This window comes from Micrococcus sp. KT16, assembly GCF_003315015.1.
Taxonomy (GTDB): domain Bacteria; phylum Actinomycetota; class Actinomycetes; order Actinomycetales; family Micrococcaceae; genus Micrococcus; species Micrococcus luteus.
The window spans coordinates 225,325-281,093 of sequence record NZ_QNRG01000001.1 but is presented as its reverse complement, the minus strand read 5'-3'; the positions used below and the strand labels follow the sequence as shown (position 1 = coordinate 281,093).

The following is a 55,769-nucleotide window of genomic DNA, read 5'->3' as shown; positions in this document are numbered from 1 at the left end:
GACGTTCCTGGGCCCGTTCCTGGGCGCCGCCGCGCAGGCCCCGCTCGGGCTGGACGGCGCGTTCGCCGCGGCCGCCGCGGCCATGGCCGTCGGCGCCCTGCTGTGCCTGCGGATCCGGGATCTGCCGGTGCCGGCGTCCGATCCGGCGGCGGGGGAGGACTCCGCCCCGGCCGGTCGACCCCGGCTGCTGGACGTGGCGCGCGCCCGGCGCGGGGCGTTGCTCACGGCCGGCTTCGGTGTCGTGGCCGTCTCCGCCGCCCGCGCGGCGCGCAACGCCGTCATCCCGCTGTGGGCCACGCACCTGGGCCTGGACGCGGCGACGGCGTCGCTCGTCTTCGGCCTGGCCGGCGCGGCGGACCTGCTGCTCTTCTACCCCTCGGGCCGGCTCATGGACCGCTTCGGCCGGCGCGCTGTGGCGGTGCCGTGCCTGGCCCTGCTGGGGGCGGGGTTCCTGGCGATCAGCCTCACCCGGGAGCCGACGGCGTTCGCGGCGGCGGCGGTGCTGCTGGGCATCGGCAACGGCTTCGGCGCGGGGATCGTGATGACCCTCGGGGCGGACCACTCGCCGCCCAACGCGCGCGCCCCGTTCCTCGGTCTGTGGCGCTCGATGTCCGACGCGGGGATGCTGGCCGGGCCGCTGCTGCTCTCCGGGGTGACCGCCGCGGCCGGGCTGGCCGTCGGCGTCGGCTCCCTCGCGGTCGTCTGCGGTGTCGGAGCGGTCGTGTTCGCCGCGGTGCTGCCGCGCGGGCCGGGGGCCGTGGCGGACCCGCCGGCCGTCGTCGTGCGCTCCCGCTGACCGGGGCGCCGGGCCTTCGGCTCAGTCGGCGGTCTCGTCCGGGGGGATGGTCTGCCCGGAGGCCTGGTCGTCGAAGACCATGTACGTCTGCGTGTCGACGACGCTCGGCAGGGTCTGCAGCTCGTCGAAGATCACGCGGCGCAGGTCGGCGGTGTCCCGCGCGCGGACCAGCAGGATCACGTCCATGTTCCCGCCCACGAGGGAGACGTGGGAGACCTCGGGGATGGCCAGGAGCGTGGCGCGCAGCTCGCGCCAGTCGTGCTGACGCAGCTTCATGGTCACGTGGGCGGAGGCCCCGAAGCCGACCTTGACGGGGTCGACCCGCACGGTGAAGCCTGTGATCACGCCCGCGTCCTGCAGGCGGTTCAGGCGCGAGTAGCAGTGCGCGCGGGAGATGTGCACGCGCTCGGCCAGGGCCGCGACGGACATCCGCCCGTCCTGCGTCAGTTCGCGGACGATCGCGCGGTCCACGCGGTCCAGCGGCTCGGCGGCCATGGCTCCTCCTGGGGCGGGGCGGACGGGGTCGGCCACGCGGCGGCGGACCGTCTCCGTGGCGCGAGTCACCATAGCAGTTCGTCTGATGGAGTGCCTGGTTTGCACCCGATTGTCTCGTGATACCGGGCGGGCGAGCGACACATTGACCCTCTTGGGCACACTGAAGGCCACAGATCGAGAGGACCCGCCATGAGTGACCCCACCCCCGCCGTGCCCGGGGCCGCCCGGACCGACGAGGCCGAGACCCGCCCGAACGCCGGCGCCGCCTTCGGCATCTCCCTCGAGGAGTACCTGCTCCCCGCCGCCCGCCGCATCCAGCTGATCGGCGAGGACGGCACTCTGCTGGCCCCGGAGGAGCAGGGCACCGAGCCCGGCCACGAGTATCCCCTGCCCTCCGACGAGGAGCTGCTGGCCGCCTACCGCCACCTCGTCATCGGCCGCCGCGTCAACGACCAGGCCTACGCCCTGGTGCGCCAGGGTCGCATGGCCGTCTATCCGTCCTCGCATGGCCAGGAGGCCTCCGAGGTCGCCGCCGCCGTCTGCCTGGGCGAGCACGACTGGCTGTTCCCGACCTACCGCGACACCGTGGCCGTGATCGCCCGCGGCGTCCCGCCGCTCGAGGTGATGGTGGCCTACCAGGGCACCTGGCATCAGGGTTACGACCCCCAGAAGCACCACGTCTCCATCCAGTCCACGCCCCTGACCACCCAGATGCTGCACGCCGTCGGGATGGCCAAGGCCGCCCGCCTGCGCGGCGAGGAGGTCGTGTGCCTGGCCATGGTCGGCGACGGCGGCACCTCCGAGGGCGACTTCCACGAGGCGCTGAACTTCGCGGCCGTGTTCAAGCTGCCGGTGATCTTCTTCGTGCAGAACAACAAGTTCGCCATCTCCGTGCCGTTCGCCAAGCAGTCGGCCGCCCCGTCCCTGGCCCACAAGGCCGTGGGCTACGGCCTGGCCGGCGAGCGCGTGGACGGCAACGACCTCGGCGCCCTGCTGGCCGTGCTGGGCCGCGCCGTGGAGCTGTGCCGGCAGGGCCAGGGCCCCTTCCTCGTGGAGGCGGACACCTACCGCATGCAGGCGCACACCAACACGGACGACCCCTCGCGCTACCGCGACGACGCCGAGGTGAAGGAGTGGGAGGCGCGCGACCCGCTGCGCCGCATGACCGCCTACCTCGAGTCCACCGGCGCCCTCACCGAGGAGGTCTCGGCCCAGATCACCCGCGACGCGGAGGACGTCGCGCAGCAGCTGCGCGACGCCATGAACGCCGAGACGGAGCTCGATCCGCTCGAGCTGTTCGACCACGTCTACTCCGTGCAGACCCCGCAGCTCGCCGCCCAGCGCGCGCAGCTGGCCGAGGAGCTGTCCCGTTCCGAGAACCAGGAGGCCTGAGCATGGCGACCCTGACCTTCGCCGCCGCGCTCAACGCGGCGCTGGCCGACGAGATGGCCGCCGACGACATGGTGGTGGTGTTCGGCGAGGACGTCGGCACCCTCGGCGGCGTCTTCCGCATCACGGACGGGCTGACCGCGCGCTTCGGCGAGGAGCGCTGCTTCGACACCCCGCTGGCCGAGTCCGGCATCGCGGGCATGGCCGTGGGCATGGCCCTCGGCGGCGCCCGCCCCGTGATCGAGATGCAGTTCGACGCGTTCGCGTACCCGGCCTTCGAGCAGATCGCCTCGCACGTGGCCAAGATGCGCAACCGCACCAAGGGCGCCACGCCCATGCCGATCACCCTCCGCATCCCCTACGGCGGCGGCATCGGCGGCGTGGAGCACCACTGCGACTCGTCCGAGTCCTACTACGCGCACACCCCGGGCCTGAAGGTGTACACCCCGGCCTCGGTGAAGGACGCGTACATGATGCTGCGCTCGGCCATCCGCCTGGACGACCCGGTGGTCTTCATGGAGCCCAAGAAGATGTACTGGACCAAGGCCGAGCTCGACCTCGACCAGCTGCGCGCCGAGTTCGAGGAGGGCTGGGCCCGCGTCGAGGACAAGAAGGAGCACGGCGAGGCCTGGGCGCGCGCCGCCGTCGTCCGCGAGGGCACGGACGTCACCCTCGTCTCCTACGGCCCCTCCGTGCCCACCTGCCTCGCCGCCGCCCACGCGGCCGCGGAGGAGGGGCTCTCGGTGGAGGTCGTGGACCTGCGCACCGTGAACCCGCTGGACGAGGACACGATGGCCGCCTCGGTCGCCAAGACCGGCCGCGCCGTCGTCGTCGCCGAGCCGCAGGGCTTCGCGTCCGTGGCCTCCGAGCTGGTGGCCCGGATCCAGCAGCGCTGCTTCCACTCGCTGGCGGCGCCCGTGGGCCGCGTGACCGGCTTCGACATCCCGTTCCCCGCGCCGAAGCTCGAGGAGCACCACCTGCCGAACATCGACCGCATCCTGGACGCGATCGACGACCTGAACTGGGACCTGGACGCCGAGGAGGCCCGCGCATGAGCAACACCTTCCTGCTGCCCGACCTGGGCGAAGGCCTGACCGAGGCCGACATCGTCCGCTGGCTCGTCGCCGAGGGCGACACCGTGGCCGTCGACCAGCCCATGGTCGAGGTCGAGACCGCCAAGGCCCTCGTCGAGGTGCCGAGCCCGTACGCCGGCACCGTGCTGACCCTGCACGGCGCCGAGGGCGAGACCATGGACGTCGGCAGCCCGCTGATCACCATCGGCGCGGCCGGCGAGTCCGGTGAGGGCTCCGCGCCCGCCGCCGGCACCGAGGCCCTGGCCGTCCCGCCGGCCACCGGTGCGGCCGCTGCCGAGGCCGCCCGCCCCGGCGCGCTGAGCTACCGCGAGGAGGAGATGGCCGGCGTCCAGCCGAAGCCGGACAAGGCCCGCGGCGGCGACGGCGACGTCGCCGGCTCCGACGACGAGGCCTCCGGCGCCGTGCTCATCGGCTACGGCACCTCCGGCCACAGGGCCACCTCCCGCAGCCGTCCGTCCAAGCGCGGCCGCGGCGCCGCCCGCCCGACACCGGCCCCCACGGCCGGGGCCGGCGCCCCGCGCGTGACCTCCCCGATCGTCCGCAAGCTCGCCCGCGAGAAGGGCGTGGACGTGGCCGCGCTGACCGGCACGGGCCCGGACGGCCTAATCACCCGCGCCGACGTGCTCGCCGCGGCCGAGGGCTCCGCCCTGCAGGCCGCCCCGGCCCAGGCCCCGTTGGTCGCAGCCGTCCCGGCGGCCGAGGCCGCCGCGCAGCCGGGCGCCGTGGACGGGCGGACCGGCCTGGCCGTCGTCGCCCGCACCCCGATCTCGGGGGTGCGCAAGGTGATCGCGGACCAGCTCTCCCGCTCGCGCCGCGAGGTCCCGGAGGTCACGGCGTGGCTGGACGTGGACGTCACCGCCCTGCTCGAGCTGCGGGCCTCGCTCAAGGCGAAGGACTCGGAGAACGCGCCCTCGCTGCTCGGCCTGATCGCCCGCTTCACCCTGGCCGGCCTGCGCCGGTACCCGGTGATGAACGCGCGCATCGAGGCGGGGGCGGACGGCAAGGACGAGATTGTGGAGGTCGACGGCGTCCACCTCGGCCTGGCCGTGCAGACCGACCGCGGCCTCATGGTGCCGTCCGTCGAGCACGCGGAGAAGCTGTCCGCGGACGAGCTCACCGCCGCGATCAACGACACCGTCAGCCGCGCCCGCGCGGGCCGGGCCGCCCCGGCCGAGCTCACCCGCGGCACGTTCACGCTGAACAACTACGGCCCGCTGGGCACGGACGGCGCCACGCCGATCATCAACGTGCCCGAGGTCGGGATGCTCGGCATCGGCCGGATCATCGACCGCCCGTGGGTCGTGGACGGGGAGATCGTGGTCCGCAAGGTCACCGAGATGACCGTGACCTTCGACCACCGCGTCACCGACGGCGCCACCGCGAGCGCGTTCCTCACGTTCGTGGCGGACTGCCTCCACGATCCGACGGCGGCCCTCGCCCGGATCTGATCCGGACGGGCCCGGCCCGCCCCGACCCCTGACGAGCCCTGCGATGTGGCGGCCATTCCTCGCGGATGGCCGCCACATCGCAGGGCTCGTCGTCTGGCGGGGGTGCGGTGAGCGTGCGGGGAGGGGTCAGTCCGCGCGGCCGCGGCGGAAGGCCGTGCCGAGCGCGCCCCACAGCAGGACCGCGGGGGAGGCGCTGAGCAGGATCCCGGCCGGCTCGGCCGCCGGGTGGGGGCCGGCGCCGCTGGTCGCGGGGGTGTCGAGGGTGAGGGCCAGCAGCGTCAACCCGGCCGCCAGGCCCGCGACGCCCAGGGACCAGAGCGTGGCCTCCACGCCGCGGGCGCCGCGTGGTGCGGGCCGCGGTGCGCCGTCGTACCGGGCGAACGGCACGGCGAGCAGCCCCCAGGCGGTGGACACGAGCGCCGCGGCGGCCATGTCCGACGGCCGGTGCCAGGCCTCCGTGTAGGCGACGGCGCCGGTGCAGGCGCTGACCACGGCGCCGAGGACGGTGGTGAGCGGTCGCCACCGGGCGGGCACGAGCAGCAGCGCGGCCACCGCGGCGCCCGTCGCGAGCGTCATGTGGCCCGAGGGCAGTGAGTTGCCGCCGGACCACGGGACCCCGTCGGCGTGCTCGGGCCGCGGAAGCGCCGCCTTGAGCAGCTGCGTGGTGAGGTTGGACCCGACCAGCACGAGGAGGGCGAGCAGCCCCCGCCGCCGCCACCGGGCCACGGCGAGCGCGCCGAGCGAGGCCAGCGCCATGCCGACCGCCAGCCCGAGCGGCAGGATCCGCACCACCTGGGAGGCCACGTCCGGCACGGTGTCCGCGTAGCGCTCCTCGACGGCGCGGAACACCTGGTACTCGAGCACCTGGCCGGCGGAGGACCACACCAGGGCGGCGTAGACCAGCACGACGCCGGCCACGCACGCGGCCAGCGCCAGCCACCACGTCCACGAGGGGAGGCGGCGGGGGGCGCGGGCGGTGGGGGGCATGGGTTCCATTGTGTCGGACGCGCAGCCGTCATGCAGGCTTCATCGGACGGTCACGCCCCCGTCGCCGTCCCGTCCTCCGCGCCCCTGAGCCGCCTGCCTAGCCTGGGGCCATGACCCGCGTGCCCCCCGCCCACGGACATCGCCCGGCCCTCCGCGACTCCACCGGCTCGGCTCACGGCCCGGGCGTCGAGCCGGGCGCCCGGCCCCGTCTCTCGGCCGAGGACCTGCTGGCCGCCCGGGACGCCCTGGCCCCCTTCGGCCGGCTGAGCCGGCAGGAGCCCATCGAGTGGGCCGCCGAGGAGCCCCTCGCCCCGGACCTGGCCGACTTCTACCGCTACGTGGGACCGGAGTGGCTGGAGATCGACACCCTCGGCCTGCCCGTGATGTTCTTCCCGCTGGACCGCCTGTGGGACGAGCAGGCCGGCTACCGGTGGAACCCCCGAACCGGTGCGCTGCTGGTGGACTGGAACGACGACTGGACCGTGGTGGCCAAGCAGGGCGCCGACCCGTTCATCCACGCGGCCTCCACCGGCCAGGTGCTCATGGCCCCGGGAGACGAGGGCTGGGAGGACCGCCTGGACGAGCCGCGACCGGTCTTCCGGGACCTCACCGAGATGACCCGCGCGCTCGCGGCCGTGGGCACGGCGTGGGCGCGCTTCGACGACCCGTTCACCGCCGACTGGCATCTCACCGAGGAGGTGACGGCCGCCGTCGTCGCCGGCCTGGAGGGGGTGCTCGGCGCCCACGACCGCGCCGTGGACCTGGCCCGAGCCCTCGGCTACCTCCGCGCCGTCTGAGCGTCGGCGCCGACACAGACAGTCCCACCCCGCCGGCGCCCGTCGGAACGGGAGCCGAGCGCCCTTCCTACACTGGCCGCATGAGCACCGCCCCCGCCCTGCCCCCGCTGCCCGGCGCGCCGGGCGGTCCCGCCCTGCCGAGCGTCGAGGAGCTGCTGGCCGACGCAGTCGCGGTCGCCCTGCCGATGCGCGTGCGGTTCCGCGGCACGGACCTCCGTCACGCCCTGCTGCTGCGCGGCCCGGCGGGCTGGGCCGAGTTCTCCCCGTTCCCGGAGTACGGTCCGCACGAGTGCGCCGCGTGGCTGGCCGCCGCGATCGAGGCCGGCTGGCAGGGCTGGCCCGGCCCGGTCCGCCAGACCGTCCCCGTCAACGCCACCGTGCCCGCGGTGGCCGCGGACGACGTCGAGGCCGTCCTGGCCCGCTACGGCGACGGCATCACCGCGGTCAAGGTCAAGGTGGCCGAGCACGGACCCGAGGGCGGTCTCGTCCCCGGCGGCCGCGAGGCCGACCTGGCCCGCGTGCGGCGGGTGCGCGCGCTGCTGCCCCACGCGCAGGTCCGCGTCGACGCCAACGCCGGCTGGACGCCCGCCGAGGCCGTCGACGTGCTCACCGCGCTGGCCGACGTCGGCCTCGAGTACGCGGAGCAGCCCGTGCCCGGCATCACCGCCCTCGCGGAGGTCCGCGCGGAGCTGCGCGCCCGGGGCGTCCCCACCCCGATCGCCGCGGACGAGGCGGTCCGCAAGGCCGAGGACCCGCTCGCCGTCGCGGCCGCCGGGGCCGCGGACCTGATCGTGGTGAAGGTCCAGCCGCTCGGGGGCGTGCGCCGCGCCGCGGCGATCGTGGCGGCCGCGGGGCTGCCCGCGGTGGTCTCCTCCGCGCTGGACACCTCCGTGGGCATCGCCGGCGGCGCCGCGCTCGCCGCCTGCCTGCCGTCCCTGCCGCACGCGTGCGGGCTCGGCACCGCGGCCCTCTTCGAGCACGACGTCGTCGCCCCGGCCTGGCGCCCGCGCGCGGGGGCCCTCCCGGCACCGGGGGAGCGGGCACCCGCCCCCGACCCGGAGCTGCTCGACCGCATCCGGGCGGACGGGACGCGGCAGGCGTGGTGGGCCGACCGCCTGCGCGCGGCCCACGCGGTGCTGGCCGCGCAGGGCTGACGAGCCCGCCCGGTCCCCGTCGACGCGGGGCATGTGAGCCGGATTACAGCATGTCGACGGGGCGAAATCCGGCGGCCGGGAAGAGTTCAACTCGCGGCCACCTGGGCGTGGCTCGCCGCTCGGAGCGAGGGGCCAAGGTGATGGCGGCCCCGGCCGGTCTCACCCCGGGGTCGTCTCCGGCCCGGCACCGGACCCCGGACCATCCCCACGACGCGAAGGACCCCGTCATGCTGAAGCGCCTCCTCCCCATGGCCGGCCACACCCGTGGCAACCGCTCCGCCGTCACGTGCGAGCTCAAGTGCGGCAACGCGTGCGCCCACCCGGTGCCCAACACCTCGGCGAACCCGACCTTCCAGCAGATCGCGGAGACCGCCATCTCGCGCCGCTCCGCCCTGGTCGGCGGCACCGGTCTCGCCGCCGCCGTCGTCATCGGCTCCCAGGTGGCCCAGGCCCCCGAGGCGCTCGCGGACAACGGCCGGCGCCCGACCGGCGGCGGCAAGCTCCCCTTCGAGCCCATCGCGCCGGTGAGCCGCACCGTGGACACCATGACCGTGCCGGAGGGCTACGACTGGGGCACCGTGATCCGCTGGGGCGACCCGCTGTTCGCCGACTCCCCGGAGTTCGACATCGAGCACCAGACCGGTGCGTCGCAGGCCGCCCAGTTCGGCTACAACAACGACTACCTGAACATCATCACCGACGGCGGCAACGACCGCTCCGGCTACCTCGTCTCCAACCACGAGTACACCAACGAGAACATCATGTTCTCCCCGGAGTACATCGCCTCGAACTTCGAGGACGTCGTCAACGTCGGCCTCCAGGCCCACGGCCTGTCCATCGTGGACCTCAAGCGCGCCAAGCGCGGCGCCCCGTGGGAGTACGTCCGCGGCGGCCGCCGCAACCGCCGCATCACCGGCACCACCGAGTTCGAGGTCCGCGGCCCGGCCGCCGGCCACGCGCTGCTCACGACCGTCGAGGACCCGACCGGCACCCGCGTGCTGGGCACCCTGAACAACTGCGCCGGCGGCACCACCCCGTGGGGCACCGTGCTCTCCGGCGAGGAGAACTTCAACCAGTACTTCAAGGGCCGCGGCACGGCCGAGGAGAAGCGCTACGGCATCTCCGCCGCCGCCACCAGCCGCGGCTGGGAGAAGGTCCACGACCGCTTCGACCTGACCAAGCGCGGCTACGAGAACGAGGCCAACCGCTTCGGCTGGGTCGTCGAGATCGACCCCGAGGACCCGACCTCCACGCCCGTGAAGCACACCCTCCTGGGCCGCTTCAAGCACGAGGCCGGCACCGCCGTGATCTCCCCGTCCGGCCACGCCGTGGTCTACTCCGGCGACGACGAGCGCCACGACTACCTGTACAAGTTCGTCTCCGCCGAGAAGGTCCGCGAGGGCGACAAGAAGCACAACATGCGCCTGATGGACAAGGGCACCCTCTACGTGGCCAAGTTCTCCGGCGACTCCCCGGCCGCCCAGATCGACGGCAGGGGCACCCTGCCCTCGGACGGCGCCTTCGACGGCTCCGGCGAGTGGATCGCCCTGGCCGACGAGAAGACGTCCTTCGTCCCGGGCATGTCCCTGGCCGAGGTCCTCGTCTACACCCGCCTCGCGGCAGACAAGATGGGCGCCACCAAGATGGACCGCCCGGAGGACGTCGAGACCAACCCGGTCACCGGCAAGGTCTACGCGGCCCTGACCAACAACACCAAGCGCACCGCCGTGGACGAGGCCAACCCGGTCATCGGCAACCGCGACGGCCACGTCATCGAGATCACCGAGCGGGGCGGGGATCACACCTCCACCACCTTCACCTGGGTCATCCTGCTGCTCGCCGGCGACCCGGCGGTCTCCTCCTCGGCCTACTTCGCCGGCTACCCGAAGGAGAAGGTCTCCCCGATCTCCTGCCCGGACAACCTGGCGTTCGACTCCGAGGGCAACCTCTGGATCTCCACCGACGGCCAGCCCGGCACCATCGGCTACGCCGACGCGCTGCACAAGGTCACCCTCGACGGCGCCGAGCGCGGCCGCGTCCAGCAGTTCCTCGCTGTCCCCCGCGACGCCGAGACCTGCGGCCCCGTGATCCACGACCGCGACAACTCCGTGTTCGTCAACGTCCAGCACCCGGGCGAGGACGGCACCTGGGGCGCGCACACCTCCTCCTTCCCGGACTTCCTGAGCCCGACCGGCCCGGTCCAGGTGGGCGACAAGGTCGCAGCCCCGCGTCCGTGCGTCGTCCAGGTGTTCAACGCCACCGGGAACAACGGCATCGGCAAGGGCGCCGGCAAGGAGAAGGGCAACAAGGGCAAGGGCAACGGCAAGGGCAACGGCAAGGGCAACGGCAACGGCAAGGGCCCGAAGGGCTGACCCCCGCCTCCGCGAGGACCCTCGACGAGGCCGTCACGGCCGGCGCCACCGCGTCACCGTGGCGGCCTCGCCGCGTCCGGGGCCCGTCCGCGCCCGGGCCTAGACTGGTGGCCACCATGACCTCCGTCGACTCCCTCTCCGTGGCGCGCGCCGTCGCCACCGCCCTGATCGACGCCGGCATGCGGGACGCGGTGGTCTGCCCCGGCTCCCGCTCCGCCCCGCTGGCCTACGCGCTCGCGGCCCTCGAGCGCGCCGGCGAGGTCCGCCTGCACGTGCGGGTGGACGAGCGCTCGGCCGGCTTCCTCGCCCACGGGCTCTCGCTGGCCTCGGGGCGCCCGGTGGGCGTGCTGACCACCTCGGGCACCGCCGTCGGGAACCTGCTGCCCGCCCTGATGGAGTCCATCCACGCCGGCACGCGCGTGATCGCGCTGACCGCGGATCGTCCGCCCGAGCTGCACGGCACCGGCGCGAACCAGACCACGGACCAGAGGGGCGTGTTCGGCACGCACGTCCGCCATGCCGCCTCCCTCGGCTGCGACGCCGCCGACGGCGTGGATGCCGAGCAGCATCTGCGCCACGTGCGGGCCACCGTGCGCCGGGCCCTGCTGGCGGCCGAGGGGGTCGTCGCCGAGGCCGGTTCCGACGACGGCGCGCCCGGTCCGGTGACGATGGCAGAGGCCCCGGCCGGGCCCGTCCACCTGAACCTGCACTTCCGCGACCCGCTCGTGCCGAGCCCTGAGGAGGCGGCCGCCATGGGCGCCGCCGCGGCGCCGCACACCCCTGCTCCGGCCGTCGCCCCGACCGGCGCGAGCCCGGCCCCCGCCGCGTCGACCTACCGGGCGCCCGGGGCGGTGCTCTCGGGGCTGCCCGAGCTGGACGTCGCCCGCCTGGACCAGCGGCGCACCGTCGTGCTGGCCTGCCACGGCGCCGGCCCCGTGGCCGCGGCCTTCGCGCTGTCCCTGGGCCTGCCCCTGCTGGCCGAGCCGTCCTCGAACGCGCGGTTCTCCGCCAACGCCATCGCCGCCTATCCGCTCCTGCTGGGCGCGGCCGGCGGGCGCGACGCGGACGCACACCCCCTTGCCGCCCGCATCGAACGGGTCGTGCTGTTCGGCCGGCCCACGCTCACCCGGACGGTCAACGCCCTGCTGGCCCGCCCCGACGTCGCCACGGCCCTGCACGCCCCCGAGCCCGCACCATGGTTCGAGCCGGGCCGGCGCCGGGAGACGCCCGTGGAGACCCTCGAGGAGCTCGCCGCCTTCGCCGGGCAGGGCGAGCCCGGCTGGCTCGCCGCGTGGCAGCACGCCTCGATGCGCGCCCAGGCCGCCGTGGAGGACGCGCTCGTCACCACCGACGCCGGCGACCGGCTCAGCCCGCAGACGGTGGCGCACGTGAGCGCCGCCATGGTCCGGGGTCCGCTCGTGCTGGGCTCGTCCTCGGTGATCCGGGACGTGGACCTGACCTGGCGGCCCCCCTCGGCGCCGGACGCGGAGGTGTACGCCAACCGCGGGCTCGCCGGGATCGACGGGACCGTCTCCACGGCCGCGGGCGTCGCACTGGCGCGCGGACGGCGGACCGTGGCCCTGCTCGGCGACCTCACCGCCCTGCACGAGGCGGGCGGCCTGCTCGTGGGCCCCACCGAGACCGAGCCGGACCTCGACCTCGTGGTCGTCAACGACGACGGCGGGGCGATCTTCGCGAGCCTCGAACACGGGGCCGTGGCCGAGGCGCCCGGCATGGCGGACCCCGTCGAACGGCTCTTCGGCACCCCGCACGGCGTGGACCTGGCCGCCCTGGCCGCCGCGTACGGCCTCCCGCACACGCGGGTCACCGACCGCGTCGACCTCGTCCGGGCCCTGTCCGACCCGGTGCGCGGCCGGCGTCTGCTCGAGGTCCGCTGCGACCGCGCCGACCGCCCGCGCGTCGCCGCCGCCCTGGCCGCGGCGGTGCGCGCCACGTTCCCGCCCGCGTGCCCCGTCCCGGACCCCGCGCCGGACGCCGGCCCGGCCCCCGCCCCGCCCACCGCCGAGCTCGCCGCCGAGGAGGCCCCCCAGTGACCGGCACGCCGACGTCGCCCGCGCCCGCCTCGACCCCCGCCGTCGTGCGCCGTGCCGACGTGCTGATCTCCGGCTGCGGCCCCGCCGGCGCCACCGCCGCCGCCCACCTCGCCGCGGCGGGGCTGGACGTGGTGGTGCTCGAGAAGACCGCGCACCCGCGTGAGAAGGTCTGCGGCGACGGCCTGACCCCGCAGGCGGTCCGGGAGCTGCAGCTGCTCGGCGTGCCCCACCGGGGTGAGCCCGGCGACGACGGCGGCTGGCGCGTCATCCGCGGCCTGCGGCTGCGCGCGGGCGAGCGCAGCGTGGACGTGCCGTGGGCGCCCACCCAGACGTGGCCGGACTACGCGCTCACGCGCACCCGCCGCGATTTCGACGCCCTCCTGGCGGACCTGGCGCGCACCCGCGGCGCCGAGGTCCGCGAGCGGCACGCCGTCACCGGCGTCGTGCGGGACGAGGCCGGACGCGTGGTCGGGCTGGACGCGGAGCTGATCGCGCCGAACGGCCGCAAGACCGGGGAGACCGCCCGCTTCACCGCACCGATCGTGCTCGCGTGCGACGGCGTCTCCGCCCGCGCCGCCGTCTCCGCGGGCCTGCACCGCCGCGAGGACCGGCCCATGGGCGTGGCCGTGCGGGCCTACTACACCGCCGGCGCCGCCGTCGACGGGGCGATCCCCGCCCCGCCCGGCGACCGGGGGGAGTGGATGGAGTCCTGGCTGCGCCTGCCGGATGCCGAGGGCAACCCGCTGCCCGGCTACGGCTGGCTGTTCCCGCTCGCGGACGGCACCGTGAACGTGGGCCTGGGCATCCTGGACACCTCCCCGCAGTTCGGGAAGCTGGACTACCGCGGGCTGCTGAAGTCCTGGACCGGGGCGCTCACCGCGGACTGGGGGATCGCCGAGCAGACGCGCACCTCGCGGATCCTCGGCGCGGCCCTGCCGATGGCGTTCAACCGCACCCCGCAGCACGTGCCGGGCATGCTCCTGGTGGGCGACGCGGCCGGCATGGTGTCCCCGTTCAACGGCGAGGGCATCGGGTTCGCGATGGAGGCGGCCCGCCTCGCCGCGGAGCTGGCGGTGCAGGCGCACGCGGCCGGGACCGACGGCGCCGCGGACGCGATCCTGTCCCGTTACCCGGTGATCACCCAGCACCTGTGGGGCCGCCACTTCGCCCTCGGCGCCCGGTTCGCCCGCCTGATCGGCGATCCGCGCGTGATGAAGGCGGCGCTGGGCGCCGGGATGGCCGCACCCCCGCTGCTGCGGGCCGCGGTGAAGGTCATGGGCAACACGGTGGACGCGCGGGGCGGCGACGCCGTCGACCGGGCCGTCCGCGTGCTCGAGGCGCTCACCCCCGCGCTGACGACCGCGGGCGGCGCGCCGTTGGGTAGGCTTGCCCGGTGACCACCGCAGACCCCGGCTTCGCCCTGCCCTCCGGCTTCGAACCCCTCGCCGAGCATGGCCGTGTCCTGGAGGTCGTGCTGACCGCGCTCGAGCAGGTCGAGGAGCAGCTGGACAGCGCCCTCGGCTTCGACGACCTCTTCTCCGACACCGCCGCCCACCACCTGCTGGCCGCCGGCGGCAAGCGGGTCCGTCCGGTCCTGACGGTGCTCGCCTCCCTCCTGGGCGACCCCGCCCTGGCCTCCGGCGAGGTCGCCGACGTGGACGCGCCCGCCCGCCAGGCCGCCGTCGTGATGGAGCTGACGCACCTGGCCACGCTGTACCACGACGACGTGATGGACGAGGCCCCCGTGCGCCGCGGCGCCCCCGCCGCCCACCGACTGTGGGGAAACTCGGCGGCGATCCTGGCCGGCGACCTGATCTTCGCCCGCGCCTCCCAGCTCATGGCCGAGCTCGGCCCGCGGCCCGTGCAGATCCAGGCGGACACCTTCGAACGCCTCGTGCAGGGCCAGCTGTGGGAGACTCGCGGCCCGGCCGAGGGCGCGGATCCGATCGAGCACTACTACGCGGTGCTCTCCGGCAAGACCGGCTCGCTGATCGCCGCGGCCGGCATGCTCGGCGCGCTGCTGGGCGGGGCCGACGAGGCCGCCGTCCAGGTGATGCGCGCATACGGCGAGAAGGTGGGCCTGGCCTTCCAGCTCGCCGACGACCTGATCGACCTCACCGGCAACGCCGAGCGGATCGGCAAGGTCCCCGGCACGGACCTGCGCGAGCGCGTGCCCACCCTGACCACGCTGCTGCTGGCCCGCGCCGCGCAGGGCGAAGGGCCGGAGGCCGAGGACGCCCGCCGGGTGCGCGCGCTCGTGGACGGGCCGCTCGACACCGACGAGCAGCTGGCCGCCGCCGTCGCCGCGCTCACGGGCCACCCCGCCATCGACGAGGCGTGGGCGATCACCCGCGGCTGGGCGGAGCAGGCCAAGCAGGCGCTCGACCCGTTGCCGGACTCCGCCGTGAAGGCGGCGCTCGAGGCGTTCGCCGACTACGTGGTCGGGCGCTCGGCCTGACGCCGCGGTCGGCGGCGTCGCCGCCTCGATCCGGGGAGGCCGCTCAGTCCAGGCGGGTCGGGGCGGGGTCCAGCGCGGCCGCGAGCTCCCGCGCCTTGCCGGCGCGGACCTCCGGGGCCACCGGGTGGCGCAGCTGCCGGTAGAGCATGTCCCCCTCGAAGCGGGGGAACACGTGCAGGTGGTAGTGCCACACGTGCTGGTTGCCGGCGGGCTCGTTGTGCTGGCGCGTGGAGACCCCGTCCGGGGCCCACGCGCGCTTCATGGCCAGCGCCACCTGCTGGGCCATCAGGGCGATGCGCTGCAGCACGCGCGGGGGCAGGTCGTAGAGGTTCTCGTAGTGCTCGGCCGGGCAGACCATGGCGTGGCCCTCGTGGTCGCCGAACCCGTCCACGGCGATCAGCACGATCAGGTCCTCGTCCTGGTAGACGGTGTCCCCGAGCTCGCAGCGGTTGCCCGGGTCGGAGACGTCGCCGGCCACGAGCCCGCAGAACGGGCAGACGTAGCCGTCCGGGGCGTGGGAGACCGGGGCGGGCGCGGTCACCGGTCCGGCCCCTCGTCGTCGTCCTCGGGGTCCTCGAAGGTCCACGCGAGCAGGTCCGTCAGGAACTCGCTGAAGGTGCCGCCCTCGTCCTGCCACTCGCCCTCGGGCGCGTCGGCGCCGGCGGAGCGCCGCCACACCAGCGGGTCCGGCAACGCCAGGTTGTCCACCGGCAGGCCCCACACGACCGTCTCGTCCGCATCCTCCAGGAACATGAGGAAGCCGTCCCGCACCTCGAGGTCCTCGGGGTCCCACACGTAGTGGTCCGTCTCCATGAGGTCGCCGCAGTTGCCCAGGGCGAGGTAGAACTCGCGGAGAGCAGCCGGGATCATGAGCCCGGCGCCGAGCTGCTCCGCCGCGGGGGACTGGGCCAGCCGGGCGTCGACGTCGGCGGGGGCGAGGCCGTCGTCCTCGGCCCAGGCGTCGCCCAGCAGGTCCGGGACGAGCCGCTGGAAGGCCGGGAGGTACACGGGGGCGGGGGGCTTGGCGGGCATGCCGCCAGTCTAGGCGTGCGCGCCCTGCCCGGCCCGGACCGCCCGACGCTGCAGGCGGGAGGCGTTCAGCTGGTCGAGGGTGAAGACCGCCAGCGAGAGCCAGATGAGCCCGAAGCCCGCCCAGCGGGCCGCGGGCATCTGCTCGCCGAGGACCGTGACCGCCACGAGGAACTGCAGGATGGGCGCCGTGTACTGCAGCATCCCGAGCGTGGTCAGCGTCAGGGAGCGGGCCGCCGCCGAGAACAGGATGAGCGGAACGGCGGTGAGCACGCCGAGCCCGGCCATGAGCCAGAAGTGGCCGGGCCCCTCGGTGACGGTGGTGAGCAGCCCGGCCTGCGCCAGCAGCACGCTGCCCACCACGAACACGGGGATCAGCACCACGGTCTCGGCGGTCATCGCGGTCACCGCGTGCACGGGGGAGGGCAAGCGCTTCTTCACGAAGCCGTAGAGCCCGAACGAGGTGGCCAGCCCGAGCGCGATCCACGGCACCTGCCCCATCGCCGCGGACATCACGACGACGGCGGCCACCGCGATCCCGACGGCCACCCACTGGCCCCGCCGCAGCCGCTCCCCGAGGAAGAGCACGCCGAGCAGGACATTCACCAGCGGGTTCATGAAGTAGCCCAGCGACGCCTGGAGCACGTTGCCCGTGGTGACCGAGACCGCGTACAGCAGCCAGTTCACCGCGATGATCCCGGCGGCCAGACCCGTGGTGCCCCAGCGGCCGGGCGTGGCCAGCGCCGTCCCCAGCTCGCGCAGGCGGCGCATCACGGTCAGCAGCAGCAGGCAGAAGATCAGGGCGAAGCCGATGCGCACCACCACGATCTCCAGGGCCCCGGCGGGCGCGAGCACCGCCATGTAGAGCGGCAGCAGGCCCCACACGAAGTAGGCGGTGAAGCCGAGGGCCAGCCCACGCGGGTCATCGGCCGGGGCGGGGGAGACGGTGGGCAGGGCGCCGGTGTCGGGGGCGGCGCCGTCGGGGGTCACGCCGGGCCGGACAGCGGGGGAGGAGGGGCTCACGCGGACCACTGTACGGTCCGGGTGAGCACTCTCACCCAGGTTCCTCCCGGTCACGGCGGTAGACTGGGGGGTCGATCCCGCGCGCCGGTGCCGGGCCTTGCCCCGCGCTCCGCCGGCGTGCCCCGCCGTCGTCGAAAAGGACCCACCCACCGTGACCGTTCGCCCTGACCGCCCGTTGCGCATCGCCATCATCGGTGCCGGACCCGCCGGGGTGTACACGGCGGACATCCTGACCAAGGAGGAACGGGACTTCCGGGTCAGCATCGACCTGTTCGACCGGTACCCGGCCCCGTTCGGCCTCATCCGCTACGGGGTGGCCCCGGACCACCCGCGCATCAAGGGCATCGTCACCGCCCTGCACAAGGTCATGGACCGCGGGGACATCCGTTTCCTCGGGAACGTGGACTACGGCACGGACCTGAGCCTGGCGGATCTGCGTCGGCATTACGACGCGATCGTGTTCTCCACCGGTGCCGTGCGGGACGCGGCCCTGGACGTTCCCGGGGTGGAGTTGGCCGGCTCGTTCGGTGGCGCCGACTTCGCGTCCTGGTATGACGGGCACCCGGATGTGCCGCGGCACTGGCCGTTGGAGGCCACGCAGGTGGCGGTGATCGGCAACGGGAACGTGGCCCTGGATGTGGCCCGGATCCTGTCCAAGCATGCCGAGGACCTGCTGCCCACCGAGATCCCGGACAACGTGTACCGGGACCTGGCCGCCTCCCCGGTCACGGACGTGCACGTGTTCGGTCGGCGCGGGCCGGCGCAGGTGAAGTTCACCCCGCTGGAGCTGCGGGAGCTGGCGCACTCCCGGGATGTGGACATCGTGCTGTACGAGGAGGACTTCGACTTCGATGCGGCCTCGGAGAAGGCGATCGAGGAGAACAACCAGGTCCGCACCATGGTGGGGACGCTGACGAACTGGCTCATGGAGCAGGAGGACCGTCAGCAGAGCGCCTCGCGTCGGCTGCACCTGCATTTCCTGCAGGCCCCCGAGGAGTTCCTGGACGAGGACGGCGACGGCCGGGTGGACGGTCTGCGGATGCGCCGAATGGAGCTGGACGGTTCCGGTGGGGTCCGCCCGACGGGGGAGACCGTGGACTACCCGGTGCAGGCGATCTACCGGGCGGTGGGCTATTTCGGGTCCCCGGTGGAGGGGGTGGAGTTCGATGAGGTGCGCGGGGTGATCCCGAACGCGGAAGGCCGGGTGCTGGACGCGGACGGCGCCCCGGTGCCGGGTCTGTACGCCTCGGGGTGGATCAAGCGGGGCCCGGTGGGGTTGATCGGGCACACCAAGGGTGACTCCCTGGAGACGATCAAGCATCTGATCGAGGACGAGCCGGGGCTGTGGACGGCCCAGGAGCCGTCGGAGGAGTCGGTGATCGAGCTGCTGGAGTCCCGAGAGGTCCCGTACACGACGTGGGCCGGTTGGCATGCTCTGGATGAGCATGAGAAGTCCCTGGGTGCGCAGGCGACGGAGGCCGGTCCGGTGGCGCGGGAGCGGGTGAAGGTCGTGGACCGGGAGGAGATGACCCGCATCTCCCGCGACGGGGCCTCCGTCCCGACCGCCTGATCCGGGGCGGGCCCTGGCCGCCCCGGCGCTAGGCTTCCGGGGTGGCCCGCCTCCTCGTCGACATCACCCCGCTGCGGGTCTCACCCGCCTACCGGCGGCTGTGGCTCGGCAACACGCTCTCGTACGTGGGCACGCAGCTCACGCTCGTGGCGGTGTCCCTCGAGGTGTTCGCCCTGACCGGCTCCTCGTTCGCGGTGGGCCTGCTCGGCCTCGCCGCGCTCGTGCCCCTCGTGGTCGCGGGCCTGTACGGCGGCGCGATCGCAGACCGGCACGACCGCCGCCGCGTCGCGCTGACCTCGTCGGCCGTCATGTGGCTGACCACGGTCGGCATCGCCGCGCAGGCCTGGGCCGGGCTCGAGTCGGTGCCGGTGCTGTACGCCCTCGTGGCCCTGCACTCCGGCGCGTCCGGCATCAACCAGCCCACCCGCGGCGCGATCATCCCCGCGCTCGTGGGCCTGCCGCTCGTGCCGGCGGCGAACGCGCTGAACATGATGACGTTCTCCGTGGCCCTCATGGTCGGCCCCATGCTGGGCGGCGTGCTCGTGGCGGCGGTCGGCTACGCGTGGACCTACTCGATCGACGTCGTCACCTTCCTCGCCGCCCTGTACGCCGTGTGGCGGCTGCCGTCCCTGCCGCCGCAGCGGGGCGAGGCCGCGCCCGCCTCGGGGGCGCGCTGGGGCCTGGCCTCGGTGGTCGAGGGCCTGCGCTTCCTCGGCTCGCGACCGAACCTGCGGATGACCTTCCTGGCGGACATCGTGGCCATGACGACGGCGTTCCCGCGCGCCCTGCTGCCCGCCATCGGCGCCGTGGTGCTCGGCGGCGGTGAGGCCGCCGTCGGGGTGCTGCTGGCCGCGATGGCGGCGGGCGCGTTCCTCGCGGGGCTGTTCTCCGCGCCGTTCACACGCCTGCATGCGCAGGGCTGGGGCGTGTACGTCTCGATCCTCGTGTGGGGCGCGGCGGTGGCCGCGTTCGGCGGCGTGGTGTGGTGGGCGCAGTCCCTGCCCGACGGCGATCCCCGCCTCACGCTCGCGTTCGCCCTCGCCGCGCTGTGCATGGCGGTGGGCGGGGCCGCGGATTCGCTCTCCGGCGTCTTCCGCGGCTCGATCCTGCAGTCCGCGACCCCGGACCACCTGCGCGGCCGGCTGCAGGGCGTGTTCGTCGTCGTGGTGGCGGGCGGGCCGCGCCTGGGCGAGCTGCTCACCGGCGGCGCCTCCGTGGGCCTGGGGGAGGGGCCGACCCTGCTGGCCGGCGGTGTGCTGTGCATGCTCGGCGTGACCGCGCTGATGCGGTGGCAGCCCGGCTTCCTGCGCTACGACGCGCGGAACCCCACACCCTGAGCGGGCGCGGGGTTCCGTGGCGGGAGGCTGCGAGCCCGCGACCGCCGAGGAGCGCCGAGCCAGACGTTTCTGCCCGTGAGCCAGATGATTCTGCTGCAGATCGGGCCGCGAAACCGCCGAAACGTCTGGCTCGCGGCAGCCTGAGCCGCCGTCCACGGGAGCCACCACGACGACGGCGGCCGGCGGGTCAGCGGTCGCGGTCGGCCTGGAGCGTGGCCGGCACCGCGCCGCCCAGGCGCGTCCAGTGGCGGACGAGGTCCTCGTCCGGGGCCGCCTGGAGCGTCTCGCGGGCCGCCTCCTCCGCCTTCTTGATGCGGCGCTCCAGATCCTGGTCCGCGCCCTCGTAGGCGGCCGCGTGCCGGTGGGAGCGCAGCGATCCGACGTCCTCCGTGCGACGCTCCACCACCGCGAGCTGCTCGGCGATCGCGTCCTGGTTGGCGCGCTGGGCCTTCAGGTTCGCGGGGGCGAGCACCTGGGCCACGAACCCGTGGTCGAGGAGGAGGCCGCGCGGGGCGGCGATGCCGTGACGCAGCGCGAGGTCCACATGGTCCTCGAAGGTCAGGAGCATGGCGGCCTTGGTGAACTTCAGGTCGTCGACCGGGCGGCCGTCCACGCGGGCCCGGGCCCGCGCCCGGCCGATCGTGGTGTCGGCGGACCACACGGCCCCGCGAGGGTCGATCAGGTACAGCATGGGGACTCCTGGTGGGCTCGGAGGGGAGACGGCGTGCGGATCAGCGGAAGTTCACGAACTGCAGGTCCGCGTCCTCGAAGTCCTTGAGCATCGCGATGACCGACTGCAGGTCGTCGCGGGACTTGGAGGACACGCGCAGCTCGTCCCCCTGGATCTGGGCCTTGACGGACTTGGGGCCCTCGTCGCGGATCAGCTTGGTGATCTTCTTCGCGGTGGGCTGGTCGATGCCCTCCTTCATGGTCGCCTCGATGCGGTACTCCTTGCCGGAGGCGAACGGGGCGCCGGCGTCGAGGGACTTGAGGGAGATGCCGCGCTTGACGAGCTTGGACTCGAACACGTCCTTGACGGCCTTGACGCGCTCCTCGGAGGAGGCCTTCATGAGGATCTTCTCGCCGGAGAAGTCGATCTCGGCGCCGACGCCCTTGAAGTCGTAGCGCTGGGCGATCTCCTTCTGCGCCTGGTTCAGGGCGTTGGACACCTCCTGGCTGTCCACCTTGCTGACGACGTCGAACGTGGAATCGCTGGCCACGGGTGCTCTCCTTCAGGGTCTGCGGACGGGGCGCGCCCGTCGTCGACGGCCACTGCGGGGCCGCGCGGAGCGCTCTGCGGGCCAGCCTACCGGGGACGACGGACGCGGTCCCGGGCCGATTGGCGGCGTGGCGCGGAGATGCTGTACAGTGGACTCTCGCCCGACCGGTGCGGTCGTCCTCGAGACGTCCGGCAGCCGCCGGGTGGCACGGCAGATTTCCCGAGCGGCCAAAGGGGGCTGACTGTAAATCAGCTGGCACTGCCTTCACTGGTTCGAATCCAGTATCTGCCACCGGAACGAAGACCCCGGGACCGTACGGTCCCGGGGTCTTCTGCCGTCCGGGGCCGTGGCACACCCCGCGTCCCCGCCCCGGGAGGTGGCGGCCTCCCGCCAGGCGACGTAGCCTGCCTGTGGTCCGTGTCACACCCGATGCCCTCCGCGGTCCGGCGGCGGCACGGCCGTGCATCGTGACGCCGTGCGGCGTCGCCCGACCGTCCGCGAGGAGCGCCCGATGACCGAGTCCACCGCCCCCGAGTCCTTCACCCAGGGACCGACCGACGTCGAGCTGCTCGAGCAGACCCTGGCCCAGAACCTCGACGACACCGCCCGCCGGTTCGCCGACCGCGCCGCCCTCCTGGAGTGTGGACCGGACGGGGACCCTGCCACCGGACGCACCTGGACCTACGGGCAGCTGCGGGAGGAGTCCGTGACGGTGGCCAAGGCGCTCATGGCTGCGGGCTACGAGGCGGGGGACCGGATCGGGATGTGGAGCCCCAACGTCGCCGAGTGGGTCTCGCTGCTCTACGGCGCGGCACGCGCCGGCGTCATCCTCGTGAACCTCAACCCGGCGTACCGCGCCCACGAGCTGACGTACGTGGTCGAGCAGTGCGACATGCGCGGGCTGGTGGTGGCCTGCGCGGACGCACGCATGGACCCGCCCGCCACCGCGCGGGCCGTGGCCCGTGAGTCGGCGCCGCACCTGCGGCAGCTGATCATGCTGCCGGCCGGGAGCGGCGAGGACGCCTACGCCCACGTGCAGGACGGTGACGTGGCCGGCCGGCACGCCGCCGATCCCGTGGCCGAGGGCACGTGGGCCGCCTTCCTGGCCGGGGCCGCGCGGGTCTCGGACGAGGACCTGGCCGCGCGCGAGGCCGCCACCCGGCCGGCGGACCCCGTGAACCTGCAGTACACCTCGGGCACCACCGGCTTCCCCAAGGGCGTCACGCTGACGCATCGCAACGTGCTGAACAACGGCTTCCACATCGGCGAGCTGCTGGGCTACACGGAGGAGGACACCGTGGTGATCCCGGTGCCGTTCTTCCACTGCTTCGGCATGGTGATCGGCGTGATCGCCACCGTCTCCCACGGCTCGCTCGCCGTCATCCCGGCGCGCAGCTTCGAGCCGGTCTCGGCGCTGCGGGCCGTGGCCGCCACCGGCGCGACGAGCCTGTACGGCGTGCCGGCGATGTTCATCGCCATGCTCGCCCGGCCCGAGGCGGACGAGCTGGACCTGACGACGCTGCGCACCGGCGTGATGGCCGGCTCCACGTGCCCCGTCGAGGTGATGAAGAAGGTCATCGACCGGTTCCACATGTCCGAGGTCGCCATCTGCTACGGCATGACGGAGACCGCGCCCGTGTCCACCATGACCCGCCGCGACGACTCCCTGGAGGTGCGCACCCAGACCGTCGGCCGCACCATGCCCCACGTGGAGACGAAGATCGTGGACCCCGCCACCGGTGAGGTCGTCCCGCGCGGGGCCACGGGCGAGCTGTGCACCCGCGGCTACTCCGTGATGCTCGGCTACTGGGACGCCCCCGAGAAGACCGCCGAGGTGCTGGACGCCGACGGCTGGATGCACTCCGGCGACCTCGCCTCCATGGACGAGGACGGCTCCGTGCGCATCGAGGGCCGCATCAAGGACCTCGTGATCCGCGGCGGCGAGAACATCTCCCCGCGCGAGGTGGAGGAGTTCCTCTACACCCACCCGGACATCCAGGACGTCCAGGTGGTGGGCGTGCCGGACGAGAAGTACGGCGAGCAGCTCATGGCCTGCGTGATCATGAAGGACGGCGTCGAGCCGCTCACCGTGGACGCCGTCCGCGAGTTCGCCACGGGCCGGATCGCGCACTTCAAGATCCCGGCCTACGTCCGCGTGCTCGACGCCTTCCCCATGACCGTCTCCGGCAAGGTCCGCAAGGTCGAGCTGCGCGAAGAGGGCGCGAAGGTCGTCCAGGCCCAGGCCCACGCCCAGGCCCACGCCCAGGGTGCGGGCTGACGACGACCGTCACCCTCAGGCGGCGGGCAGCGGGAACACGTCCCAGATGGTGCAGACCGCCTCGGGGGCGGCGCCCAGGATCGTGGCACGGTACGTGGTCGACCACGCCCGCGGGTCGGCGTCGCGCAGGCGCCACGTGCCGTCCGCGAGCACCGCGTCCACGAACGCGGAGGTGTCGGCGGGGCTGCCGTCCTCGTGGACCAGGGGGCCGCGACGCAGGGCTTCACCCAGGTCGCCCGCTCGGCCGACGGCGTAGAGCGCGGTCTCGTCCGTGTCCAGCACGAGGCCGCAGTCCTCCTCGAAGGCGGTGATCCAGGCCATCGCGTGCCGCATGGCCTCGTCCGGGTCGGGGTGGCGGGTCACGATGAGCACGGAGCCGCGCTCGCCCGGACGCAGGGAGCCGGGCGTGCCGGGGCCGTGCGGGTCGGGTTCGCGCGGGGCGGCGGCGGTGTGCGGGCGGGGCTCGAAGGCGGTGGTCATGGCGGTCTCCTCCCGGGTGGGGACTCATCAGGGTCCCGGCGGCGCCGCACCGGTCGGAGCGGCATCGCCCACGCTAGGAACCCGGGGCGGGCGGCCGGCCGGACCCGGCCGGGGCTGGGGAGGACACGCCGGGAGCAGCGGCCTGTGCAGGAGCGGAGGGGTCGCGCGGACGCGCCGGCACGGCCTCGGCCGGCCCGGCGTCGCGTCAGTGGGCGCGGTGGTCGGCCGGGGCGAGCTTGGGCCCGAACGCCTGCTTGCGCTCTCCGGAGAGCCCGATCATCCGCACCACCCGCTGCCGGTGCCCGGCCCATGGCGCGAGCAGGCGGAGCATCCCGGCGTCGTCGGTCCGGCGTCCCGTGAGGACCTGCCCCACGTACTGCGCCAGGTGGTAGTCGCCCACGGAGACGAGGTCCGCCGCCCCGTGGCTGCGCTGCAGCGCCTCGGCCGTGGTCCACGGCCCGATCCCGGGCACCGACTCCAGGCGCCGGGCCAGCGCGGCCACCCCGGCCGTGTCCCCGGGGGCGACCGCGTCGCCGAGCCGGTCGATGCTCGCGGCCCGCCGGGCGACCTCCAGCATGGTCCGCGACTGGGAGGGCTGCACCCAGGCCCGCGCATGCCAGTCCCACGAGGGGATCCGCAGGACGGCGGCCGGGGTCGGCGGCGGCAGCATCCCCGGCGGCACCGGGCCGGGGGCGGGCCCGTCGTCGTCGATCCGGGCGGCCAGCCGCACGAGGGTGCGCCAGCCGTGCCGCGCCTGGTCGTGGGTGACCTTCTGCTCGAGCACGGCGGTGAGCAGCTGCCGGGACAGCGCGCCCGCCGCCGGCAGCCGCAGCCCGGCCCGCATCCGCCGCGCCTCGCGCACGTGCGGCGGCAGCGCGGGCGCGCCGGAGTCCGGCCGCAGCAGGGCGTCGAAGGCGTCCCAGCCGTCGTCGTGCAGGCCGAGCAGGCGTTCCACGCCGGCGACGGCGGCGCTCGCGCCCGCGCCCCACGCGCGGGCCGTCACCGCGGTGCCGCCCCCTGCGGCCTCCCGGACGCCGGAGACCAGCAACGACGTCGGCCGGCCCGGGCCGTCCGACGCCACGTCCGGGGCGGGGGAGCGCAGAGTGAGCCAGACGCCCTGCGGTGTGGCGCGGACCGTGGGGTCGGCCGCACCGCGCTGCAGGGGGCGCAGGGTGAGCGCGACGTCCACGGGGACGGGCACGCGCACGCGGCGCTCGGCGTCCGGGGCGGTCATGCCCGCACCGTACACCCGGGCCCGGACAGGACGACGTCGGCCGTGACGGCGCGCACGCCGGGCGTTGCCCCGCGTGTCCGGAGCCCTCCTTCGGCGTCCGGCCCCTGGCGTAGCGTGGGGTGCGTGAGTGAAAAGACCCCCGCGCCCACCCCTGCGCAGCCCATGCAGTACGCCGAGAACGTCCTCGAGCTGATCGGGCACACCCCGCTCGTGAAGCTGCACTCCGTGACGGAGGGCATCGAGGCCACCGTCCTGGTGAAGGTCGAGTACCTGAACCCCGGCGGCTCCGTGAAGGACCGCATCGCGCTGAAGATGATCGAGGAGGCCGAGCGCGAGGGCCTGCTCGGCCCGGGCGGCACCGTCGTGGAGCCCACCTCGGGCAACACGGGCGTGGGGCTGGCCCTGGTCTCGCAGCTCAAGGGCTACCGCACCGTGTTCGTCACCCCGGACAAGGTGGGTCAGGAGAAGCGGGACGTGCTCAGCGCGTACGGCGCCGAGCTCGTCGTCACGCCCACCGCCGTGGACCCGACGTCCGAGGAGTCCTACTACGGGGTCGCCGACCGCCTCGTGCGGGAGATCCCCGGGGCCTATCAGCCCAACCAGTTCTTCAACCCCGCCGCCCCGGCCTCCCACTACGAGACCACCGGCCCCGAGATCTGGGAGGACACGGCCGGCCGCGTCACCCACGTCGTGATGGGCGCCGGCACGGGCGGCACCATCACGGGCACCGGCCGCTACCTCAAGGAGGTCTCGGCGGACCGCCCGTCCGGTCCGGTCCGCGTGATCGGCGCGGACCCCAGCGGCTCGGTGTACTCCGGCGGCGCCGGCCGGCCCTACTTCGTCGAGGGTGTCGGCGAGGACATGTGGGTGGACAACTACGACCCCGCGGTCCCGGACGAGGTCATCGCCGTCGAGGACGCCGAGGCCCTGGCCATGACCCGCCGCCTCGCCGCCGAGGAGGGCCTGCTCGTGGGCGGCTCCTCCGGTCTGGCCGTCGTCGCCGGCCTGCGCGCCGCCCGCGAGCTCGGCCCGGAGGACGTCATGGTGATCGTGCTGCCCGACTCGGGCCGCGGCTACCTCGCCAAGATCTTCAACGACCCGTGGATGGACGAGCGCGGCTTCGACTACGACGTCCGCGAGACCGTGCTGCCGGCGTGGGCGCGCGGGCGCACCCGCTCGGCGGTCCCGCAGATGGACGACGACGGCGCCACGGGGGCCGCCGGCGGGGCCGGCACGCCCGTCGAGGTGCTCGAGCACGCCGACGCCGAGCCGGCGACCCGCGCGGGCGCCCCCGCCGAGGCCGACCGCTGGTCCGCGACGGCGGGGGAGCTGCTGACCGAGAAGGCCGACCTGTTCCCGGGCTCCGTGCCCACCCTCGTCACCGCGGCCCCGACCACCTCGGTGGCGGACGCCGTGGCGACCATGAACCGGTACGGCGTCGACGCCCTGCCCGTGATCCTCGAGCCCCGGCACGACCTGCGGATCGGCGAGGTCCGCGGCACCGTCTCCTCCGCCGCGCTCGCGGACGCCCTCGCCGAGGGGCGGGCCACCGCGCAGACCCCCGTGGCCGACGTCATGGGCCCCGTGCTGCCCTGCCTGGGGGCGCGCACCCCGCTGCGCGCCGTGGCCCGGCGCCTCGCCCAGGACCCCGTGCTGCTGGTGCTCGAGGCCGGCCGCGTCCAGGGCGTCGTCACCCTGCACGACGTCCTCGCCCACGTCACCGCCTGAGGCCGGCCGCACCGGCCGCGCCCGCCCCACCCGACCCGATCTCTCCGAGGAGGCTCCCGAGATGACCGAGCAGAACGTCCACGAGGACCCGCACGCCACCACCCCCGACACCGGCGCCGAAGACGCCGCCGCCCACCCCCAGGGGGGAGGCTTCGGCACGCGCGCCGTGCACGCGGGCCAGCACCTGGACGAGGTGTTCGGCGCCGTCGTCCCGCCGATCCACCTCTCGAGCACCTACGCGCCCACGGCCGTCGGCGAGCTGCGGCGCGGCTACGACTACGGCCGCGGCACCAACCCCACCCGGGACGCGCTGCAGGAGCAGCTGGCCGCGCTCGAGGCCGGCGTCGACGAGTCCGGCGCCCCCCGGGCCACCGGCCTCACGTTCGCCTCCGGCCTGGCCGCGGAGACCGCGCTGATCATGGGCGCGGGCCGGCCGGGCATGACGATCGTGCTCGGCAACGACGTGTACGGCGGCTCCTACCGCCTCATCTCCCGCGTGCTCGCCCCGTGGGGCGTGGAGCACGTCGTCGTGGACATGGGGGACGCCGAGCAGGTCGCCGCCGCCGTCGAGCGCGCCGCCGCCGCGGGGCCGGTCATGGTGTGGCTGGAGACCCCGTCGAACCCGATGATGAAGATCTCCGACGTCGCCGCGGTCGCCGAGGCGGCCCACGCGCACGGCGCCCTGCTCGTGGTGGACAACACCTTCGCGACGCCGTACCTGCAGTCCCCGATCGCCCTCGGCGCGGACGTGGTGGTGCACTCCACCACGAAGTACATCGGCGGCCACTCGGACGTGATCGGCGGGGCGCTCGTGATCCCGGACGCCGCACTCGCCGAGCAGGTGAAGTTCCAGCAGTTCGCGGCGGGGGCCGTGAACGGGCCCATGGACGCGTACCTGACCACGCGCGGCCTCAAGACGCTCGGGGTGCGCATGGACCGTCACCAGGCCAACGCCCAGGCGGTCGCCGAGTGGCTCACCGGCCGCGCCGAGGTCTCCCAGGTGCTCTACCCGGGGCTGCCGGACCACCCCGGCCATGAGCTCGCGCAGCGGCAGATGCGCGGTTTCGGCGGCATGGTCTCGCTGCGCCTGTCCGGCGGCGCCGCGGCGGCCCGCCGCGTGGCCGAGTCGACCCGCCTGTTCCAGCTCGCCGAGTCCCTGGGCGGCATCGAGTCGCTGATGAACTACCCGGCGGAGATGACCCACGCGTCCGTGGCCGGCACGGAGCTGGCCGTGCCGGACGACCTGCTGCGCCTGTCGGTGGGCATCGAGGACGCCGAGGACCTCGTGGCGGACCTGGAGCGGGCTCTGGGCAGCCTCTGACCCGCCGACGTCCGCCAGAGGTCTAGCGCACGGGTGGGGAGCACGGGGCGGCGTAGTGTGACGGGCATGACCCTCACCGCCTTCGTCAACGCCCACGTCGTCCCCGTCGCCGCCGAGCCGTTCGACGGCGCCCTGCTCGTCGAGGACGGCCGGATCACCGCGCTCGGCCCCGACGTCCAGGCACCCGACGGCGCCGACGTCGTGGACTGCGAGGGCCGCTGGCTGCTGCCCGGCTTCGTGGATGCCCACGTCCACCTCGGCATGCACGCCGAGGGCGAGGTCGGGGCGACCGCGGACGTCAACGAGATGACGGACCCGGTGATGGCCGGGGTGCGGGCGATCGACGCCGTCGACCCGAACGAGCCGGGCTGGAAGGACGCCCTGGCCGGCGGGGTGACCACCGTGAACGTCAACCCCGGCTCGGGCAACCCGATCGGCGGCCAGGCGGTGGCGCTGCACACCCACGGACGCACCGTGGACGAGATGGTGCTGCGCAGTCCCTCGGGCGTGAAGTCCGCCCTCGGCGAGAACCCCAAGAACGTCTACAAGGAGAAGGGCCGCACCCCGTCCACGCGGCTGGGCACCGCCCTCGTGATCCGCGAGGCGTTCCTGCGGGCGCAGGGCTACATGGCCCGCCGCGCGGAGGCCGAACGCGAGGACAAGCCCTTCACCCGCGACCCCCACCTCGACGCCCTCGCCCTCGTCCTGGAGCGCACGATCCCCTGGCGCCAGCACTGCCACCGCACCGACGACGTCGCCACCGCCCTGCGCCTGGCCGACGAGTTCGGCTACGACCTCGTCCTGGACCACGGCACCGAGGCGCACCCGCTGGCCGACCAGCTCGCGGCCCGCGGCGTGCCGGTGCTGATCGGCCCGCTGTTCACCACCAAGTCCAAGCCGGAGCTGCGGGGTCGCTCGATGCGCAACCCGGGGCGTCTGGCGCGGGCCGGCGTCGAGATCAGCATCATCACCGACCACCCGGTGGTGCCCATCGACTTCCTCGTCTACCAGGCCGCGCTGTCGGTGAAGGAGGGCCTGGACCGGGAGACCGCTCTGCGCGCCATCACCCTCCATCCCGCGCGCGTGCTGGGGTTGGACGACCGCATCGGCTCCCTCGAGGTGGGCAAGGACGCCGACCTCGTGCTCTGGTCCGGCGACCCGCTCGATGTCATGCAGCGGGCCCTGAGCGTGTGGATCGGCGGCCGTCAGGTCATGGAGTACGACCTCGCCACGGCCCGGCCCGTCGTCGCCTCCGCCCGTCCCGCGGAGGACTGAGCGGCGCCGCCGCCCGGCGGCGTGGGCGGGACGCGCGGGTTCAGCGCCGCAGGCGCGAGCGCACGGGTGGCAGCCAGACGAGCGCGGCGCCCAGGAGCATCACGACGGCGAGGATGATCAGCAGGCCGTTGGCCCGCAGGAACGCGGGGGCGGCCAGCAGGACGGCGATGAACGTCAGGGTCCCGATCGCCGAGCGACGGCGGCGCAGCAGACCGATCCAGCCCCACAGGGACGCCGCGGCCAGCAGGCCGACGGCGGTGCCCATCGTGAACTGCCCCGTCGCGCCGCCCAGCACGCCCACCGACTCCATGCCGGTGAGCGGATCGATGACGGGCTCGCCGCTGTCCTGTGCGCGGGCCCCGTTCCAGATGAACGCGCCCGCGATGCCGACCAGCACCACGGTGACCGCGAGCCAGTAGATGCGCGCGACCTTCAGGAGCGGGTGGACGAGGCCGGCGTCGGACTCGGCCGCGTCCCGCTCGGCCAGGTCGCGCTCGCGGTCCGCGCGGCGCCGTTCCAGGCGCTCCTCGTCCTCGGCGGTGAGGCGGGCGCGCACGGCGCGCAGCCGTGCGTCGTCGGCCCGCTGACTCTCCCGGAAGGACTGGGCGGCGCGGCCGGCGGCCCGGCCGAGTCCGCGGGCGAGGGGGCGGTCTTCGCTGTTCTGGGGCACGTGCCGAGCCTATCGTCCCGGCCGGTGAGCGACCGGGGTGTCCGAGGGCACAGCCCGGCCCGGGGTCCGGTGGCGTAGACTGGGCGGACCGGATCCGGTCTCTCCCCCTGTGATGAGTGAGCGTGGACGCGTGTGCCACGCCGGACTGCAGATGTCTGTGCAGATGTGTGTGCGGGCCACGAACGTCGTGGCCCTCGGGGGCTGCCGGGTGGACGGAATCATCTGACCCAGCTGGCCCCTGCGCCCCACGACGTCGACCCGCGACCGACGTCCTCCGGCGTGCGCCCGCGCATCCCCACAGGAGGACCCATGTCCGACATCCTCGATCCCCAGACCACCGCCGAGGCCCCGACCGCCGCGCCCGTGGAGACCGCCCCCGAGGCCGAGACCGTCGCCCCCGAGCTCGCCGGGGCGGAGCTGGAGGCCACCGGGACCGTCCCGCAGGTCGACGCCGCCGAGCCCGCCGCCCCCGAGGCCCCGGCCGAGCCCGCCGGCCCCACCTTCCTGGACCTCGGCCTGGACGCCCGCGTGCTGGCCGCCGTCGAGGACCTGGGCTACACCCGCCCCTCGCCGATCCAGGAGGCGACCATCCCGCTGCTGCTGGACGGCCGCGACGTCGTGGGCCTGGCCCAGACCGGCACCGGCAAGACCGGCGCGTTCGCGCTGCCGGCCCTGTCCCGCCTCGCCGAGACCACGGACGTGACCGGGCGCGCGGACACCCCGCAGGTGCTCGTCCTCGCCCCGACCCGCGAGCTCGCCCTCCAAGTGGCCGACGCCTTCGACAGCTACGCCAAGCACCTCGACGACGTCTCCGTGCTCGCCGTCTACGGCGGCTCCCCGTACGGCCCGCAGCTGGCCGGACTGCGTCGGGGTGCGCAGGTCGTCGTCGGCACGCCGGGCCGCGTGATCGACCACCTCGAGCGCGGCTCGCTGGACCTCTCCGACCTGCAGACCCTCGTGCTGGACGAGGCGGACGAGATGCTGCGCATGGGCTTCGCGGAGGAGGTGGACCGCATCCTCGCCTCCACCCCGGACACGAAGCAGACCGCCCTGTTCTCCGCCACCATGCCCCCGGCCATCCGTCGCATCTCCGCCCAGTACCTGAACGCCCCGGAGGAGGTGGCCGTCGCCCGTCAGTCGACGACGTCCGCCACGATCCGCCAGCGCTACCTGCAGGTGGGCCACCAGTGGAAGTTCGAGGCCCTGAGCCGGATCCTCGAGACCGAGGAGCACGACGGCGTCATCGCCTTCGTGCGCACCCGTGCCGGCACCGAGGAGCTCGCCCAGAAGCTCACGCGCGCCGGGTTCAAGGCCGTGGCCATCTCCGGCGACATCGCCCAGAAGCAGCGCGAGAAGACCGTGGAGGACCTGAAGGCCGGCCGCGTGGACATCCTCGTGGCCACCGACGTCGCCGCCCGCGGCCTGGACGTCGAGCGCATCTCGCACGTGGTCAACTACGACATCCCGCAGGACGCCGAGTCCTACGTGCACCGCATCGGCCGCACCGGCCGCGCCGGCCGACAGGGCGACGCCGTGCTCTTCATGACCCCGCGTGAGCGCTTCCTGCTCAAGCAGATCGAGCGGACCACCCGCCAGCAGGTCGAGGAGATGGCCGTGCCCTCCGTCGCCGACGTCAACGCGGCCCGCAAGCGTCGCTTCGCCGACGGCATCACCCGCACCCTCGAGCGCGCCTCGGAGGAGGAGCTGGCGGTGTTCGGCGAGATCGTCGCCGCGTACGTCGACGAGCACGAGGCCGAGCCGGCGCGCGTGGCCGCCGCACTGGGCATGATGGCCCAGGGCGGCCGCCCGCTGCTGGCCCGCGAGCAGGAGATCCCGTTCGGCGGCGCCCGCGGCCGCAAGGACCGCGACGGCGGCCGCGAGGGTGGGCGCGACGGCGGCCGTGAGCGCGGCACGAGTGACGGCCGCGGCTCGCGTGGCCCGGCCCGGGAGCCCGCGGCCGGCAACGTGACGTACTGGATCGCCGTCGGCCACCAGGACCGTGTGCGGCCGGGCAACATCGTGGGCGCGCTGGCGAACGAGGTGGGCCTGCCCGCCTCGGCCATCGGCGCGATCGACCTGCGTGGCAACCACTCGCTCGTCGAGCTGCCGGCAGACCTGACCTCGGCCCAGCTCGAGGCCGCGGCCAACGCCGAGATCAACGGCCGTCGCCTCGGCCTGCGCAAGGACACCGGCCGCCCGACCCGCGCCGAGCGCGACGGCGAGGACCGCGGTGAGCGCCGCGGCGGCTTCCGCAAGGACCGCGGCGAGCGCGGCGAGCGCGGCGGCTTCCGCGGGGACCGCGACGGCGGCCAGCGCGGCGGGTACCGCAAGGACCGGGACGACCGCGGCTCCCGCGAGGATCGTGGCGGCTTCCGCAAGGACCGGGACGACCGCAGCTTCCGTGGCGACCGCAGGGGACGCCCCGGCGGCCGCAAGCCCCGCTGGGGCACCCAGGAGCGCTCGGATCGGGGCGCCCGCCGCTGATTCCGCCGGGGTGCCGACCCCGCCGGAGGCCGTGACCGGGGCCGATTTTGCATCGGCCCCGGGGCCCTGGTAGAGTCTCACCTCGTTGCCCCGATAGCTCAGTGGTAGAGCGCCATCTTGGTAAGATGGAGGTCCCGGGATCGATTCCCGGTCGGGGCTCTGACATGAGAGCCCGCCCTCGCGGCGTGAAAACCGTGAGTGCGGGCGTTCTCGTGTCGTGGCGGCGTAGCTCAGCTGGTTAGAGCGCACGACTCATAATCGTGAGGTCGGGGGATCGAGTCCCCCCGCCGCTACGGAATCGGACGGACCCGGTCACCTCCTCGGAGGGGCCGGGTCCTTTCGCGTTCCGGGGCCCGTCCGTCGCCCCGGTAGCCTGGCGGGCATGTCCACGCGTCGCCCCGCCCACCAGCCCACCCGCGGCACCGCCGCGCCCCGCGGCTTCGTCTCCCCGTGGGAGCACGGCTCCCGGCTGTACCGGACCCTCGTGCTGACCGGCTCCGCGCTGTTCCTCGTGGGCATCGTGCTGGCGGTCGTCGGCGGCACCACCGGACGCCTCGCCGTCTCCGGGACCGCCCTGGGCGTGCTCGGCGCGGGCGTCGCCGTTCACCTGTCCGCTCAGCTCGTGCGCTTCCGCCAGGCCGCCCGCCGGCAGGGGGAGCGGCGCCCCGGCCGTTAGGCTGGACGGCAGTCGAGAACCGTCCCGCAGGAGGCCCGAGTTGAGCGTGAACCCCGACGTCGCCGGGCGGAGCTATCCGCCCGCGCCCCCCTTCCAGGTCGGTCGTGAGGCGGTCCGCGGCTTCGCCGAGGCCGTGCAGGCCCAGCATCCCGCGCACCACGACGTCGCGGCCGCCCGGGCCCTGGGACACGCCGACCTGGTCGCCCCCCCGACCTTCGCCGTCGTCATCGCCCAGCGCGCCGAGGCCGCCGTCGTCGCCGATCCCGAGCTGGGCATCGACTTCTCGCGCGTGGTCCACGCGGACGAGCGCTTCGTCCACCACCGCCCGCTGGTGGCCGGGGACGAGGTCGTGGCGACCGTGCGGGTCGAGGCCGTGAAGTCCCTCGGCGGCAACCGCATGGTCACCACCGTCACCGAGATCGCAGATCTGGACGGCGCGGCCGTCTCCACCGTCACGTCCACCCTGCTGGTCCGGGGAGAGGAGTCCTGATGAGCACCGCCCCCCGCCTGTCCGACCTCGCCCGGGGCGAGGTGGTCGGCACGCGCACCGTCACGTTCACCCGCGCCGACCTCGTGGCCTACGCGGGTGCCTCCGGCGACCGCAACCCGATCCACTGGTCCCCGTCGTTCGCCGAGCACGTCGGCCTGCCCGGCGTCATCGCCCACGGGATGCTCACCATGGGCGCGGCCGTGCAGCTCGTCTCGGACTGGGCGGGCGACCCGGGCGCCGTCGTCGACTACCAGACCCGCTTCACCGGCATGGTGCCCGTCGCGGACACCACGGGGCGCACGGACGACGACGGCGCGCCCGTCCCCGGCGCCACGCTCGAGGTCGTCGGCACGGTCGGCGCCGTGGACGAGGCCGCCGGGACCGTGCGGATCGACCTGAACGTCACCAACCCGGACGCGGCGAAGCCGCGCGTGCTGACCAAGGCGCAGGCCGTGGTCCGTCTGGCCGACCCCGCGGGGGAGAGCGCGTGAGCGAGCGGCTGGCGGACCACACCACCACCCGCGTCGGCGGGCCTGCGCGCGCGTGGGTCACCGCGCGCACCGAGGCCGAGGCGATCGAGGCCGTGCGCGCCGCCGACGCGGCGGGCGAGCCCCTGTTCGTCCTCGGCGGCGGTTCCAACACCCTCATGGCGGACGCCGGCTTCCCCGGCACCGTCGTGCGGCTGGCCTTCGAGGGCATCCACGTGCTGGACGGGCCGCTGCCCGGCGAGGGCGAGACGCCGCCCGCCGGCGACGGGGCCCGGTCCGCGGACCACGAGGGGGAGGCCGTCGTCGTGCGGATCGCGGCGGGCCACCCGTGGGACGACGCCGTCGCATGGACCGTGGCGCACGGGCTCGGCGGGATCGAGGCGCTCTCGGGCATCCCGGGCTCGGCCGGCGCGACGCCCGTGCAGAACGTCGGCGCGTACGGCGCGGACGTCTCGCAGGTGCTCGTCGCCCTGCGCGCGTGGGACCGGGAGGCGGGCGACGTCGTCGAGCTGACGCCCGCGGACCTGCGCTTCGGCTACCGCGACTCCGTGATCAAGCGCTCCATGCTGGAGACCGGCGCGCCGAGTCCCCGGTGGATCGTGCTCTCGATCGACCTGCGGCTGCGTCGCGCCTCCTCCGACGCCGAGCCGACGGCGCCGGTCCGCTACGGGCAGCTGGCGGCCGCGCTCGACGTCGAGGAGGGCGCCCATGCCCCGCTCGCGGTGGTCCGCCGCGAGGTGCTGGCCCTGCGCGCCGCCAAGGGGATGGTGTCCGATCCGGCGGACCCGGACACGTGGTCCACGGGCAGCTACTTCACGAACCCGATCGTGCCCGCGTCCGTGCGGGCCTCCCTGCCCGACGGCGCCCCGGCGTTCGCCGCCGGCCAGGCCGAGGACGGGACGCCGCTCGTGAAGCTCTCGGCGGCCTGGCTGATCGATCGCGCGGGCTTCGCGAAGGGCTTCGGGCTGCCCGAGGTCGCCCCCCGCGAGGGCGGGCCGGACGGCCGCGGAGCCGACGGCACCGGCCTGGCCGGGGGCCGCGCGTCGGTGTCCACGAAGCACACCCTCGCCATGACCAACCGCGGCGACGCGACCACCGAGGACGTCCTGACGGTCGCGCGCACCGTGCGCGACGGCGTGCGCGAACGCTTCGGCGTCGAGCTGCACCCCGAGCCGATGATCATCGGCACCAGCCTCTGACCCCTCACTTTCGTTCGGGAAACGGCGCCCCCAGGAGTGCTTTCGTTCGGGAAACGGCGCCGCCAGGAGTGCTTTCGTTCGGGAAACGGCGCGCCTTGGCGGCGCGGGCGCCGTTTCCCGAACGACAACGCCCGAACACCCGCCGTTTCCCGAACGAAAACGGGAGCCGGGTCCGGGGTCCGGTGCGGGGCCGGGTCCCCGCGCGCGCCGCGGCGCCGGCGTCGCGGCTCAGAGGTTGCCGGTGGCGATCATCAGCATGCGACGCACGGGCTCGGCCGCACCCCACAGCAGCTGGTCGCCGACGGTGAACGCCGAGAGGTACTCGGGACCCATGTTGAGCTTGCGCAGCCGGCCGACGGGGATCTGCAGGGTGCCGGTCGCGGCGATCGGGGTCAGGTCGGTGACCGTGGCCTCCTTGGTGTTCGGCACCACCTGCACCCACTCGTTGTCCGCGGCGATGATCTGCTCGACCTCGTCCAGCGGCACGTCCCGGGTGAGCTTGAGGGTGAGGGCCTGCGAGTGGGAGCGCATCGCGCCGATCCGCACGCACAGCGAGTCGAACGGGATCCGGTCCGCCCCGGTCAGTCCGAGCACCTTGTTGGTCTCGTCGTAGGCCTTGCGCTCCTCGCGGGAGACGCCGTCGCCCAGGTCGGAGTCGATCCAGGGGATCAGCGAGCCGCCCAGCGGCACGCCGAACTGCGTCGAGTCCAGGCCGTCGCGCTGCAGCTCGATCACCTTGCGGTCGATCTCGAGGATCGCCGACGCCGGATCGGCCAGCTCGGCCCGCACCGCGCCGCCCAGCTCGGCGTACTGGGTGAGCAGCTCGCGCATGTGCCGGGCACCGCCGCCGGAGGCCGCCTGGTAGGTCATGGCGGTGCCCCACTCGACCAGGCCCGCCTTGAACAGGCCACCGAGGCCCATGAGCATGCAGGAGACGGTGCAGTTGCCGCCGATGAAGTCCTTCGTCCCGTTCGCCAGGGCGGCGTCGATCACGCCGCGGTTCACGGGATCCAGTGCGATCACGGAGGTGTCCGCCATGCGCAGGGTGGAGGCGGCGTCGATCCAGATGCCGTCCCAGCCGGCGGCGCGCAGCTTCGGGTACACGGCCTGCGTGTAGTCCCCGCCCTGCGCGGTGAGGATCACGGGCAGGGCCTTGAGCGCGTCCACGTCGTACGCGTCCTGGAGCACGCCCGGGTCACCGGCCATGCCCTCGAGCACGGGCGCGGGACCGCCGGCGTTGGACGTGGAGAAGAAGACGGGATGGATACGGGCGAAGTCGCCCTCCTCGGCCATGCGCTGCAGGAGGACGGACCCCACCATGCCGCGCCAGCCGACCAGGCCCACGGTGGGCACGGCGGCCGCGTCGGGGGCGTTCACAGATGCGGGGGCAGCGGAAGTCATGCCCTCCAGGCTAGCGGCCCTGCTGCGCGCGCTTCCGCTTGTTCCACGCGATGAGACCGCCCACGGCGAACACCTGGGTCAGCACGAGCAGGAACACCAGCCCGGCGATGGTCTTGCCCTGCAGCACGAGGATCAGCCCGAACACGGCGCACACGAACGCCAGCACGGGCAGGACGACGAGCGCGAGGAACGAGACCGCCTGCGGGGAGAGCAGACGCTGGTCGGAGTCGGTCGGGGCCATGTCAGTCGCGTTCCCATCGTTCGAAGCGGTGGCGCGGGCCGGAGGCGGAGTCCAGCCACGCGTCGGGGGCGGGCTCGACGGCGGTGCGCCGCCAGCGGGCGTCGAGCAGCGGGGCGTGCGTGTCGCCGTCGACGTCGGCGTCGATCACGGTCACCTCGGCGCGCGAGGCCACGTCGAGGGCCTGCTCGTAGAGCGTCGCCCCGCCGATCACCCACACGGTGTCACAGCCGTCGGCCTCGGCCGCGGCGGCCAGGGCCGCCCCGAAGTCAGGCACGACGACGGCGCCCGCGGCCCGCAGCTCCGCGCCGGCCTCCTCGGTGGCCGTCAGGGTGCGGGAGACCACGATGTTCGTGCGCCCGGGCAGCGGGCGGAAGCGCGCCGGGAACGACTCCCACGTGCGCCGGCCCATGATCACGGGGTGGCCGTGCGTGTGGGCCCGGAAGTGGGCGAGGTCCTCGGGGACGTGCCACGGCATGGTGCCGTCGCGGCCGATGACGCGCTCGGGGGTCTGGGCCCAGATCATGGCGATCACGGGCTCGGTGGGACGGGTGGCCCGGCTCATGGGGTCGCTGCGCATCCTCGGCTCAGACGGCGATCGGCGCCGTGATGGTGGGGTGGTGACGGTAGTCGAGGACCTCGAAGTCGTCGTAGTCGTAGTCGAAGATCGACGCGGGGGTGCGCCGCAGCCGCAGCCGCGGGTACGGGTACGGCTCGCGGGAGAGCTGCTCGCGCACCTGCTCCTCGTGGTTCGCGTAGATGTGCACGTCCCCGCCGGTCCACACGAACTCGCCGGGCGTCAACCCGGTCTGCTGCGCGACCATCACCGTGAGCAGCGCGTACGAGGCGATGTTGAACGGCACGCCGAGGAACAGGTCCGCCGAGCGCTGGTAGAGCTGGCATGAGAGCCGCCCGGGGGCGCCGTCCTGACCGGGGGAGACGTAGAACTGGAACAGCGCGTGGCACGGCGGCAACGCCATCTCGTCCACCTCGGCGGGGTTCCACGCGGTGACGATGTGCCGGCGCGAGTCGGGGTTCGTCCGGATCTGCTCCACGACCTTGGCGATCTGGTCGATGTGGCCCCCGTCCGGGGTGGGCCACGAGCGCCACTGCACGCCGTAGACGGGGCCGAGCTCGCCGTCCTCGTCCGCCCACTCGTTCCAGATCCGCACGCCGCGCTCCTGGAGCCACCGCACGTTCGAGTCCCCGCGCAGGAACCACAGCAGCTCGAGCGCGACCGACTTGAAGTGCACGCGCTTGGTCGTGATCAGCGGGAAGGACTCGGCCAGGTCGAAGCGCAGCTGGCGGCCGAACACGCTGCGCGTGCCCGTGCCGGTCCGGTCCGTCTTGACGGCCCCGTGGGCCATCACGTCGGCGAGGAGGTCCTCGTAGGGGGTGGGGATGCTCACCCGGTCCACTCTAGCGATCCGAGCGGACGCGCTGAGCGTCGTCGACGGCCCGGCGGAGGCGGGTACCGGCAGGGCAGGGCCCCGCCCCCGGTCAGCCGTGGAAGACCATGTCCTGGTACTCGGGGTAGCGGCGCAGGTAGTCCTCCACGTAGGAGCACTCGGGCACGATCCGGTCACCCTCCGCGCGCAGCCGGTCCAGGACCATGGTCACGAGGGCGCGGGCATAACCGCGGCGGCCAAACTGCTCGTCGATGATGGTGTGCTGCAGGCGCAGGACCACGGTGTCCTCGCCGTCCGCGCCGCGCACGGTCTCCTGGTCGTAGCCGAGGAACCCGATGAAGGTCCCGTCCTGGCGCAGCTCGAAGCGCTGACGGTCCGGGTCCCGGGTCACCGTGAGGCGCTCGTGGACGATCTTCTCGGGCTGGCTCTGGGCGGCGGTGTTCTCCATGACCCGAGCCTAGGGCCGGGGGCGGGCCCGCTCAACGGTGGCCCGGTCGTGCGGGCCGAGGCCGGCGCGGGCGGCTCAGTCGTCCCAGGGGTCGTAGACCTCGACGGCCACCACGTCGCCGTCGAGGTCGAGCGCGCGGTGCGCCACCAGCACAGCGCCGGGCCGCAGCCACGGATCCTCGGTCGGCAGGGCCCGCAGCACGCGGTCCGCCTGGCCGGCGGCCGCGTCCTCGACCACCTCGAACAGGGTCGGCAGCACCGGCCGGTGCGTGCACACGACCAGCGGCCGGGAGCGGCCCATGAGCTCGGCCATCACCTTGCGGGTCTTCTTGGGCTTCTCCCGGGCCGTGGTCTCCGTGAACGCGCCCTTGGTCTTCAGCGGCAGCCGGCTGGACTTCACGAGCGGGGCCAGCGTCTCCACGCAGCGGCGCCACGGGGAGGAGACCAGCCGCTCCGGCCGCCAGGCCGACACGAGGCCCTCGACGGCGAGCGCCTGCCGCCGGCCCGTCGCCGCCAGCGGGCGCTCCTGCTCGGCGCGGGACCACGAGGAGCGGGGCTTGGCCTTGGCGTGGCGCAGCACCAGCAGCGGCACGGTCCGCAGGCGCCCCCGGGAGGCGGCACGCAGCAGCAGGTCGAGCGGTTCGTGATCCGAGTCGTTCGTCAGCAGCCGCCGGGCCTCGTCCGGCCCGACCCAGCGGACCTCGTCCACCTCGTCGCCGTCGGGGAGGGCGCGCTGGCCGTCGACCTCGGCGGCCCAGTACCAGACCTCCTTGCTCTGACGTACGCCCCGCTTGCCGGGCACCTCGTACGCGGTCACGCACAGCGGGATGCCCGGCCGCAGCTCCAGGCCGACCTCCTCGCGCAGCTCGCGGACCGCGCACTCCGGCAGCGTCTCACCCGGATCGAGCTTGCCCTTGGGCCACGACCAGTCGTCGTAGCGGGGCCGGTGGATCACCATCACCTCGAGGCCGCCGGGCACGCGGCGCCACGGCAGCATGCCGGCGGCCAGCACCTCGGCGCGGGGGCCTTCCGAGGCGCGGTCCTCCGTGGACCAGCGGGCGACGCGGTCGGCGTGGGACGAGGGCATGGGGCGGGTTCCTCTCGGGGTGCGGCGGCCGCGACGACTGCTGGGGCAGGGCACGGGGCGTGGCCGACCCCACGGGGGCCGGCCTCACCAGGATACGAGGCCGCCGGGATGTGCCCGGCCGGCCCCCGCCCGAGGGTCTCAGGGGCGGCGGTACTGGGCGTCGGCGGCGAACAGCTCGAAGCCGAGGGACGCGTAGAGCGCGACGGCGGCCGTGTTGTCCGCGTCCACGTACAGGTCCACGACGTCGACTCCCTGTTCCGCCATCCGGTGCAGCCCCGCCAGCGTCAGGGCCCGGCCGAGGCCGAGGCCCTGGGCGTCGGGGGAGACGCCCACGGCGTACACCTCCCCGACGCGCGGGCCGTCGGCTCCGGCATCCGGCTCCACCTTCGTCCAGTGGAAGCCGAGCAGCCGCCCGTCCGCCTCGCGGGCGGCGAGCAGGAGGCCGTCGGCGTCGAACCAGTCCTCCGCCATGCGGTCGTCGAGGTCGGCGCGGGTCAGGTTGCCCTGTTCGGGGTGGTCCGCGAAGGCGGCGGCGTTCACGTCCAGCCAGGCCTGCTCGTCCTGGCCGGGGACGAAGCCGCGCAGGGCCACCCCGTCGGCGAGCCGCACCTCCGGCAGGGCCGCGAGCGCCGCGTGCGACAGGCGCATCCGGCGCAGCTCGCGGACGGGCTCGAGGCCGTGCCGCCGGGCGAGCCGGACCGCCCCCGGGAGCATGCCGTGGGCCCAGACGCTCGTGGTCTCCTCCCGCGCCAGGTCCCGGACCGCGGCGGCCGCGGCGTCGGCCAGGACCGTCCCCCGGCCGGTGCGGCGTGCGGTCGGGTCGACGACGAGCTCGAGCACGGCCGCCGTGCCCTCGGGCACGAGCACGGCCGCCCCGTCGATCGCCCCGTCCGGGCCCCGGGTGGCCCCCCACCAGAGCTGCCCGCCGCGGGCGAGCAGCACGCGCGTCTGGTCCGACAGCGGGGGATGACCGTCCGCCGCCCCGGCGCGGTCGGCCAGGTCCAGGACGGCGCTCGCCTCCTCCGGGCGCGGGGTGACGACGCGCGGCATGCCGTCGGCGTCGGAGGTCGTGGGGGTGGGGTGTTCGGCCATGCCGGCCACCCTACGGAAGGAGGACGGTGGCCCGCGAGGTGCGCCCCGCCGTCGCCCGCCCAGGGCCGAGCCGGTGCGCACCTGGCAGGATGGGGCAGGTGATGCGCTTGTCCATGGCCCTGAGTGCGGCCGTCGCCGCCCTCGTCCTGGGCGGTGCCGCGTTGCTGGGCCCGGTCCCCGCCGCCCTCGCCGCCGCCGTCGTGATCCTGGTCATCGCCTGGGGCTGGCCGCGGCAGATGGGGGCGCCCGCGCGCCTCTCGCTCAGCGTCACCCTGGCCGTCGCCGGGGGCGCCGCGGTGCTGCTCATGCTGCTGTGGCCGCCGCTCGAGGACGGCCACAGCGGGGCCTGGACGCTCTTCGAGCCGCTCGCCGTCGTCGTCGCCTGGAGCACCATGGCCTCGTTCGTCGTCCAGCTGGTGCGCGGGACCGGCCGGCCGCTGCGCCTCGAGTCCACCGTCGCCACGATGGGCGGGGCGTTCGTGGCCGTCGTGACAGCGTGCTGGGTGGCCGTCTCACGCTGGAGCGACACCCCCGCGGTCGCCGGGCTGGTCATCACGCTGGCGGTCACGGTGGCCGCGGTCTCCCTCGTCGGCCTCACCCCGTGGATGCAGGGCCGGCCGGGAGTCCTGGCGCTCGTGGTCATCCCCCTCAGCACGGTGCTCGCGTGGCCCGTCTCCGCGCTGGCCGGCGTGGGCGCCCGGGACCGGCCGGCCGTCACGGCCGCGGCGCTCGCGGTGGCCGTGCTGGTGTCCCTGACCGCCGCCACGGCGCCGTCGTCGCGGCCGCGGCCCGAGGACCGGCCGGTGGGCACCACCCTGCGCCCGCGCCGGGCGGGCTACGCCCTCGCGTTGGCGCCCGTGGGAGCGGCCGGCGTCGTGGCGCACGTCATGGTGGGCTTCCTGGCCTGACAGGTCCGACCCGCTCGGTAGGATGTCCCGCATGGATACCCTTCTTGCGCTCGAGATCTTCTTCCTGGCCCTCGTGGTCCTGGCCGGCCTGGGCATGGCCGCCGTCGCCGCGGTCGTCATCAACGGCCTCTTCAAGGGCCAGCGCTGAGGACGCGCGGCCCGCTGGCGGGCCGCGCCGTGATCTGCCATGGCGACTGAACTCCCGTACGACCTCACCCCAGAGCTCGCCCCCCTGTCCTGGCTCATCGGCAGCTGGGAGGGCCAGGGCCGCCTCGGCGACGGCTCCGCCGACACCGAGATCTTCTACCAGCGGGTGGACTTCACCGAGCACGGTCTGCCGTTCGTGGAGTACCGCGCGGAATCGTGGCTGTGCGAGGCGGACGGCACGCTGCTGCGTCCGCTGACCGTCGAGTCCGGCTTCTGGCAGGTGGACCGGGAGCGGCGCGACGGCGACGTCGGCCCCGGCATGCGCCCGGCGGACATCGTCCCCGCGTTCCGCTCCGCCGAGGACGTCGAGCGGCTGCGCGCCGGCGACGAGGGCTTCGGCCTGACCGCCACCATCACGCATCCGGGCTCGCTGTCCGAGCTGTACTACGGCCGCATCAAGGGCCCGCAGCTGCAGTTGGCCACGGAGGCGATCCTGCGCGGCTCCGCCGCCGGCCCGTACCACCGGGCCACCCGCATGGCCGGTCTCGTGAACGGGCAGCTGTTCTGGCGCTGGGACGTCGCGGACGCCGCGGGTGCCGAGCTCCAGGCGCACGCCTCCGCCATCCTGGACCGCATGCCGAGCGCGGCCGAGGGTCGGCTCGCCCCGGGGGCCGAGCGTCCTCGCGGGGCTCGCGGGGAGCAGTCGTGACGACCTCCCGCAGCCCGTTGCTGGACCTGGCCGTGGCCGAGCCGCAGGGGCCGGCCGGCGGCGCCGTCGAGGGCCGCGGCCCGGACGCCGGCGTCGCCGCGCACTACGGTCGCCCCCTGCCCGAGCAGCGCGCCCTCGCCCGGGGCCGCGCCCTGGTCGACCTCTCCCACCGGGCCGTGCTCTCCGTGTCCGGCCCGGACCGGCTGAGCTGGCTGCACACGCTCGGCACGCAGCACGTCGAGACGCTGCCCCCCGGCACGAGCACCGAGATCCTCTTCCTCGACGTGCAGGGGCGGATCGAGCACGCCGCCCACCTGCTCGAGGACGGTACCGCGGCCTGGCTCGTCACGGACCGCGAGGACGGCCCGGGCCTGGCCGCGTGGCTCACCTCGATGCGCTTCTCCCACGACGTCACGCTGCGGGACCACACCGGGGCGGTCGCCGTCGTGGGCGCCACCGCGCCCGTGCCCGGCTGGGAGGACCGCACCGTGTGGCTGGACCCGTGGCCGCGCGTCGGGGCGGGCGGCTGGGCCTACACGGCCGATCCGGATCCGGCGACCCACCCGGGCGCGGACTGGTCCTGGCGCGAGTACCTCGTCACCCGGGCCGACCTCGAGGCCACCGTCCGCGCGCTCGGCACGGGCGTGCTCGCGGGCTGGTCCCTGGCGGGCACGACGGCGGCCGAGGCGCTGCGCATCGAGGCCGGTCGCCCCCGCCGGGCCCTCGACGTGGACGACCGCGCGATCCCGCACGAGCTGGACCTGCTGCGCACCGCCGTGCACCTCGAGAAGGGCTGCTACCGCGGTCAGGAGACCGTGGCGCGCGTGCACAACCTGGGCCGCCCGCCCCGCCGCCTCACCCGCCTGCTCCTGGACGGCTCCGTCCACGCGCTCCCCGAGCACGGTGCCCCCGTGATCCTCCGGCCGGCCGAGGACACGCCCGAGGCCCGCGCCGCCGCCCGTCCGGTGGGGACGGTCACCGCCGCGGCCCAGCACCATGAGGCGGGCGCCGTCGCCCTGGCGCTGCTCAAGCGCACGGTGCCCGTGGACGCCGAGCTGCTGGTCCGCGAGGACGCTCCCGGCGAGGACGGTGCCGCCGAGGGCGGCTGGATCGCCGCGAGCCAGGAGCCGCTCGTGTCCCCGGACGCCGGGCAGGTCGTCGGCCGACCGCGCGGCGTGGGCCGCCTGCGCTGACCGACTCGCCGGCTCAGTCCAGCGCGAGGACGGTCCGCGTGCCCGCCGCCTCCAGCCCGACGGCGATCGCCACGTGGTGCGCGGCTGTGTGGCCCGCCGGCACCTCGGCGAACGGCAGCAGCCCCTCCAGCGCCGCCCGGTCCATCGCCACGGCCACCGCGTAGCGGCCGAGCCCACGACCGCGCAGCCGCGGTGGGGTGAGGGTGCCCAGCGAGGCCAGCACGCCGCCCGTCACGCGATGCCCCGCCGCCGCCACCGCGGCTTCGATCGCCCGTCCCGCGCCGTCGTCGGGAACGAGCGCGACCGAGGACTCCCAGGAGGGGACACCCGCCTCGGCCACGTCGTCTGCGGGGGCCTGCGCGACCACGGCGTGGACGTGGTCGGGGTCGTCGGACACGGCGACGGTGCGCGAGGGGTCGACCGGCGGCGGTTCCTCGGTCGCGTAGAGCGTGAACTCGCCACGCGAGCGCACCGCCTCCCCGGCGGCGGCCCGCACCGCCGTCCGCAGCAGGGCCGACTCCACGCCCAGCGCCTCGGCGGGCACGCCGCGGCAGGCACGCGTGAACCACGCCGGCCCCGCCACGACGGTGGCCCAGGGCAGGGCCAGCACCTCCGCCTCGGCCCCATCCGGCCGGACCACCTCGATGCGGCGCGGCTCGGCGCCCGCCGCCGGGGCGTCGCCGGGCAGCAGCGCGGGGTCGGGCAGGCCGAGCCGACGCGCCAGCCCGAGGGCCAGCACGCCGACGGCGGGGTGGTCGGGTCTCACCGGCCGAACAGGATCTTCGCCTCGTCGTAGCGCGAGACCGGCACCTTCTTGAGGCCCTTGAGGGCGGCGCTCATGGGGATGGAGATGATCTCCGTGCCGTTGGCCGCCACCATCTGTCCCCAGCGGCGCTGGGCGACGAGGTCGACGGCGCCCATGCCGAAGCGCGTGGAGAGCACGCGGTCCGTGGCGGTGGGGGCGCCGCCGCGCTGGATGTGGCCCAGGATGGTGCTGCGCGTCTCGATGCCCGTCATCTCCTCGATCTCGCGGGTCACCCACTCGCCGATGCCGCCCAGACGCGGCCGGCCGGACGCCTCGACGCCGGCCTCGGCCAGCGGGTCGTCGTGGCCCTCGGGGACGAAGCCCTCCGCCACCACGACCAGCGGGGAGCGACCGCGGTCGTGGACCTGCTGCACCCACTCGGCGACCTGGGACATCGGGGTGCGGACCTCGGGGATGAGGATCGCGTGGGCGCCGGCGGCCATGCCCGAGTGCAGGGCGATCCAGCCGACGTGGCGGCCCATGACCTCGGCGACCATGCAGCGGTGGTGGGACTCGCCCGTGGTGCGCAGCCGGTCCATGGCGTCCGTGGCGATCTGCACGGCCGTGTCGAAGCCGAACGTGTAGTCGGTGCCCTGCAGGTCGTTGTCGATCGTCTTGGGCACGCCCACGATCGGCAGCCCGTCCGCGGCCAGGCGGTTCGCGCCGGCCAGGGTGCCCTCGCCGCCGATCGCGATGACGGCGTCGATGTCCAGCTCGCGCAGGTTGCGGAGCATGTTCTCCGGGCCGCCGCCCTCCGCGTTGTAGGGGTGCGTGCGGGAGGTGCCGAGGATGGTGCCGCCGGTGCGGGCCAGGCCGCGCACGCGGGAGCGGGGCAGGTCCTCGACGTCCTTCTCGATCAGGCCGGACCACCCGTTGCGGATGCCCACCATCTCCATGTCGTACGACTTGATGCCGTGCAGGACGGCGGAGCGGATGACGGCGTTGAGGCCGGGGCAGTCGCCTCCGGAGGTGAGCATTCCGACGCGCATGGGGGTCCTCTCGGGCGTTCTCGTGGGGGTCGGCACCACCCTAGGCGTGCCCGCCGCGTCGCGTCAGGGGACGGGCGACGGGCGGCGGGTCAGCCGAGGGCCACGAGGACGGCGACCTGGAGGGCCGTCGCACCCACGAGGATGCCGCTCGCCGGGCCGAGGGTGCCGGGACGACGGCCGCTGAGCAGAGCGCCCAGCAGGACGGGGGCGATCACCGCGAGCGCGGCGACGAGCATGGGCACCGCCAGCAGCGTGGGGGTCGGACCGACGCCGAGCAGCAGGCTGATCCCGAGGGCGGCGAGCGCGGCGAGGACGGCCCCGGCGTAGGTGGCGGCCTGCGCGATCGGCCCGAGGCGCGGCTTCGCGGCCGTGGCTGCGGACCCCGAGCCGGTCGGGGCGGTGGCCGCCCGGGGGGCCTCCTCGGCCAGGCGCGTCGCGGCTCGCCGCTCGCGGGAGTGGACGTGGTCGCGCCAGGTGCCGGTCGCGGGGTCGATCCACTCGGGGCGGAAGCCGTGCGGGTCGGTGACCTCGGCCGCCCGCTCGCGCGGACCTCCGCCGACGTACCAGGCCGGGCGCGGCACGGCGTGGGCGGGCTGGTCGGCGTCGGGGACCCGGCCCGGGGCCACGCGGGCCTGCGCCCGGCCGTCCCAGCGGGTCACGAGCCACCAGACGAGCACGGCCAGCGCGCCCAGGCCCACGAGGGAGCCGGGGCCGCCCACGGCCGGGGCGATGAGGGTGAACCCGGCGCCGAGCAGCAGGTTGAGGGCGCCGATCGCCCCGATCACGCCGATGGCCACGGTGGCGTCCTGCCACTCCCCGCGGCGCAGGCGGCCGAACTGCACGCGTCCGTCGGCGTCGGGGAGCACGGCCCAGGCGGCCGCGTAGGCCAGCAGGCCCAGACCCGCGGAGATCATGCACACGGCGACGAACACGCCGCGGGCGAGCAGCGGGTCGATGCGGTAGCGCTCGGCCACCCCGCCGAGCACCCCGCCGACCCACGAGGCCGGCGAGCGGCGCACGCCCCAGCTCAGGACGGCGCGGCGCAGCCAGCCCGGCAGGGCGTTCAGTCCGTCGGGGCCGGTCTCGCCCGCGGCGGCTCCGTCGGGGGCGACGTGGGGGCCGGGGCCGGTGAACGGGTCGTGTGTGCTCGTCATGTCTCCATTCTCGTCCGCCTCCGGTCCCCGCCCATCCGGGAACTCCCGGAATCCTCCCCGGATGTGCCGTCCCGTCCGACGCGGCAGGATGGGGACATGTCCACCCCGTCCGCGCCCGCGCCGGCCCCGCGTCCGCCGTTGATGCGGCACGGGGCCGACCGTCCGGTGTCCGGCGTCGCCGCGGGGCTCGCCCGGCACCTCGGGATGCCCGCCGGCCGCGTCCGCGCGGCCCTGGCGCTGCTGAGCCTGCTGGGCGGCGCGGGCCTGGCCCTGTACGTGTGGCTCTGGCTGCTCATGCCGGAGGAGGGTCCGGACGGCGCCCCCGCCGCCGACGCCCCCACCCTGCGTGGTCGCGCCCCCGAGGTGCTCGAGCGGGTGCGCGAGGGCGGCTGGCCGGTGCTGCTGGCCGCCGTGGTGCTCGGCGTGGGCGTGCTGACCGTCGCGGACGGCCTCGGCCTCGCCGTCGACTGGGCGCTCGTGGGCCCGGTGGCCGTCCTCGTGATCGGCCTCGGCCTGGCCTGGATGCAGCTCGACCTGGCGGGCGGGTCCCGGGCCGGGCGGAGCGGACGACTGGTCCGCCTCGTGCTCGGCACGGCCCTCGTGCTGCTGGCGGTGCTGGCCATCGTCCTGGGCGCCGTGAGCTCGGGCGAGCTGTGGCGGGCTCTGCTGGCCGCCGTCGCGATGCTCGCCGGCGCGGCGCTGGTGGCCATGCCCTACGTCCTGGCCTGGCTGCGCCGACGGGACGCGGAGCGGACCGCGTTCGCGGTGCAGGCCCAGCGTGCCGAGATCGCGGCGCACCTGCACGACTCGGTGCTGCAGTCCCTCGCCCTCATCCAGCGGCGCGCCCAGGACGCGGACGCGGTGGCCCGGGTGGCCCGCGCCCAGGAGCGTGAGCTGCGTCAGTTCCTCGCCCTGGACTCCCGTGGCGGCCCGCACTCCCTGGCGGAGGCGCTCGAACAGCACGCCGCCGCCGTCGAGGACGCCCACGGGGCCCGGGTGGAGGTCGTGGCCGTGGGGCGGGCCGCGGGGGCGTGGCTCGAGCCGCTCGCGGCCGCGGCGCGCGAGGCCATGCAGAACGCGGCCCGGCACGCCGGCGACGCGCAGGTCTTCGCGGAGGCCGGTGAGGACGAGCGCGGCCGCACCGTCGCGGAGGTGTTCGTCCGGGACCGCGGCCCCGGCTTCGACCTGCACACGGTCCCGGCCGACCGGCTCGGCGTGCGGGAGTCGATCCTCGGCCGCATGGAGCGTGCCGGCGGGACCGCCCGCATCCGGTCCGGCCCGGGCGGCACCGAGGTCCACCTGACCCTGACCGAGCCCGAGGGTGCGCGAGCGCGCACCGGACAGGAGCACCCATGACCGACCCCGCCCCGCGCACGGCCGTCATCGTGGACGACCACGCGATCTTCCGCTCCGGCCTGCGCGCCGACCTGGACCCGGACCGACTGGCCATCGTCGGCGAGGCCGGGGACGTGGACGAGGCCGTCCGCACCGTGCTGGACGTGGCGCCGGATGTGGTGCTGCTGGACGTGCACCTGCCCGGCGGGGCCGGCGGCGGGGGAGCGGAGGTGGCCGAACGCGTCCTCGCGCGCCGACCCGCGCAGCGGTTCCTGGCCCTGTCCGTCTCGGACGCGGCCGAGGACGTCGTCGCCGTGATCCGTGCGGGGGCCCGCGGCTACATCACCAAGACGGCCTCCGGCGCGGAGGTGGCGGACGCGGCGGTCCGCGTGGCCGACGGCGACGCGGTGTTCTCGTCCCGGCTGGCCGGGTTCGTCCTCGACGCCTTCCGCGGCACGGCGCCCGCGCCCCCGCTCGTCCCCGCCGCGGCGACGAGCGGGGCTGCGGCCCCCGACGAGGACCTCGACCGGCTCTCGGCACGGGAGCGGGAGGTCATGCGGCTGATCGCCCGCGGCTACACCTACCGGGAGGCCGGGGCGGAGCTGTTCATCTCGGACCGCACGGTCGAGACCCACGTGTCCTCCGTGCTGCGCAAGCTCCAGCTCTCCAACCGCCACGAGCTGACCCGCTGGGCCGCGCGCCGCGGATACGCCTGAGCCCCGCGGCGCGCGGTGTCGCGGGGCTCAGGGGCGGGGTGGGCGGCTCAGGCGCTGAGCAGGGCGCGGATGCGCTCGACGCCCTCGGCGAGGTCCGCATCGCCCAGCGCATAGGACAGTCGCAGATAGCCGGACGGGCCGAACGCCTCGCCCGGGACCACGGCGACCTCCGCCTCGTCGAGGATGAAGGCGGCCAGCTCGGCCGACGTCGTGGGGGTGACGCCGCCGCGGTAGGTCTTCCCGAGCGCCTCCCGCACGTCCACATACGCGTAGAACGCGCCCTGCGGGGTGGGGCAGTGGAAGCCCGGCACGGCGTTCATGGCCTCGACCATGGCCCGGCGCCGACGGTCGAACGCCGTCTTCATCTCCGCCACGGCGTCCAACGGGCCGGCGACGGCGGCCAGCGCGGCCCGCTGCGACACGTTGGCCACGTTCGAGGTGGCGTGGGACTGCAGGTTCGTGGCGGCCTTGACCACGTCCAGCGGGCCGGCCATCCACCCGACGCGCCAGCCCGTCATGGCGTAGGTCTTGGCGACGCCGTTGAGGATCACGGACTGCTCCGCCAGCTCGGGCACGGCGCGGACGATCGAGGTGAACGGCATGCCGTCGTAGGTCAGGTGCTCGTAGATCTCGTCGGTGACCACCCACAGCCCCCGCTCCCGTGCCCACTGGCCGATCGCCGCCGTCTCCTCGGGGGAGTACACGGCGCCGGTGGGGTTGGAGGGGGAGACGAACAGGAGCACCTTGGTGCGGTCCGTGACGGACTCGTCGAGCTGGTCCACGGTGACCTTGTAGCCCTGCACGGGGCCGGCGAACACCTCCACCGGCACGCCGCCGGCCAGGCGGATCGCCTCGGGGTAGGTGGTCCAGTAGGGGGCGGGGACGAGCACCTCGTCCTGCGGGTCCAGCAGGGCGGCGAAGGCGTTGTACACGGCCTGCTTCCCGCCGTTGGTCACGAGCACCTGGGCGGCCTCGAGGGACACGCCGGAGTCGCGCAGCGTCTTGGCCGCGATCGCCTCGCGCAGCTCGGGCAGGCCGGAGGCGGGGGAGTAGCGGTGGTTCTTCGGGTCCCGGGCCGCGGCGACGGCGGCCTCCACGATGTAGTCCGGGGTGGGGAAGTCGGGCTCGCCGGCGCCGAAGCCGATCACCGGGCGCCCGGCGGCCTTGAGCTCCTTGGCGCGGGCGTCGACGGCGAGGGTGGCGGAGGGCGCGATGGCGGACAGACGGGCGGAGACGCGGCGGGCGGGCGCGGCCATGGGGACCTTCTTCGAGCTCGACGGGGAGGGCGGGGCGGAGCGGGGCTCCGTCCTGCCAGGGTACTGACTGCCCGGGGGCCCGTTCGACTCCCGCCGCCCGATGGCGTATCCTGGATCTCCGGTACCGCGTTCACGGTCGATCCCGCGAGGGTTCGGCCGGCTCCGTCGGTCCGAAGGGTAGTGGCGCAATTGGTAGCGCAGCGGTCTCCAAAACCGCAGGTTGCAGGTTCGAGTCCTGTCTGCCCTGCTCGATGCCGGGCCTCGTGCTCGGCATCGGACGTGTAGAAAGCGATTCGGCGATCCGACGAGTGAGGCCACGTGACTGAGATGGCGGCGAACGGCGGGGGATCCACCCCCACGCCGAGCAGGCAGCGTCGCGGGCTGTTCGCGCGGATCGCGCTGTTCCTGCGCCAGGTGGTGGACGAGCTCCGCAAGGTCGTCACCCCCACGAGCGAGGAGCTGCTGCGCACGACCGGAGTGGTGCTCGCCTTCGTGGCGTTCATGATCCTGCTGGTCATGGGGCTGGACTGGGTGTTCGGCACCGTGGCGGGTCTCCTGTTCGGCGCCGGCGGCCTCTGAGCCCGGCGCGGACGGTCCCGACGTCGCAGGACGCGTCCCCCGCACGCCCGTGAGGGCCCTCCCCGACGGCAGGGCCCGCCGTCCGTCAGCAGAAAGCAGGAACCGTGTCCGAGCAGGAACTGGATCGTCAGCCCGCCGAGGAGTCCGTCCCGATGTCGGAGGACGCCGTGGCCGAGGAGACCGCCGAGACCGCGCAGGACGCCGGGACGCCCGTCGAGGACGCCCTGGACGAGGCCGCCGGCAGCGGTGACGAGACCGCCGAGGCCACCGTGCAGGAGGCCGACCTGGCCGTCGCCGAGGGCGAGGACGCGCCGACACCCGTCGAGGGGCAGGCCGACGACGAGCCCGCCGTGGACCCCGCCGAGGAGCTGCGCACCCGCCTGCGCCGCCAGCCCGGCGACTGGTACGTCGTCCACACCTACGCCGGCTACGAGAAGCGCGTGAAGACGAACCTCGAGGCCCGCATCCTGACCCAGGACATGGAGGACTCGATCTACGAGATCGAGGTCCCCATGGAGGAGGTCGTGGAGATCAAGAACACCACGCGCAAGATCGTCTCGCGCGTGCGCATCCCGGGCTACGTGCTCGTCCGCATGGACCTCGACGACGCCTCGTGGGGCGTCGTGCGGCACACCCCGGGCGTCACGGGCTTCGTGGGCAACGACGCCCACCACCCGCAGCCGCTCAGCCTGGACGAGGTGTACGACATGCTCGCCCCGTCCGTGATCCAGGAGGCCGCCCGCGCCGCCGAGAAGGCCGGTCTGGCCGTCCCCGCCTCGGCCGAGTCCGGTGCGCCCGCCGCCCCCGCGATCCACGTGGACTTCGAGGTCGGCGAGTCGGTCACCGTCAACGACGGCCCGTTCGAGACCCTCCCGGCCACGATCTCCGAGATCAAGCCGGAAGCCCAGCAGCTCGTGGTGCTCGTCTCGATCTTCGAGCGTGAGACCCCCGTGACGCTGTCCTTCAACCAGGTGACCAAGGCCATCTGAGGACACCCGACGCTTCCGCACCGGGCCGGCCGCCTGCCGGCCCGGACGCGGCACCGGCCGCCGCGCCACGGCGGCCACCGCCCCCGGTGCGCTCCTGCGCCGAGGGTCCCCCAGTGAGAGAAGGATCCACTCATGGCTCCCAAGAAGAAGGTCACCGGTCTGATCAAGCTTCAGATCCAGGCCGGCGCCGCCAACCCGGCCCCGCCCATTGGCCCCGCCCTGGGCCAGCACGGCGTGAACATCATGGAGTTCTGCAAGGCGTACAACGCCGCCACCGAGTCGCAGCGCGGCAACGTGGTCCCGGTCGAGATCACCGTGTACGAGGACCGCTCGTTCACCTTCGTGACCAAGACTCCGCCGGCCGCCGAGCTCATCAAGAAGGCCGCCGGCGTCGCCAAGGGCTCCGCCACCCCGCACACGGCCAAGGTCGGCACGCTGACCCAGGCCCAGTGCGAGGAGATCGCCCAGACCAAGATGGAGGACCTGAACGCCAACGACGTGCAGGCCGCCGCCAAGATCATCGCGGGCACCGCCCGCTCGATGGGCATCGCCGTCGAGGGCTGACGCCCACCCCCACCCCCTTCCAGTGGCAGGGCCGAGCGCGGCCCGCAGACCACGACTGCACAAGGAGAAGAACGCAGATGGCACAGCGCAGCAAGGCATACAAGGCGGCCAAGGCCGCGATCGGCGATGATCTGTACTCGCCGGCGGAGGCGATCCGCCTCGCCAAGGAGACCAACCCCTCCAAGACCGACGCCACCGTGGAGGTGGCCCTCCGCCTCTCGGTCGACCCCCGCAAGGCCGACCAGATGGTCCGCGGCTCCGTGAGCCTGCCCCACGGCACCGGCAAGACCGCCCGCGTCGTCGTGTTCGCCACCGGTGACCGCGCCGAGGCCGCCCGCGCCGCCGGCGCGGACGTCGTGGGCGACGACGACCTGATCGCCCGGATCTCCGAGGGCTGGGTGGACTTCGACGCCGCCGTGGCCTCCCCGGAGCTCATGGGCAAGGTCGGCCGTCTGGGCAAGGTGCTCGGCCCCCGCAACCTGATGCCGAACCCCAAGACCGGCACCGTGACCCCGGACGTGGCCAAGGCCGTGGCCGACATCAAGGGCGGCAAGATCGACTTCCGCGTCGACAAGCACTCCAACCTGCACTTCATCATCGGCAAGACCTCCTTCGAGGCCAAGGCCCTGGTCGAGAACTACGCCGCAGCCCTCGAGGAGGTCCTGCGTCTGAAGCCGTCCTCCTCCAAGGGCCGCTACATCTCCAAGGCCACCGTGGCCACCACCTTCGGCCCGGGCGTGCCCATGGACCCGAACGTGACCTCGGTGGACTCCTCGGAGCTCTGAGCGGCGCGGCCCCGGTGACCGGGGCCCATGACGCCGGCCGGTCGTCCCCGCAGCGGGACGGCCGGCCGCCGTCGTCCCGGACCGATTTTGCGGGCCCGCCCCGGACGTGTACGCTGGTGCCTACCGAAGACCGCCGGTCGTGGTGTCCTGCCTCCGGGCAGAGCCCACCGAAGGATCTCCCTGACGGAGACGGCCCGCGCAGGTGAACGTGAGCCACGCTCGCATCCGCACGTCGACCCTCCGGGTCCGACCGCGTCGATGCTCCTGCTGCGCCCCGTGCATCTGCACGGGGCGTTTTCTCGTCTCGGGGTGGCGGTTCCCACGCATCATCGAGAGGAGTGCCATGGCGACGTCCGCGAAGGAGTCGGCGGTGGCTGAGCTCACGGACCTGTTCCGTGAGTCCAGCGCCGCTGTTCTGACGGAATACCGTGGCCTGACGGTGACGGAGCTCAAGCAGCTGCGTGACTCCATCCGTCAGGACGCGACCTACGCCGTGGCGAAGAACACGCTGGCCGAGATCGCGGCCAAGGACGCCGGTCTGGAGGGCCTCGAGGCTCACCTGTCCGGGCCCACCGCGATCGCGTTCGTGACCGGAGACCCGGTCAACGTCGCGAAGGCCCTGCGTGACTTTGCCAAGGATCACGAGGAGCTCGTGCTCAAGGGCGGCTACATGGATGGCCAGCCCCTGGACGAGGCCGGCATCAAGAAGCTCGCGGACCTCGAGTCCCGCGAGGTGCTGCTGGCCAAGTTCGCCGGCGCGATGAAGGGCAGCATGTCCAAGGCTGCCGCCCTGTTCCAGGCGCCGCTGTCCAAGACCGTCCGCACGGTCGAGGCGCTGCGCGCCGCGCAGGGCGAGGCTGCCTGAGCAGTCCGCCCCGGGCTGCACGGCCCACCACTTCACACGTAGTCAAGACGTACCCGTAAAGGAGCCATCATGGCCAAGCTGACCACCGAAGAGCTGCTCGCCGCGTTCGAGGAGCTGACCCTCATCGAGCTGTCCGAGTTCATCAAGGCGTTCGAGGAGAAGTTCGACGTCACCGCCGCCGCCCCCGTGGCCGTGGCCGCCGCCGGCGGTGCCGCCGGTGGTGCCGAGGCCGCCGCCGCCGAGGAGAAGGACGAGTTCGACGTCGTCCTCGAGGCCGCCGGCGACAAGAAGATCGGCGTCATCAAGGAGGTGCGCGCCCTCACCTCCCTCGGCCTGAAGGAGGCCAAGGACCTGGTGGACGGCGCTCCCAAGCCCATCCTCGAGGGCGTCAACAAGGAGACCGCCGAGAAGGCCAAGGAGCAGCTCGAGGGCGCCGGCGCCACCGTCACCCTCAAGTGATGATCGCGGCCTGAGCCGCATCACGCTTCCTCACGAGGCCCCCGGATCCGCACTGCGGACCGGGGGCCTCGTGGCGTCCCAGGTCACGCACCCGCGGCTGGACAGGGGAGACGGGCGGGGATAGGATGGATCTTTGCATCTCCCCTGTTCCGTGCCGCCCGCAGGACCCCGCGTCCCGCCGTGGCCCGCACGGTTCCGCACGGCCTTCATATAGCGGTGGGCCGGCGCCGCCGTCTCGCGGCAGGGGAGCGAACGGAACCCAGAAGGCCTGTGGAAGGATCCTACGTGGTCGCCTCGAGCACCTCCAACGAAACCGCTACCGTCTCCCCGCGATCCGGCGCCTCCGCCGGACGCGTCTCCTTCGCCAAGATCTCCGAGCCGCTGGACGTGCCGGACCTGCTGGCGCTGCAGACCGAGTCGTTCGACCGCCTGATCGGCAATGAGCGGTGGGCTGCGCGCGTGGACGCCGCCCTGGCCGCCGACGACCACTCCGTGCCCGTCACCTCGGGACTGACGGACATCTTCGAGGAGATCTCCCCGATCGAGGACTTCCAGGGCACCATGTCCCTGTCCTTCGCCGAGCCGGAGTTCGCCGACGCCAAGATGACGGAGGAGGAGTGCAAGGATCGCGACGCGACCTTCTCCGCCCCGCTGTACGTCAAGGCCGAGTTCATGAACAACACGACCGGCGAGATCAAGCAGCAGACCGTCTTCATGGGCGACTTCCCGCTGATGACCCGCAACGGCACGTTCATCATCAACGGCACCGAGCGCGTCGTCGTCTCCCAGCTGGTCCGCTCCCCGGGCGCCTACTTCGAGCGCACCCCGGACAAGACCTCGGACAAGGAGATCTTCTCCGCGAAGATCATCCCCTCGCGCGGCGCCTGGTTCGAGCTCGAGGTGGACAAGCGTGACCAGGTCGGCGTCCGCCTCGACCGCAAGCGCAAGCAGCCCGTGACGGTGCTGCTCAAGGCCATGGGCTGGACCGAGTCCCGCATCCTGGAGGAGTTCGGCCACTACGACTCCATCCGCGCCACCCTCGAGAAGGACGGCACCGCGGACCAGGACGAGGCCCTGCTCGACATCTACCGCAAGC

54 protein-coding genes and 4 tRNA genes (2 of these 58 only partly in view) are annotated in these 55,769 nt (G+C 74.4%); 37 read left to right on the top strand and 21 right to left on the bottom strand.

Features of this window, described 5'->3' with window-relative positions:
* Positions 1-796: the 3' portion of an MFS transporter gene (locus DE149_RS01345; protein WP_113913817.1), read on the top strand. Its footprint begins 503 nt before the window's first position; the window shows 796 of its 1,299 coding nt (coding positions 504-1,299); the start codon falls outside the window, past its left edge; its stop codon occupies positions 794-796.
* A 21-nt stretch (positions 797-817) separates the two neighbouring features.
* Here the strand turns inward: DE149_RS01345 and DE149_RS01340 are convergent, their stop codons facing one another.
* Positions 818-1,291: an Lrp/AsnC family transcriptional regulator gene (locus tag DE149_RS01340; RefSeq protein ID WP_036316705.1), complete on the bottom strand. Its 474-nt coding sequence runs from the start codon at positions 1,289-1,291 to the stop codon at positions 818-820.
* A gap of 189 nt (positions 1,292-1,480) precedes the next feature.
* On the opposite strand from DE149_RS01340, the gene DE149_RS01335 reads away from it, so the two are divergent.
* Genes DE149_RS01335 through DE149_RS01325 form a run of 3 tightly spaced genes read left to right on the top strand, consistent with a single transcriptional unit; the run spans position 1,481 to position 5,222 of the window.
* On the top strand, positions 1,481-2,683 hold the full coding sequence (locus DE149_RS01335) for a thiamine pyrophosphate-dependent enzyme (RefSeq protein WP_113913816.1): 1,203 nt from the start codon (positions 1,481-1,483) through the stop codon (positions 2,681-2,683).
* A gap of 2 nt (positions 2,684-2,685) precedes the next feature.
* Entirely contained in the window at positions 2,686-3,735 is a 1,050-nt protein-coding gene (locus DE149_RS01330; RefSeq protein ID WP_095353660.1) for an alpha-ketoacid dehydrogenase subunit beta, read from the top strand.
* Positions 3,732-5,222, top strand: coding sequence for a dihydrolipoamide acetyltransferase family protein (locus tag DE149_RS01325; protein WP_113913815.1), 1,491 nt, complete (start codon positions 3,732-3,734; stop codon positions 5,220-5,222). The genes DE149_RS01330 and DE149_RS01325 overlap by 4 nt, the downstream gene beginning before the upstream one ends.
* Before the next feature lie 126 nt (positions 5,223-5,348).
* Here the strand turns inward: DE149_RS01325 and DE149_RS01320 are convergent, their stop codons facing one another.
* A complete protein-coding gene (locus DE149_RS01320; protein WP_113913814.1) occupies positions 5,349-6,209 on the bottom strand; it encodes a phosphatase PAP2 family protein in 861 nt (286 codons plus the stop codon).
* Positions 6,210-6,319: 110 nt separating this feature from the next.
* Between DE149_RS01320 and DE149_RS01315 the strand changes: the two genes are divergently transcribed.
* From DE149_RS01315 to DE149_RS01290, 6 genes are all read left to right on the top strand, one after another.
* The gene (locus DE149_RS01315) at positions 6,320-7,006 is read left to right on the top strand and encodes a hypothetical protein (protein WP_036317999.1); all 687 of its coding nucleotides are present in this window, start codon (positions 6,320-6,322) and stop codon (positions 7,004-7,006) included.
* Between the two features lie 80 nt (positions 7,007-7,086).
* A complete protein-coding gene (locus tag DE149_RS01310; protein WP_036318002.1) occupies positions 7,087-8,160 on the top strand; it encodes an o-succinylbenzoate synthase in 1,074 nt (357 codons plus the stop codon).
* A gap of 227 nt (positions 8,161-8,387) precedes the next feature.
* Positions 8,388-10,532, top strand: a complete 2,145-nt coding sequence (locus tag DE149_RS01305) for a PhoX family phosphatase (protein ID WP_199489681.1) — start codon at positions 8,388-8,390, stop codon at positions 10,530-10,532.
* A gap of 116 nt (positions 10,533-10,648) precedes the next feature.
* Positions 10,649-12,586: a 2-succinyl-5-enolpyruvyl-6-hydroxy-3-cyclohexene-1-carboxylic-acid synthase gene (gene menD, locus DE149_RS01300; protein WP_113913812.1), complete on the top strand. Its 1,938-nt coding sequence runs from the start codon at positions 10,649-10,651 to the stop codon at positions 12,584-12,586.
* Complete coding sequence (locus tag DE149_RS01295; RefSeq protein ID WP_036318070.1) at positions 12,583-13,983, top strand: geranylgeranyl reductase family protein; 1,401 nt, start codon at positions 12,583-12,585, stop codon at positions 13,981-13,983. The genes menD and DE149_RS01295 overlap by 4 nt, the downstream gene beginning before the upstream one ends.
* On the top strand, positions 13,980-15,044 hold the full coding sequence (locus tag DE149_RS01290) for a polyprenyl synthetase family protein (RefSeq protein ID WP_041104941.1): 1,065 nt from the start codon (positions 13,980-13,982) through the stop codon (positions 15,042-15,044). Before DE149_RS01295 ends, DE149_RS01290 begins: the two co-directional genes overlap by 4 nt.
* 43 nt (positions 15,045-15,087) lie before the next feature.
* Here DE149_RS01290 and DE149_RS01285 read toward each other — a convergent pair whose 3' ends face one another.
* The 3 genes from DE149_RS01285 to rarD are packed head-to-tail and all read right to left on the bottom strand — an operon-like array spanning position 15,088 to position 17,105.
* On the bottom strand, positions 15,088-15,585 hold the full coding sequence (locus tag DE149_RS01285; RefSeq protein ID WP_041104943.1) for an HIT family protein: 498 nt from the start codon (positions 15,583-15,585) through the stop codon (positions 15,088-15,090).
* Positions 15,582-16,076, bottom strand: a complete 495-nt coding sequence (locus DE149_RS01280) for a hypothetical protein (protein WP_041104945.1) — start codon at positions 16,074-16,076, stop codon at positions 15,582-15,584. The genes DE149_RS01285 and DE149_RS01280 overlap by 4 nt, the downstream gene beginning before the upstream one ends.
* A 9-nt stretch (positions 16,077-16,085) precedes the next feature.
* A complete protein-coding gene (rarD, locus tag DE149_RS01275) occupies positions 16,086-17,105 on the bottom strand; it encodes an EamA family transporter RarD (RefSeq protein WP_095694887.1) in 1,020 nt (339 codons plus the stop codon).
* A gap of 142 nt (positions 17,106-17,247) precedes the next feature.
* On the opposite strand from rarD, the gene DE149_RS01270 reads away from it, so the two are divergent.
* Positions 17,248-18,666 carry an FAD-dependent oxidoreductase gene (locus DE149_RS01270; RefSeq protein WP_113913811.1) on the top strand — a complete coding sequence of 473 codons (1,419 nt, stop codon included), beginning with the start codon at positions 17,248-17,250 and terminating at the stop codon, positions 18,664-18,666.
* A 41-nt stretch (positions 18,667-18,707) separates the two neighbouring features.
* On the top strand, positions 18,708-20,003 hold the full coding sequence (locus DE149_RS01265; RefSeq protein ID WP_113913810.1) for an MFS transporter: 1,296 nt from the start codon (positions 18,708-18,710) through the stop codon (positions 20,001-20,003).
* Between the two features lie 187 nt (positions 20,004-20,190).
* Here the strand turns inward: DE149_RS01265 and DE149_RS01260 are convergent, their stop codons facing one another.
* Entirely contained in the window at positions 20,191-20,694 is a 504-nt protein-coding gene (locus DE149_RS01260) for a hypothetical protein (RefSeq protein WP_036317679.1), read from the bottom strand.
* Positions 20,695-20,734: 40 nt separating this feature from the next.
* Complete coding sequence (locus tag DE149_RS01255) at positions 20,735-21,223, bottom strand: YajQ family cyclic di-GMP-binding protein (RefSeq protein ID WP_002856881.1); 489 nt, start codon at positions 21,221-21,223, stop codon at positions 20,735-20,737.
* Between the two features lie 209 nt (positions 21,224-21,432).
* On the opposite strand from DE149_RS01255, the gene DE149_RS01250 reads away from it, so the two are divergent.
* Together DE149_RS01250 and DE149_RS01245 are read left to right on the top strand one after the other, a co-directional pair.
* Positions 21,433-21,514 (top strand) — tRNA-Tyr (locus tag DE149_RS01250).
* 220 nt (positions 21,515-21,734) lie between these two features.
* A complete protein-coding gene (locus tag DE149_RS01245) occupies positions 21,735-23,501 on the top strand; it encodes an AMP-binding protein (protein ID WP_113913809.1) in 1,767 nt (588 codons plus the stop codon).
* A gap of 15 nt (positions 23,502-23,516) precedes the next feature.
* Here DE149_RS01245 and DE149_RS01240 read toward each other — a convergent pair whose 3' ends face one another.
* Together DE149_RS01240 and DE149_RS01230 are read right to left on the bottom strand one after the other, a co-directional pair.
* The gene (locus tag DE149_RS01240; protein WP_041103583.1) at positions 23,517-23,981 is read right to left on the bottom strand and encodes a hypothetical protein; all 465 of its coding nucleotides are present in this window, start codon (positions 23,979-23,981) and stop codon (positions 23,517-23,519) included.
* 205 nt (positions 23,982-24,186) lie between these two features.
* A complete protein-coding gene (locus tag DE149_RS01230) occupies positions 24,187-25,215 on the bottom strand; it encodes a DNA-3-methyladenine glycosylase (protein ID WP_060973447.1) in 1,029 nt (342 codons plus the stop codon).
* Positions 25,216-25,377: 162 nt separating this feature from the next.
* Here DE149_RS01230 and DE149_RS01225 point away from each other — a divergent pair, with 162 nt between their 5' ends.
* From DE149_RS01225 to DE149_RS01215, 3 genes are all read left to right on the top strand, one after another.
* Positions 25,378-26,943, top strand: coding sequence for a pyridoxal-phosphate dependent enzyme (locus DE149_RS01225; RefSeq protein WP_036317690.1), 1,566 nt, complete (start codon positions 25,378-25,380; stop codon positions 26,941-26,943).
* Positions 26,944-27,004: 61 nt separating this feature from the next.
* Positions 27,005-28,264, top strand: a complete 1,260-nt coding sequence (locus DE149_RS01220; RefSeq protein ID WP_078025945.1) for a cystathionine gamma-synthase — start codon at positions 27,005-27,007, stop codon at positions 28,262-28,264.
* A gap of 66 nt (positions 28,265-28,330) precedes the next feature.
* On the top strand, positions 28,331-29,539 hold the full coding sequence (locus DE149_RS01215; RefSeq protein WP_070709897.1) for an amidohydrolase: 1,209 nt from the start codon (positions 28,331-28,333) through the stop codon (positions 29,537-29,539).
* Positions 29,540-29,579: 40 nt separating this feature from the next.
* Here the strand turns inward: DE149_RS01215 and DE149_RS01210 are convergent, their stop codons facing one another.
* A complete protein-coding gene (locus DE149_RS01210) occupies positions 29,580-30,209 on the bottom strand; it encodes a hypothetical protein (RefSeq protein ID WP_041103579.1) in 630 nt (209 codons plus the stop codon).
* A 309-nt stretch (positions 30,210-30,518) separates the two neighbouring features.
* Between DE149_RS01210 and DE149_RS01205 the strand changes: the two genes are divergently transcribed.
* From DE149_RS01205 to DE149_RS01175, 7 genes are all read left to right on the top strand, one after another.
* On the top strand, positions 30,519-32,693 hold the full coding sequence (locus DE149_RS01205) for a DEAD/DEAH box helicase (protein ID WP_113913808.1): 2,175 nt from the start codon (positions 30,519-30,521) through the stop codon (positions 32,691-32,693).
* An 87-nt stretch (positions 32,694-32,780) separates the two neighbouring features.
* Positions 32,781-32,852: transfer RNA gene (locus DE149_RS01200), tRNA-Thr, on the top strand.
* Between the two features lie 60 nt (positions 32,853-32,912).
* A tRNA-Met gene (locus DE149_RS01195) sits at positions 32,913-32,986 on the top strand.
* 89 nt (positions 32,987-33,075) lie between these two features.
* Positions 33,076-33,369, top strand: coding sequence for a hypothetical protein (locus DE149_RS01190; RefSeq protein WP_041103577.1), 294 nt, complete (start codon positions 33,076-33,078; stop codon positions 33,367-33,369).
* A gap of 40 nt (positions 33,370-33,409) precedes the next feature.
* Positions 33,410-33,859, top strand: coding sequence for a MaoC family dehydratase N-terminal domain-containing protein (locus DE149_RS01185; RefSeq protein ID WP_010080353.1), 450 nt, complete (start codon positions 33,410-33,412; stop codon positions 33,857-33,859).
* Positions 33,859-34,350, top strand: a complete 492-nt coding sequence (locus DE149_RS01180) for a MaoC/PaaZ C-terminal domain-containing protein (protein ID WP_078025942.1) — start codon at positions 33,859-33,861, stop codon at positions 34,348-34,350. Before DE149_RS01185 ends, DE149_RS01180 begins: the two co-directional genes overlap by 1 nt.
* Entirely contained in the window at positions 34,347-35,546 is a 1,200-nt protein-coding gene (locus tag DE149_RS01175; protein WP_078025941.1) for a UDP-N-acetylmuramate dehydrogenase, read from the top strand. Before DE149_RS01180 ends, DE149_RS01175 begins: the two co-directional genes overlap by 4 nt.
* Positions 35,547-35,774: 228 nt before the next feature.
* Here the strand turns inward: DE149_RS01175 and asd are convergent, their stop codons facing one another.
* The 7 genes from asd to mshD all read right to left on the bottom strand — a co-directional run bounded on the left by asd (position 35,775) and on the right by mshD (position 41,220).
* Positions 35,775-36,947: an aspartate-semialdehyde dehydrogenase gene (asd, locus tag DE149_RS01170; RefSeq protein ID WP_049146263.1), complete on the bottom strand. Its 1,173-nt coding sequence runs from the start codon at positions 36,945-36,947 to the stop codon at positions 35,775-35,777.
* A gap of 10 nt (positions 36,948-36,957) precedes the next feature.
* Positions 36,958-37,188 (bottom strand): NF038396 family protein, encoded by a 231-nt coding sequence (locus tag DE149_RS01165; protein ID WP_070708542.1) that lies wholly within the window; start codon positions 37,186-37,188, stop codon positions 36,958-36,960.
* A 1-nt stretch (position 37,189) separates the two neighbouring features.
* A complete protein-coding gene (locus tag DE149_RS01160; protein ID WP_044659551.1) occupies positions 37,190-37,750 on the bottom strand; it encodes a dihydrofolate reductase in 561 nt (186 codons plus the stop codon).
* 22 nt (positions 37,751-37,772) lie between these two features.
* Positions 37,773-38,603 carry a thymidylate synthase gene (locus DE149_RS01155; protein ID WP_036317717.1) on the bottom strand — a complete coding sequence of 277 codons (831 nt, stop codon included), beginning with the start codon at positions 38,601-38,603 and terminating at the stop codon, positions 37,773-37,775.
* A gap of 82 nt (positions 38,604-38,685) precedes the next feature.
* Positions 38,686-39,042 carry a GNAT family N-acetyltransferase gene (locus DE149_RS01150; protein WP_041103569.1) on the bottom strand — a complete coding sequence of 119 codons (357 nt, stop codon included), beginning with the start codon at positions 39,040-39,042 and terminating at the stop codon, positions 38,686-38,688.
* Positions 39,043-39,117: 75 nt separating this feature from the next.
* Entirely contained in the window at positions 39,118-40,128 is a 1,011-nt protein-coding gene (locus DE149_RS01145; RefSeq protein WP_113913807.1) for an NUDIX hydrolase, read from the bottom strand.
* 138 nt (positions 40,129-40,266) lie between these two features.
* A complete protein-coding gene (mshD, locus tag DE149_RS01140; protein ID WP_113913806.1) occupies positions 40,267-41,220 on the bottom strand; it encodes a mycothiol synthase in 954 nt (317 codons plus the stop codon).
* 101 nt (positions 41,221-41,321) lie between these two features.
* Here mshD and DE149_RS01135 point away from each other — a divergent pair, with 101 nt between their 5' ends.
* The 3 genes from DE149_RS01135 (at position 41,322) to DE149_RS01125 (ending at position 44,177) form a co-directional block, all read left to right on the top strand.
* Positions 41,322-42,128 carry a hypothetical protein gene (locus DE149_RS01135; protein ID WP_233490682.1) on the top strand — a complete coding sequence of 269 codons (807 nt, stop codon included), beginning with the start codon at positions 41,322-41,324 and terminating at the stop codon, positions 42,126-42,128.
* A 187-nt stretch (positions 42,129-42,315) separates the two neighbouring features.
* Positions 42,316-42,984 carry an FABP family protein gene (locus DE149_RS01130; RefSeq protein ID WP_113913804.1) on the top strand — a complete coding sequence of 223 codons (669 nt, stop codon included), beginning with the start codon at positions 42,316-42,318 and terminating at the stop codon, positions 42,982-42,984.
* The gene (locus DE149_RS01125; RefSeq protein WP_098094564.1) at positions 42,981-44,177 is read left to right on the top strand and encodes a folate-binding protein YgfZ; all 1,197 of its coding nucleotides are present in this window, start codon (positions 42,981-42,983) and stop codon (positions 44,175-44,177) included. The genes DE149_RS01130 and DE149_RS01125 overlap by 4 nt, the downstream gene beginning before the upstream one ends.
* Before the next feature lie 13 nt (positions 44,178-44,190).
* Here the strand turns inward: DE149_RS01125 and DE149_RS01120 are convergent, their stop codons facing one another.
* The 3 genes from DE149_RS01120 to DE149_RS01110 form a co-directional block, all read right to left on the bottom strand.
* Positions 44,191-44,943: a hypothetical protein gene (locus DE149_RS01120; RefSeq protein WP_113913803.1), complete on the bottom strand. Its 753-nt coding sequence runs from the start codon at positions 44,941-44,943 to the stop codon at positions 44,191-44,193.
* A complete protein-coding gene (locus tag DE149_RS01115) occupies positions 44,940-45,971 on the bottom strand; it encodes a 6-phosphofructokinase (protein ID WP_036317733.1) in 1,032 nt (343 codons plus the stop codon). Before DE149_RS01115 ends, DE149_RS01120 begins: the two co-directional genes overlap by 4 nt.
* An 89-nt stretch (positions 45,972-46,060) precedes the next feature.
* Positions 46,061-47,125: a PspC domain-containing protein gene (locus tag DE149_RS01110; RefSeq protein ID WP_113913802.1), complete on the bottom strand. Its 1,065-nt coding sequence runs from the start codon at positions 47,123-47,125 to the stop codon at positions 46,061-46,063.
* Positions 47,126-47,221: 96 nt separating this feature from the next.
* Between DE149_RS01110 and DE149_RS01105 the strand changes: the two genes are divergently transcribed.
* Positions 47,222-48,481, top strand: a complete 1,260-nt coding sequence (locus DE149_RS01105; RefSeq protein ID WP_113913801.1) for an ATP-binding protein — start codon at positions 47,222-47,224, stop codon at positions 48,479-48,481.
* Positions 48,478-49,176: a response regulator transcription factor gene (locus DE149_RS01100; RefSeq protein ID WP_070709279.1), complete on the top strand. Its 699-nt coding sequence runs from the start codon at positions 48,478-48,480 to the stop codon at positions 49,174-49,176. Before DE149_RS01105 ends, DE149_RS01100 begins: the two co-directional genes overlap by 4 nt.
* A 47-nt stretch (positions 49,177-49,223) precedes the next feature.
* On the opposite strand, the gene DE149_RS01095 is transcribed toward DE149_RS01100, so the two are convergent.
* Positions 49,224-50,432, bottom strand: a complete 1,209-nt coding sequence (locus DE149_RS01095) for a pyridoxal phosphate-dependent aminotransferase (protein WP_113913800.1) — start codon at positions 50,430-50,432, stop codon at positions 49,224-49,226.
* A gap of 174 nt (positions 50,433-50,606) precedes the next feature.
* Here DE149_RS01095 and DE149_RS01090 point away from each other — a divergent pair.
* The 8 genes from DE149_RS01090 to rpoB all read left to right on the top strand — a co-directional run.
* Positions 50,607-50,679: transfer RNA gene (locus tag DE149_RS01090), tRNA-Trp, on the top strand.
* Between the two features lie 80 nt (positions 50,680-50,759).
* Entirely contained in the window at positions 50,760-51,011 is a 252-nt protein-coding gene (secE, locus tag DE149_RS01085) for a preprotein translocase subunit SecE (RefSeq protein WP_113913799.1), read from the top strand.
* A 104-nt stretch (positions 51,012-51,115) separates the two neighbouring features.
* Positions 51,116-52,000 (top strand): transcription termination/antitermination protein NusG, encoded by an 885-nt coding sequence (gene nusG, locus DE149_RS01080; RefSeq protein WP_113913798.1) that lies wholly within the window; start codon positions 51,116-51,118, stop codon positions 51,998-52,000.
* 132 nt (positions 52,001-52,132) lie between these two features.
* A complete protein-coding gene (gene rplK, locus DE149_RS01075) occupies positions 52,133-52,564 on the top strand; it encodes a 50S ribosomal protein L11 (RefSeq protein ID WP_095346324.1) in 432 nt (143 codons plus the stop codon).
* 77 nt (positions 52,565-52,641) lie between these two features.
* A complete protein-coding gene (gene rplA / locus DE149_RS01070; protein ID WP_073116807.1) occupies positions 52,642-53,349 on the top strand; it encodes a 50S ribosomal protein L1 in 708 nt (235 codons plus the stop codon).
* Between the two features lie 343 nt (positions 53,350-53,692).
* The gene (gene rplJ / locus DE149_RS01065; RefSeq protein ID WP_070708780.1) at positions 53,693-54,214 is read left to right on the top strand and encodes a 50S ribosomal protein L10; all 522 of its coding nucleotides are present in this window, start codon (positions 53,693-53,695) and stop codon (positions 54,212-54,214) included.
* 69 nt (positions 54,215-54,283) lie between these two features.
* Positions 54,284-54,673, top strand: a complete 390-nt coding sequence (gene rplL / locus DE149_RS01060) for a 50S ribosomal protein L7/L12 (protein ID WP_036317747.1) — start codon at positions 54,284-54,286, stop codon at positions 54,671-54,673.
* Positions 54,674-54,958: 285 nt separating this feature from the next.
* A protein-coding gene (rpoB, locus tag DE149_RS01055; RefSeq protein ID WP_036317750.1) for a DNA-directed RNA polymerase subunit beta crosses the window boundary here: on the top strand, positions 54,959-55,769 show its 5' portion. Its footprint extends 2,696 nt past the window's final position; 811 of the gene's 3,507 nt are visible here — the first part of the coding sequence; it begins with the start codon at positions 54,959-54,961; its stop codon lies beyond the right edge, outside the window.

Bases quoted from the DNA above. Each gene is read 5' to 3' on its own strand.
- DE149_RS01340 (WP_036316705.1), bottom strand. From the start codon at position 1,291: ATGGCCGCCGAGCCGCTGGACCGCGTGGACCGCGCGATCGTCCGCGAA.
- DE149_RS01335 (WP_113913816.1), top strand. From the start codon at position 1,481: ATGAGTGACCCCACCCCCGCCGTGCCCGGGGCCGCCCGGACCGACGAG.
- DE149_RS01330 (WP_095353660.1), top strand. From the start codon at position 2,686: ATGGCGACCCTGACCTTCGCCGCCGCGCTCAACGCGGCGCTGGCCGAC.
- DE149_RS01325 (WP_113913815.1), top strand. From the start codon at position 3,732: ATGAGCAACACCTTCCTGCTGCCCGACCTGGGCGAAGGCCTGACCGAG.
- DE149_RS01320 (WP_113913814.1), bottom strand. From the start codon at position 6,209: ATGCCCCCCACCGCCCGCGCCCCCCGCCGCCTCCCCTCGTGGACGTGG.
- DE149_RS01315 (WP_036317999.1), top strand. From the start codon at position 6,320: ATGACCCGCGTGCCCCCCGCCCACGGACATCGCCCGGCCCTCCGCGAC.
- DE149_RS01310 (WP_036318002.1), top strand. From the start codon at position 7,087: ATGAGCACCGCCCCCGCCCTGCCCCCGCTGCCCGGCGCGCCGGGCGGT.
- DE149_RS01305 (WP_199489681.1), top strand. From the start codon at position 8,388: ATGCTGAAGCGCCTCCTCCCCATGGCCGGCCACACCCGTGGCAACCGC.
- menD (WP_113913812.1), top strand. From the start codon at position 10,649: ATGACCTCCGTCGACTCCCTCTCCGTGGCGCGCGCCGTCGCCACCGCC.
- DE149_RS01280 (WP_041104945.1), bottom strand. From the start codon at position 16,076: ATGCCCGCCAAGCCCCCCGCCCCCGTGTACCTCCCGGCCTTCCAGCGG.
- DE149_RS01260 (WP_036317679.1), bottom strand. From the start codon at position 20,694: ATGCTGTACCTGATCGACCCTCGCGGGGCCGTGTGGTCCGCCGACACC.
- DE149_RS01245 (WP_113913809.1), top strand. From the start codon at position 21,735: ATGACCGAGTCCACCGCCCCCGAGTCCTTCACCCAGGGACCGACCGAC.
- DE149_RS01240 (WP_041103583.1), bottom strand. From the start codon at position 23,981: ATGACCACCGCCTTCGAGCCCCGCCCGCACACCGCCGCCGCCCCGCGC.
- DE149_RS01230 (WP_060973447.1), bottom strand. From the start codon at position 25,215: ATGACCGCCCCGGACGCCGAGCGCCGCGTGCGCGTGCCCGTCCCCGTG.
- DE149_RS01225 (WP_036317690.1), top strand. From the start codon at position 25,378: ATGCAGTACGCCGAGAACGTCCTCGAGCTGATCGGGCACACCCCGCTC.
- DE149_RS01220 (WP_078025945.1), top strand. From the start codon at position 27,005: ATGACCGAGCAGAACGTCCACGAGGACCCGCACGCCACCACCCCCGAC.
- DE149_RS01215 (WP_070709897.1), top strand. From the start codon at position 28,331: ATGACCCTCACCGCCTTCGTCAACGCCCACGTCGTCCCCGTCGCCGCC.
- DE149_RS01205 (WP_113913808.1), top strand. From the start codon at position 30,519: ATGTCCGACATCCTCGATCCCCAGACCACCGCCGAGGCCCCGACCGCC.
- DE149_RS01190 (WP_041103577.1), top strand. From the start codon at position 33,076: ATGTCCACGCGTCGCCCCGCCCACCAGCCCACCCGCGGCACCGCCGCG.
- DE149_RS01180 (WP_078025942.1), top strand. From the start codon at position 33,859: ATGAGCACCGCCCCCCGCCTGTCCGACCTCGCCCGGGGCGAGGTGGTC.
- asd (WP_049146263.1), bottom strand. From the start codon at position 36,947: ATGACTTCCGCTGCCCCCGCATCTGTGAACGCCCCCGACGCGGCCGCC.
- DE149_RS01165 (WP_070708542.1), bottom strand. From the start codon at position 37,188: ATGGCCCCGACCGACTCCGACCAGCGTCTGCTCTCCCCGCAGGCGGTC.
- DE149_RS01160 (WP_044659551.1), bottom strand. From the start codon at position 37,750: ATGAGCCGGGCCACCCGTCCCACCGAGCCCGTGATCGCCATGATCTGG.
- DE149_RS01150 (WP_041103569.1), bottom strand. From the start codon at position 39,042: ATGGAGAACACCGCCGCCCAGAGCCAGCCCGAGAAGATCGTCCACGAG.
- DE149_RS01145 (WP_113913807.1), bottom strand. From the start codon at position 40,128: ATGCCCTCGTCCCACGCCGACCGCGTCGCCCGCTGGTCCACGGAGGAC.
- mshD (WP_113913806.1), bottom strand. From the start codon at position 41,220: ATGGCCGAACACCCCACCCCCACGACCTCCGACGCCGACGGCATGCCG.
- DE149_RS01135 (WP_233490682.1), top strand. From the start codon at position 41,322: ATGCGCTTGTCCATGGCCCTGAGTGCGGCCGTCGCCGCCCTCGTCCTG.
- DE149_RS01130 (WP_113913804.1), top strand. From the start codon at position 42,316: ATGGCGACTGAACTCCCGTACGACCTCACCCCAGAGCTCGCCCCCCTG.
- DE149_RS01115 (WP_036317733.1), bottom strand. From the start codon at position 45,971: ATGCGCGTCGGAATGCTCACCTCCGGAGGCGACTGCCCCGGCCTCAAC.
- DE149_RS01110 (WP_113913802.1), bottom strand. From the start codon at position 47,125: ATGACGAGCACACACGACCCGTTCACCGGCCCCGGCCCCCACGTCGCC.
- DE149_RS01105 (WP_113913801.1), top strand. From the start codon at position 47,222: ATGTCCACCCCGTCCGCGCCCGCGCCGGCCCCGCGTCCGCCGTTGATG.
- DE149_RS01100 (WP_070709279.1), top strand. From the start codon at position 48,478: ATGACCGACCCCGCCCCGCGCACGGCCGTCATCGTGGACGACCACGCG.
- DE149_RS01095 (WP_113913800.1), bottom strand. From the start codon at position 50,432: ATGGCCGCGCCCGCCCGCCGCGTCTCCGCCCGTCTGTCCGCCATCGCG.
- secE (WP_113913799.1), top strand. From the start codon at position 50,760: ATGGCGGCGAACGGCGGGGGATCCACCCCCACGCCGAGCAGGCAGCGT.
- rplK (WP_095346324.1), top strand. From the start codon at position 52,133: ATGGCTCCCAAGAAGAAGGTCACCGGTCTGATCAAGCTTCAGATCCAG.
- rplA (WP_073116807.1), top strand. From the start codon at position 52,642: ATGGCACAGCGCAGCAAGGCATACAAGGCGGCCAAGGCCGCGATCGGC.
- rplJ (WP_070708780.1), top strand. From the start codon at position 53,693: ATGGCGACGTCCGCGAAGGAGTCGGCGGTGGCTGAGCTCACGGACCTG.
- rplL (WP_036317747.1), top strand. From the start codon at position 54,284: ATGGCCAAGCTGACCACCGAAGAGCTGCTCGCCGCGTTCGAGGAGCTG.